The organism is Streptomyces sp. JJ66, assembly GCF_019303495.1.
In the GTDB taxonomy this organism is placed as follows: domain Bacteria; phylum Actinomycetota; class Actinomycetes; order Streptomycetales; family Streptomycetaceae; genus Streptomyces.
The window spans coordinates 181,120-236,500 of the sequence record NZ_JAEVFI010000011.1; the positions used below are offsets into that span (position 1 = coordinate 181,120).

At 70.5% G+C, this 55,381-nt stretch carries 57 protein-coding genes, 4 tRNA genes and 4 pseudogenes (2 of these 65 running past the window's edge); 19 read left to right on the top strand and 46 right to left on the bottom strand.

The genetic code is table 11. The features are described 5' to 3' along the window. From JJV70_RS10460 to JJV70_RS10485, 6 genes are all read right to left on the bottom strand, one after another. Positions 1–561, bottom strand: the 5' portion of a protein-coding gene (locus JJV70_RS10460) for a hypothetical protein (RefSeq protein WP_219047545.1). 366 nt of this gene lie to the left of the window's left edge; the window shows 561 of its 927 coding nt (coding positions 1–561); the start codon lies at positions 559–561; its stop codon lies beyond the left edge, outside the window. Positions 562–680: 119 nt separating this feature from the next. Continuing rightward, entirely contained in the window at positions 681–1,403 is a 723-nt protein-coding gene (gene rplA, locus JJV70_RS10465; protein WP_219047546.1) for a 50S ribosomal protein L1, read from the bottom strand. Positions 1,404–1,486: 83 nt separating this feature from the next. Continuing rightward, positions 1,487–1,921 (bottom strand): 50S ribosomal protein L11, encoded by a 435-nt coding sequence (gene rplK, locus JJV70_RS10470; RefSeq protein WP_191209784.1) that lies wholly within the window; start codon positions 1,919–1,921, stop codon positions 1,487–1,489. Between the two features lie 251 nt (positions 1,922–2,172). Beyond that, the gene (gene nusG, locus JJV70_RS10475; RefSeq protein WP_219047547.1) at positions 2,173–3,108 is read right to left on the bottom strand and encodes a transcription termination/antitermination protein NusG; all 936 of its coding nucleotides are present in this window, start codon (positions 3,106–3,108) and stop codon (positions 2,173–2,175) included. Positions 3,109–3,164: 56 nt separating this feature from the next. Further along, positions 3,165–3,446, bottom strand: coding sequence for a preprotein translocase subunit SecE (secE, locus tag JJV70_RS10480; RefSeq protein WP_219047548.1), 282 nt, complete (start codon positions 3,444–3,446; stop codon positions 3,165–3,167). A gap of 112 nt (positions 3,447–3,558) precedes the next feature. Continuing rightward, positions 3,559–3,631, bottom strand: a tRNA-Trp gene (locus tag JJV70_RS10485). Positions 3,632–3,857: 226 nt separating this feature from the next. Between JJV70_RS10485 and JJV70_RS10490 the strand changes: the two genes are divergently transcribed. Together JJV70_RS10490 and JJV70_RS10495 are read left to right on the top strand one after the other, a co-directional pair. Continuing rightward, positions 3,858–5,105, top strand: a complete 1,248-nt coding sequence (locus JJV70_RS10490; RefSeq protein WP_219047549.1) for a pyridoxal phosphate-dependent aminotransferase — start codon at positions 3,858–3,860, stop codon at positions 5,103–5,105. 125 nt (positions 5,106–5,230) lie between these two features. Beyond that, entirely contained in the window at positions 5,231–6,253 is a 1,023-nt protein-coding gene (locus JJV70_RS10495; protein ID WP_219047550.1) for an adenosine deaminase, read from the top strand. A 12-nt stretch (positions 6,254–6,265) separates the two neighbouring features. Here the strand turns inward: JJV70_RS10495 and JJV70_RS10500 are convergent, their stop codons facing one another. From JJV70_RS10500 to JJV70_RS10525, 6 genes are all read right to left on the bottom strand, one after another. Next, positions 6,266–7,321: a UDP-N-acetylmuramate dehydrogenase gene (locus JJV70_RS10500; RefSeq protein ID WP_219047551.1), complete on the bottom strand. Its 1,056-nt coding sequence runs from the start codon at positions 7,319–7,321 to the stop codon at positions 6,266–6,268. 31 nt (positions 7,322–7,352) lie between these two features. After that, positions 7,353–7,787 carry a MaoC family dehydratase gene (locus JJV70_RS10505; protein WP_219047552.1) on the bottom strand — a complete coding sequence of 145 codons (435 nt, stop codon included), beginning with the start codon at positions 7,785–7,787 and terminating at the stop codon, positions 7,353–7,355. Position 7,788: 1 nt separating this feature from the next. Beyond that, complete coding sequence (locus JJV70_RS10510; protein ID WP_219047553.1) at positions 7,789–8,244, bottom strand: MaoC family dehydratase N-terminal domain-containing protein; 456 nt, start codon at positions 8,242–8,244, stop codon at positions 7,789–7,791. A gap of 126 nt (positions 8,245–8,370) precedes the next feature. Continuing rightward, on the bottom strand, positions 8,371–8,535 hold the full coding sequence (rpmG, locus tag JJV70_RS10515; protein ID WP_219047554.1) for a 50S ribosomal protein L33: 165 nt from the start codon (positions 8,533–8,535) through the stop codon (positions 8,371–8,373). Positions 8,536–8,623: 88 nt separating this feature from the next. Further along, positions 8,624–8,699, bottom strand: a tRNA-Met gene (locus JJV70_RS10520). 47 nt (positions 8,700–8,746) lie between these two features. After that, positions 8,747–8,819, bottom strand: a tRNA-Thr gene (locus tag JJV70_RS10525). 440 nt (positions 8,820–9,259) lie between these two features. Here JJV70_RS10525 and JJV70_RS10530 point away from each other — a divergent pair. Both JJV70_RS10530 and JJV70_RS10535 read left to right on the top strand, forming a co-directional pair. Beyond that, positions 9,260–10,546 (top strand): hydrolase, encoded by a 1,287-nt coding sequence (locus tag JJV70_RS10530; RefSeq protein WP_219047555.1) that lies wholly within the window; start codon positions 9,260–9,262, stop codon positions 10,544–10,546. Between the two features lie 59 nt (positions 10,547–10,605). Next, a complete protein-coding gene (locus JJV70_RS10535) occupies positions 10,606–11,265 on the top strand; it encodes an NAD(P)H-binding protein (RefSeq protein ID WP_219047556.1) in 660 nt (219 codons plus the stop codon). A 92-nt stretch (positions 11,266–11,357) separates the two neighbouring features. On the opposite strand, the gene JJV70_RS10540 is transcribed toward JJV70_RS10535, so the two are convergent. The 4 genes from JJV70_RS10540 to JJV70_RS10555 form a co-directional block, all read right to left on the bottom strand. Further along, positions 11,358–11,837, bottom strand: coding sequence for a hypothetical protein (locus JJV70_RS10540; RefSeq protein WP_219047557.1), 480 nt, complete (start codon positions 11,835–11,837; stop codon positions 11,358–11,360). Positions 11,838–11,919: 82 nt separating this feature from the next. Continuing rightward, entirely contained in the window at positions 11,920–13,644 is a 1,725-nt protein-coding gene (locus JJV70_RS23225; protein ID WP_219047558.1) for an alpha/beta hydrolase, read from the bottom strand. Positions 13,645–13,650: 6 nt separating this feature from the next. Beyond that, a complete protein-coding gene (locus tag JJV70_RS10550) occupies positions 13,651–14,094 on the bottom strand; it encodes a hypothetical protein (protein WP_219047559.1) in 444 nt (147 codons plus the stop codon). Positions 14,095–14,463: 369 nt separating this feature from the next. Then, positions 14,464–14,545: transfer RNA gene (locus tag JJV70_RS10555), tRNA-Tyr, on the bottom strand. A gap of 187 nt (positions 14,546–14,732) precedes the next feature. Here JJV70_RS10555 and JJV70_RS10560 point away from each other — a divergent pair. Then, entirely contained in the window at positions 14,733–15,221 is a 489-nt protein-coding gene (locus tag JJV70_RS10560) for a YajQ family cyclic di-GMP-binding protein (protein WP_219047560.1), read from the top strand. Positions 15,222–15,384: 163 nt separating this feature from the next. On the opposite strand, the gene JJV70_RS10565 is transcribed toward JJV70_RS10560, so the two are convergent. Genes JJV70_RS10565 through JJV70_RS10575 form a run of 3 tightly spaced genes read right to left on the bottom strand, consistent with a single transcriptional unit; the run spans position 15,385 to position 17,398 of the window. Then, on the bottom strand, positions 15,385–15,591 hold the full coding sequence (locus JJV70_RS10565; RefSeq protein WP_219047561.1) for a DUF397 domain-containing protein: 207 nt from the start codon (positions 15,589–15,591) through the stop codon (positions 15,385–15,387). Further along, positions 15,588–16,142, bottom strand: a complete 555-nt coding sequence (locus tag JJV70_RS10570; RefSeq protein ID WP_219047562.1) for a DUF5753 domain-containing protein — start codon at positions 16,140–16,142, stop codon at positions 15,588–15,590. The genes JJV70_RS10565 and JJV70_RS10570 overlap by 4 nt, the downstream gene beginning before the upstream one ends. A 47-nt stretch (positions 16,143–16,189) precedes the next feature. Next, positions 16,190–17,398 (bottom strand): RNA-guided endonuclease TnpB family protein, encoded by a 1,209-nt coding sequence (locus tag JJV70_RS10575; protein WP_219047563.1) that lies wholly within the window; start codon positions 17,396–17,398, stop codon positions 16,190–16,192. Between the two features lie 25 nt (positions 17,399–17,423). Between JJV70_RS10575 and tnpA the strand changes: the two are divergent. Continuing rightward, a pseudogene (gene tnpA / locus JJV70_RS10580) lies at positions 17,424–17,848 on the top strand (IS200/IS605 family transposase). A gap of 106 nt (positions 17,849–17,954) precedes the next feature. Here tnpA and JJV70_RS10585 read toward each other — a convergent pair. The 14 genes and pseudogenes from JJV70_RS10585 to JJV70_RS10650 form a co-directional block, all read right to left on the bottom strand. Further along, positions 17,955–18,254 (bottom strand): annotated as a pseudogene (locus JJV70_RS10585) (helix-turn-helix domain-containing protein); the annotation flags it as partial. Positions 18,255–18,372: 118 nt separating this feature from the next. Then, positions 18,373–18,732 carry a VOC family protein gene (locus JJV70_RS10590; RefSeq protein WP_219047564.1) on the bottom strand — a complete coding sequence of 120 codons (360 nt, stop codon included), beginning with the start codon at positions 18,730–18,732 and terminating at the stop codon, positions 18,373–18,375. Between the two features lie 24 nt (positions 18,733–18,756). Further along, positions 18,757–19,149 (bottom strand): YccF domain-containing protein, encoded by a 393-nt coding sequence (locus JJV70_RS10595; RefSeq protein ID WP_219047565.1) that lies wholly within the window; start codon positions 19,147–19,149, stop codon positions 18,757–18,759. Beyond that, positions 19,146–20,009 (bottom strand): zinc metalloprotease HtpX, encoded by an 864-nt coding sequence (gene htpX / locus JJV70_RS10600; RefSeq protein WP_219047566.1) that lies wholly within the window; start codon positions 20,007–20,009, stop codon positions 19,146–19,148. The genes JJV70_RS10595 and htpX overlap by 4 nt, the downstream gene beginning before the upstream one ends. A gap of 134 nt (positions 20,010–20,143) precedes the next feature. Beyond that, entirely contained in the window at positions 20,144–21,763 is a 1,620-nt protein-coding gene (locus JJV70_RS10605) for an NADH-quinone oxidoreductase subunit N (protein ID WP_257573701.1), read from the bottom strand. Further along, entirely contained in the window at positions 21,760–23,334 is a 1,575-nt protein-coding gene (locus JJV70_RS10610) for a NuoM family protein (protein WP_219047567.1), read from the bottom strand. Before JJV70_RS10610 ends, JJV70_RS10605 begins: the two co-directional genes overlap by 4 nt. Positions 23,335–23,337: 3 nt before the next feature. Beyond that, positions 23,338–25,506, bottom strand: a complete 2,169-nt coding sequence (locus JJV70_RS10615; protein ID WP_219047568.1) for an NADH-quinone oxidoreductase subunit L — start codon at positions 25,504–25,506, stop codon at positions 23,338–23,340. After that, entirely contained in the window at positions 25,503–25,946 is a 444-nt protein-coding gene (nuoK, locus tag JJV70_RS10620) for an NADH-quinone oxidoreductase subunit NuoK (protein ID WP_219047569.1), read from the bottom strand. Before nuoK (JJV70_RS10620) ends, JJV70_RS10615 begins: the two co-directional genes overlap by 4 nt. Then, positions 25,946–26,593: an NADH-quinone oxidoreductase subunit J gene (locus JJV70_RS10625; protein WP_219047570.1), complete on the bottom strand. Its 648-nt coding sequence runs from the start codon at positions 26,591–26,593 to the stop codon at positions 25,946–25,948. Before JJV70_RS10625 ends, nuoK (JJV70_RS10620) begins: the two co-directional genes overlap by 1 nt. Further along, positions 26,590–27,234, bottom strand: coding sequence for an NADH-quinone oxidoreductase subunit I (locus tag JJV70_RS10630; RefSeq protein ID WP_257573702.1), 645 nt, complete (start codon positions 27,232–27,234; stop codon positions 26,590–26,592). Before JJV70_RS10630 ends, JJV70_RS10625 begins: the two co-directional genes overlap by 4 nt. Then, positions 27,234–28,196: a complex I subunit 1 family protein gene (locus tag JJV70_RS10635; protein WP_219047571.1), complete on the bottom strand. Its 963-nt coding sequence runs from the start codon at positions 28,194–28,196 to the stop codon at positions 27,234–27,236. The genes JJV70_RS10630 and JJV70_RS10635 overlap by 1 nt, the downstream gene beginning before the upstream one ends. Further along, entirely contained in the window at positions 28,196–29,239 is a 1,044-nt protein-coding gene (locus tag JJV70_RS10640) for an NADH-quinone oxidoreductase subunit C (protein WP_219047572.1), read from the bottom strand. Before JJV70_RS10640 ends, JJV70_RS10635 begins: the two co-directional genes overlap by 1 nt. Continuing rightward, entirely contained in the window at positions 29,236–29,847 is a 612-nt protein-coding gene (locus JJV70_RS10645) for an NADH-quinone oxidoreductase subunit B (RefSeq protein ID WP_219047573.1), read from the bottom strand. Before JJV70_RS10645 ends, JJV70_RS10640 begins: the two co-directional genes overlap by 4 nt. Then, positions 29,838–30,203 (bottom strand): NADH-quinone oxidoreductase subunit A, encoded by a 366-nt coding sequence (locus JJV70_RS10650; RefSeq protein WP_219047574.1) that lies wholly within the window; start codon positions 30,201–30,203, stop codon positions 29,838–29,840. Before JJV70_RS10650 ends, JJV70_RS10645 begins: the two co-directional genes overlap by 10 nt. A 319-nt stretch (positions 30,204–30,522) precedes the next feature. Here JJV70_RS10650 and JJV70_RS22655 point away from each other — a divergent pair. The 4 genes and pseudogenes from JJV70_RS22655 to rarD all read left to right on the top strand — a co-directional run. After that, positions 30,523–30,741, top strand: a pseudogene (locus tag JJV70_RS22655) (LuxR C-terminal-related transcriptional regulator); the annotation flags it as partial. A gap of 227 nt (positions 30,742–30,968) precedes the next feature. After that, on the top strand, positions 30,969–32,897 hold the full coding sequence (locus JJV70_RS10655) for a 2-oxoacid:acceptor oxidoreductase subunit alpha (RefSeq protein WP_219047575.1): 1,929 nt from the start codon (positions 30,969–30,971) through the stop codon (positions 32,895–32,897). Then, on the top strand, positions 32,890–33,993 hold the full coding sequence (locus JJV70_RS10660; RefSeq protein ID WP_219047576.1) for a 2-oxoacid:ferredoxin oxidoreductase subunit beta: 1,104 nt from the start codon (positions 32,890–32,892) through the stop codon (positions 33,991–33,993). Before JJV70_RS10655 ends, JJV70_RS10660 begins: the two co-directional genes overlap by 8 nt. Positions 33,994–34,214: 221 nt before the next feature. After that, a complete protein-coding gene (gene rarD / locus JJV70_RS10665; protein WP_219047577.1) occupies positions 34,215–35,216 on the top strand; it encodes an EamA family transporter RarD in 1,002 nt (333 codons plus the stop codon). Positions 35,217–35,224: 8 nt separating this feature from the next. Here the strand turns inward: rarD and JJV70_RS10670 are convergent, their stop codons facing one another. From JJV70_RS10670 to JJV70_RS10695, 6 genes are all read right to left on the bottom strand, one after another. Next, on the bottom strand, positions 35,225–35,524 hold the full coding sequence (locus tag JJV70_RS10670; RefSeq protein WP_219047578.1) for a hypothetical protein: 300 nt from the start codon (positions 35,522–35,524) through the stop codon (positions 35,225–35,227). Beyond that, positions 35,521–35,724, bottom strand: coding sequence for a hypothetical protein (locus tag JJV70_RS10675; RefSeq protein WP_219047579.1), 204 nt, complete (start codon positions 35,722–35,724; stop codon positions 35,521–35,523). Before JJV70_RS10675 ends, JJV70_RS10670 begins: the two co-directional genes overlap by 4 nt. A 32-nt stretch (positions 35,725–35,756) precedes the next feature. Then, positions 35,757–36,761 carry an ABC transporter permease gene (locus tag JJV70_RS10680; RefSeq protein WP_219047580.1) on the bottom strand — a complete coding sequence of 335 codons (1,005 nt, stop codon included), beginning with the start codon at positions 36,759–36,761 and terminating at the stop codon, positions 35,757–35,759. Next, complete coding sequence (locus JJV70_RS10685) at positions 36,748–37,707, bottom strand: ABC transporter ATP-binding protein (protein WP_219047581.1); 960 nt, start codon at positions 37,705–37,707, stop codon at positions 36,748–36,750. Before JJV70_RS10685 ends, JJV70_RS10680 begins: the two co-directional genes overlap by 14 nt. 57 nt (positions 37,708–37,764) lie before the next feature. Next, the gene (locus JJV70_RS10690; protein WP_219047582.1) at positions 37,765–39,018 is read right to left on the bottom strand and encodes a DUF2092 domain-containing protein; all 1,254 of its coding nucleotides are present in this window, start codon (positions 39,016–39,018) and stop codon (positions 37,765–37,767) included. A gap of 301 nt (positions 39,019–39,319) precedes the next feature. Further along, a complete protein-coding gene (locus tag JJV70_RS10695; protein WP_219047583.1) occupies positions 39,320–40,330 on the bottom strand; it encodes a polyprenyl synthetase family protein in 1,011 nt (336 codons plus the stop codon). Between the two features lie 213 nt (positions 40,331–40,543). On the opposite strand from JJV70_RS10695, the gene fahA reads away from it, so the two are divergent. From fahA to JJV70_RS10710, 3 genes are all read left to right on the top strand, one after another. After that, entirely contained in the window at positions 40,544–41,737 is a 1,194-nt protein-coding gene (gene fahA / locus JJV70_RS10700; RefSeq protein WP_219047584.1) for a fumarylacetoacetase, read from the top strand. Between the two features lie 67 nt (positions 41,738–41,804). After that, complete coding sequence (locus JJV70_RS10705) at positions 41,805–42,488, top strand: hypothetical protein (protein WP_219047585.1); 684 nt, start codon at positions 41,805–41,807, stop codon at positions 42,486–42,488. A 115-nt stretch (positions 42,489–42,603) separates the two neighbouring features. Further along, entirely contained in the window at positions 42,604–43,092 is a 489-nt protein-coding gene (locus JJV70_RS10710) for a hypothetical protein (protein ID WP_219047586.1), read from the top strand. Positions 43,093–43,257: 165 nt separating this feature from the next. On the opposite strand, the gene JJV70_RS10715 is transcribed toward JJV70_RS10710, so the two are convergent. After that, a complete protein-coding gene (locus JJV70_RS10715) occupies positions 43,258–43,671 on the bottom strand; it encodes an NUDIX hydrolase (protein ID WP_219047587.1) in 414 nt (137 codons plus the stop codon). Next, a complete protein-coding gene (locus JJV70_RS10720; RefSeq protein ID WP_219047588.1) occupies positions 43,668–44,327 on the bottom strand; it encodes an NUDIX hydrolase in 660 nt (219 codons plus the stop codon). The genes JJV70_RS10715 and JJV70_RS10720 overlap by 4 nt, the downstream gene beginning before the upstream one ends. Before the next feature lie 405 nt (positions 44,328–44,732). Between JJV70_RS10720 and JJV70_RS10725 the strand changes: the two genes are divergently transcribed. The 6 genes and pseudogenes from JJV70_RS10725 (at position 44,733) to JJV70_RS10750 (ending at position 49,400) form a co-directional block, all read left to right on the top strand. Further along, positions 44,733–45,242 carry a nucleoside-diphosphate kinase gene (locus JJV70_RS10725; protein ID WP_219047589.1) on the top strand — a complete coding sequence of 170 codons (510 nt, stop codon included), beginning with the start codon at positions 44,733–44,735 and terminating at the stop codon, positions 45,240–45,242. Between the two features lie 80 nt (positions 45,243–45,322). After that, positions 45,323–45,622, top strand: a complete 300-nt coding sequence (locus JJV70_RS10730) for a hypothetical protein (protein ID WP_219047590.1) — start codon at positions 45,323–45,325, stop codon at positions 45,620–45,622. A gap of 156 nt (positions 45,623–45,778) precedes the next feature. After that, complete coding sequence (locus JJV70_RS10735; protein WP_219047591.1) at positions 45,779–46,363, top strand: CYTH domain-containing protein; 585 nt, start codon at positions 45,779–45,781, stop codon at positions 46,361–46,363. A 39-nt stretch (positions 46,364–46,402) separates the two neighbouring features. Further along, entirely contained in the window at positions 46,403–47,167 is a 765-nt protein-coding gene (locus tag JJV70_RS10740; RefSeq protein ID WP_219047592.1) for a hypothetical protein, read from the top strand. A gap of 2 nt (positions 47,168–47,169) precedes the next feature. Next, the gene (locus tag JJV70_RS10745; protein WP_219047593.1) at positions 47,170–48,564 is read left to right on the top strand and encodes a hypothetical protein; all 1,395 of its coding nucleotides are present in this window, start codon (positions 47,170–47,172) and stop codon (positions 48,562–48,564) included. 58 nt (positions 48,565–48,622) lie between these two features. After that, positions 48,623–49,400, top strand: a pseudogene (locus tag JJV70_RS10750) (methyltransferase domain-containing protein). A 68-nt stretch (positions 49,401–49,468) separates the two neighbouring features. On the opposite strand, the gene nuoN reads toward JJV70_RS10750, so the two are convergent. The 5 genes in view from nuoN to JJV70_RS10775 are tightly spaced (at most 13 nt apart) and all read right to left on the bottom strand, a layout consistent with a single transcriptional unit that may run on beyond the window. Further along, on the bottom strand, positions 49,469–51,223 hold the full coding sequence (gene nuoN, locus JJV70_RS10755) for an NADH-quinone oxidoreductase subunit NuoN (protein ID WP_257573703.1): 1,755 nt from the start codon (positions 51,221–51,223) through the stop codon (positions 49,469–49,471). After that, complete coding sequence (locus JJV70_RS10760; protein WP_219047594.1) at positions 51,220–52,830, bottom strand: NADH-quinone oxidoreductase subunit M; 1,611 nt, start codon at positions 52,828–52,830, stop codon at positions 51,220–51,222. Before JJV70_RS10760 ends, nuoN begins: the two co-directional genes overlap by 4 nt. Before the next feature lie 3 nt (positions 52,831–52,833). Then, positions 52,834–54,924, bottom strand: coding sequence for an NADH-quinone oxidoreductase subunit L (nuoL, locus tag JJV70_RS10765; RefSeq protein ID WP_219047595.1), 2,091 nt, complete (start codon positions 54,922–54,924; stop codon positions 52,834–52,836). Between the two features lie 13 nt (positions 54,925–54,937). After that, positions 54,938–55,237, bottom strand: coding sequence for an NADH-quinone oxidoreductase subunit NuoK (gene nuoK / locus JJV70_RS10770; RefSeq protein ID WP_219047596.1), 300 nt, complete (start codon positions 55,235–55,237; stop codon positions 54,938–54,940). Continuing rightward, positions 55,234–55,381, bottom strand: the final stretch of a protein-coding gene (locus JJV70_RS10775; protein ID WP_219047597.1) for an NADH-quinone oxidoreductase subunit J. Its footprint extends 674 nt past the window's final position; only the last 148 of its 822 coding nucleotides appear in the window; the start codon falls outside the window, past its right edge; the stop codon is at positions 55,234–55,236. The genes nuoK (JJV70_RS10770) and JJV70_RS10775 overlap by 4 nt, the downstream gene beginning before the upstream one ends.

Here is a 55,381-nt window from a genome sequence, read left to right on the forward strand (position 1 = left end):
CTCGATGTTGGGCGAGTTCAGCAGCATCGCGAGCTGCTGAGCGGGGTTCTGCTGGTCCTGCATGCCGCGCGTCATGGCGCTGGCCAGCTGCTCGTTACCGGACTCCTCGGCCAGTGCGGCGAAGTCCAGCTTCACCCACTGCTTGCCGTCCATCTCGGCAGCCATTTCCTCGCCTGCGTCGATGTACATGACGTTGTCCAGCCAGACAAGCCTGGTCTCCTGTGGCATGCCGGACTCCGGCGCGCCGCTCATCGTGACGTCCATCGCCGTCGGATTCCACTGCATCACGCCGCTGAGGTCCACGTTGCCGCCCAGCTCCTCGGGCGACTTCATGGTCATCTTGACCTTGGCGGACTGGAACTCCGCGACGCGCTGGTTCGCGGCCGTCATCGCCTGCAGGGCGGGACTGCCCTGCGCACGGTCCTCGGCGGGCTTGGAGGCCGCCGCCGACCCCTCGGCCTTGGCGCTGCCCTTGTCGTCCTCATCGCCGGTGCAGCCGGTCAGAGCGAGGGCCAGGGCCAGGCTGGTGGCGCCCAGCGCCGTCTTGCGTATCGGGTTCATGAATCCCCCCACGTGCTGTTGTATTCGGTGCGCCTACCGTAGTGCAGCCCGCTGACCAGGAACGCGGCAGGCCCCCGCTCCGGGGGAGCGGGGGCCTGCCGACAGCGTGGGACAGCGCGTTACGCCGCCTCCTCCTCCACGAGGAGGTTGCGGGTGCGGTTGCCGTCAACCGGGATACCGGGGCCCATCGTGGTGGTGATGGTGGCCTTCTTGATGTACCGGCCCTTCGCGGCGGACGGCTTCAGGCGCAGGATCTCCTCCAGCGCCGCGCCGTAGTTCTCCACCAGCTGCTGCTCATCGAACGACACCTTGCCGATGATGAAGTGCAGGTTGGCGTGCTTGTCAACACGGAACTCGATCTTGCCGCCCTTGATCTCGGTGACGGCCCTGGCCACGTCAGGGGTGACGGTGCCGGTCTTCGGGTTCGGCATCAGACCACGCGGACCGAGCACGCGGCCCAGGCGGCCGACCTTGCCCATGAGGTCCGGGGTCGCGACGACGGCGTCGAACTCGTTCAGGCGGTTGCCCTTGGAGATCTCGTCGATCAGCTCGTCGGCGCCGACGATGTCGGCGCCCGCGGCCTCCGCCGCCGCAGCACGGTCACCGGTCGCGAAGACCAGGACCCGGGCGGTCTTGCCGGTGCCGTGCGGGAGGTTCACGGTGCCGCGGACCATCTGGTCGGCCTTGCGCGGGTCAACACCCAGACGGAAGGCCACCTCGACGGTCGCGTCGAACTTGGCGGCGGAGGTCTCCTTGGCCAGGCGGACGGCCTCAAGCGGGGCGTACTGGCGCGCCCGGTCGATCTTGGTGTCCGCGCTGCGGAGGGTCTTGCTGCGCTTCACTGCTGCTCCTGGTGTTCAGGTGTGGAGCCGTGGTGTCCGGGCCAGCGCCTGGCCCTCCCACGGAAAAACTGCGTGGCTGGAGGTCAGCCCTCGACCGTGACGCCCATGGAACGGGCGGTGCCGGCGATGATCTTCTCGGCGGCGTCCAAGTCGTTGGCGTTGAGGTCGGGCATCTTGGTGGTGGCGATCTCCCGCACCTGGTCGCGCGTGATCTTGGCGACCTTCTTCACGTGCGGCTCGCCGGAGCCCTTCTCCACGCCCGCGGCCTTGAGGATCATCTTGGCGGCCGGCGGCGTCTTGGTGATGAAGGTGAAGGAACGGTCCTCGTAGACCGTGATCTCCACCGGGATCACCCAGCCGCGCTGCGACTCGGTCGCGGCGTTGTAGGCCTTGCAGAACTCCATGATGTTGACGCCGTGCTGGCCCAGCGCGGGGCCGACCGGCGGAGCCGGGTTCGCGGCACCGGCCTGGATCTGGAGCTTGATCAGCCCCGTGACCTTCTTCTTCTTGGGAGGCATGCTCTCTCCGGGTCTTGAGTGAGAGTATTCCGCCAAACCATCCGTCATCCGGATGGAGGCATACCGCACCACGATAGCGGTTCTCCGCCCGGACTCCGAATCCGCCCGCCCCGTACGGTGCCGGGCGCCGCCGCTGGACCCCAAACGCGGGAGCAGTCGTCCCGGCGTCCGAGCGAGAGGCCGCTCACACGCCGAAGCCCCCACCGGGATGGCAGGGGCTTCGATGACAGCGAGCGGCGCGAGCCTGAGGCTCAGTTCTTCTGGATCTGGTCGAAGCTGAGCTCGACGGGGGTTTCGCGGCCGAAGATCTCGACCAGGCCCTTGACCTTCTTGGAGTCGGCGTTGATCTCGTTGATCGTGGCCTGGAGGGTGGCGAAGGGGCCGTCGGTGACGGTGACCGAGTCGCCGACCTCGAAGTCGAGGACCTGGACCTCCACCTTGCGGCTGGGCGCCGGGCGGCCCTCGGCGTCGGCGGCCTCCTTGGCGGCCTTCGCCTCGGCCTCGGGGGCCAGCATCTTGACGACCTCGTCCAGCGTCAGCGGGTACGGGTCGTAGGCGTTGCCGACGAAGCCGGTGACGCCGGGGGTGTTGCGCACGACACCCCAGGACTCGTTCGTCAGCTCCATGCGCACCAGCACGTAGCTGGGCAGCTTGTTCTGGCGGACGGTGCGGCGCTCGCCGTTCTTGATCTGCGCGACCTCTTCCTGGGGCACCTCGGCCTGGAAGATGTAGTCCTCGACGTTCAGCGAGACGGCGCGCTGTTCGAGGTTGGTCTTCACGCGGTTCTCGTAGCCCGCGTAGGTGTGGATGACGTACCACTCGCCGGGCTGGTGGCGCAGCTCGTCGCGCAGGGCGGCGACCGGGTCCACCGGCTCCTGCTCGACGGCCTCCTCGGCGTCCCCGGCTTCCTCAGCCTCCGGGGACTCCTCGGCGGCGGTGACCGGCGCGTCGGCGCTGTCGGGCTCCCCGGCGGACGCGGCGGCATCCGGCACGGCGGCATCCTCAGCGTCCTGGGCGGATGCGTCCTGGGCGTGGGGTGCGTCGGCTCCGGCCTCCGCGGCCGGTGCGGCGTCGGCAGCTGCGGCGGCCTGCTCAACGCTGTCGTCCGCGGCCCGCTCGACGGAGCCGAGCGCGGCCTCACCGCCCTCGGCGGGATCGACGGCGTCGTTCAGGTTCGGGTCAGACACGGTAGCTGCTTCTTCCTGGCTTTATGGGGTCGATCACGTGGGCTCGGTCGGCGTGGTCAGCCGAAGACGAACTTGACGGCCTCGCTGAACCCGTAGTCCATCACGAAGATGAAACCGATCATGATCAGCACGAAGAAGATCACGACGGTGGTGTAGGTGGCGAGCTGCTGCCGGGTGGGCCAGACGACCTTGCGCAGCTCGGCGACGATCTGGCGGTAGAACAGCCCCAGACGGCCCAGCGGGCCCTTCTTGCCGCGCTTTCCCCCGCGTCGCGGCTTCTGGTCGTCCGACGAACCCCCGGGCTCCGGGACCTCGGCAGTATCCGTGATCTCCGCCACTTGTCCTCACCTGATCCGGGGTCGTGGCCGTGCGACGCCCGGCCTGGCCGCACGGCGGTGCATTTCAGTACGTACGCCTGCACGCACCATCTTAGGGGGTGAGATGCGTGAGCAGGGCCGGAGGGACTTGAACCCCCAACCGCTGGTTTTGGAGACCAGTGCTCTACCAATTGAGCTACGACCCTTTGCCGTCCCCTCAACCTACCGCATCCTGGCCACTGCGCTCAGTGGCTGGACGGACACCGTGATCGGGGGCCAACGAGGGATGAGTGTACGTGCTCGCCGCCGTGGCGTCGAACAGGTTCGCCGGGACTCCCGCGTGGGTAGGCGCCCCGCCGCCCCGTAAGAACGCCCTTCCGCACGGTGAAACCGCCGTGTCCGGGCCCCTACGAGTCTGCGACGATGCCACCTATGACTGCTGCGATTCCCTCCGACTCCTCCGCGACCGCGCCCGCCGGCAACCGCGTCTCCGCACGCGTCGGCTCGATCTCCGAGTCCGCGACGCTCGCCGTCGATGCCAAAGCGAAGGCGCTCAAGGCGGCCGGCCGCCCCGTGATCGGCTTCGGCGCGGGCGAGCCGGACTTCCCGACGCCCGACTACATCGTCGAGGCCGCGGTGGAGGCGTGCCGGAACCCCAAGTTCCACCGGTACACCCCGGCCGGCGGCCTGCCCGAGCTGAAGGCCGCGATCGCGGACAAGACGCTGCGCGATTCCGGATACCGGGTCGAGGCGGCGAACGTGCTGGTCACCAACGGCGGCAAGCAGGCGATCTACGAGGCGTTCGCGGCGATGCTGGACCCGGGTGACGAGGTCATCGTCCCGGCTCCGTACTGGACCACGTACCCGGAGTCGATCAAGCTCGCCGGTGGCGTGCCGGTGCCGGTGGTGGCGGACGAGACGACGGGGTACCAGGTCAGCGTCGAGCAGCTGGAGGCGGCGCGCACCGAGCGCACGAAGGTGCTGCTGTTCGTCTCCCCGTCCAACCCGACGGGCGCGGTCTACCCCCGGGAGCAGGTCGAGGCGGTGGGCCGCTGGGCCGCCGAGAGGGGCCTGTGGGTGATGACGGACGAGATCTACGAGCACCTCGTCTACGGCGACGCCGAGTTCAGCTCGCTGCCGGTCGTCGTCCCGGAGCTGGCCGACCGCTGCGTCATCGTCAACGGCGTGGCGAAGACGTACGCCATGACGGGCTGGCGCGTGGGCTGGGTCATCGGCCCGAAGGACATCGTCAAGGCCGCCACCAACCTGCAGTCGCACGCCACGTCCAACGTGAGCAACGTCGCGCAGGCCGCCGCGCTGGCCGCCGTCTCCGGTGACCTGACCGCCGTGGAGCAGATGAAGGAGTCCTTCGACCGGCGGCGTCGCACCATCGTGCGCATGCTGAACGAGATCGACGGCGTGGTGTGCCCGGAGCCCGAGGGCGCGTTCTACGCCTACCCGTCGGTGAAGGCGCTGCTGGGCAAGGAGATCCGGGGCCAGCGTCCGGCCGACAGCGTGGAGCTGGCGGCGCTGATCCTGGAGGAGGCGGAGGTCGCCGTCGTCCCGGGTGAGGCGTTCGGCACCCCGGGCTACCTGCGGCTGTCCTACGCGCTGGGCGACGAGGACCTGGTGGAGGGCGTCTCACGCCTCCAGAAGCTGCTGGCCGAGGCGCGCGACTGACACCCGCTCGCGGCCCGCTTCCGGGGCGGGTTCCGGCACGGGCCGGGACCCGCCCCGCACTCGTTCGGCGGGGGTTTCGCCAAAAGCCGCTTCCGGGCGCGTCGCGGGTGCGGCAGGATCTGGGGATGGAACGCGCGCGTGATGTCCGTCTGCTCCCCAAGGCCCACCTGCACCTGCACTTCACCGGCTCGATGCGGCCCGGCACGCTGCTGGACCTGGCCGACAAGTACGGCGTCCACCTGCCGGAGGCGCTGCGCGGCGCCCGGCCGCCGAAGCTGCGGGCCACCGACGAGCGCGGCTGGTTCCGCTTCCAGCGCCTGTACGACGCCGCGCGTTCCTGCCTGCGCGCACCCGAGGACATCCAGCGACTGGTGCGCGAGGCGGCCGAGGAGGACGTGGCCGACGGCTCGCGCTGGCTGGAGATCCAGGTGGACCCCACGTCCTACGCGCCCCGCCTGGGCGGACTGATCCCGGCCCTGGAGATCATTTTGGACGCCGTGGACCGCGCCCAGCGGGACACCGGGCTGCCGATCCGCGTACTGATCGCCGCGAACCGCATGAAACACCCGCTGGACGCGCGCACCCTGGCCCGGCTCGCGGTGCGCTACCGGGACCGGGGCATCGTCGGATTTGGCCTGTCCAACGACGAGCGGCGCGGCTTCGCACGCGACTTCGACCGCGCCTTCGCCATCGCCCGCGACGGCGGCCTGCTGGCGGCCCCGCACGGCGGCGAGCTGTCCGGCCCGGCCAGCGTCCGCGACTGCCTGGACGACCTGCACGCCGGGCGCGTGGGGCACGGGGTGCGGGCGGCGGAGGACCCGCGGCTGCTGGCGCGGCTGGCGGACGCGGGCGTCACCTGCGAGGTGTGCCCGGCGTCGAACGTCGCGCTCGGCGTGTACGACAAGCCAGCCGACGTACCGCTGCGCACGCTGTGGGACGCGGGCGTGCCGATGGCGCTGGGCGCGGATGACCCGCTGCTGTTCGGCTCCCGGCTGGCCGCGCAGTACGAACTCGTGCGCGACCACCACGGCTTCACCGACGCGGAGCTGGCCGAGCTGGCCCGGCAGTCGATCCGGGCGACGCGGGCTCCGGAGCCGGTACGGGCCGAGCTGCTGGCCGACGTGGACGCGTGGCTGGCGCAGAGCTGAAGGGTGCGCCCGCTACAGCGCGCAGCCCACGGTGACGGGCTCGTTGACCAGGGTGACGCCGAAGGCCGCGTGCACGCCCTCGCGGACCTCGCGGGCCAGGTCCAGCAGCTCGGCGGTGGTGGCCGTGCCACGGTTGGTCAGGGCCAGGGTGTGCTTGGTGGAGATGCGGGCCGGGCCCGCGCCGTGGCCCTTGGGGAACCCGGCGTGGTCGATGAGCCAGGCGGCGGAGGTCTTCACCCGGCCGTCGCCCACCGGCCAGGCCGGGGCCGCCGCGTCCGGCCCAAGGCGCTGAGCGACGCGGGCGAGGAACGCGGCGTGCTCGGCCTCGGTGAGCTGGGGGTTGGTGAAGAAGGAACCGGCCGACCAGGTGTCGTGGTCCTCCGGGTCGAGCACCATGCCCTTGCCCGCGCGGAGTTTGAGCACCGTCTCCCGGGCCCGGGCCACGGGCACCCGCTCGCCGACCCGCACGCCGAGCGCCCGCGCCGTCTCCGCGTACCGCACGGGCGCGGAGAGCCCGCCGGCGTCCTCCAGGGCGCACCGCACCCGCAGCACGACGAAGCGGCCCGGGTCGGCCTTGAAGCGGCTGTGCCGGTAGGCGAAGCCGCACTCGGCGGCCGGGATCGTCACCGTCGCGTCGGTGACGCGGTCGTAGGCGACGACCTCGGTGATGACCGAGGACACCTCCTGCCCGTAGGCGCCGACGTTCTGGATCGGCGTCGCGCCCGCCGAGCCCGGGATGCCCGCCAGGCACTCGACGCCCGCCAGCCCCGCCTCGACGGTGCGGGCCACCGCGTCCGACCAGTTCTCGCCCGCCGCCAGCTCCAGGTGCGTGCCGTCCAGTGTGAAGCCGGTGGTGGCGACGCGCAGCGCGGTGCCACGGAAGCCCGCGTCGGCGATGACGAGGTTGCTGCCGCCGCCGATGAGCAGCAGCGGCATGCCCGCCGCGTCGGCCGCGCGCACGGCGTCGATGACCTCGGCGTCGGTGGTGGCGGTGAGCAGCCGGTCGGCCGGGCCGCCGAGCCGGAAGGTGGTCAGCGGGGCGAGCGGGGCGTGGGGAAGTTCCTGCACGGGCACCAGCGTACGGGGGCGGCCGGGCGGCTCAGGCGAGGCGGACCACGGCGCGGGCCATGCCCAGCACCTTCTGGCCCGCGCTGGTCGCGGTGAGATCGACGCGGACGGTGCGGGCGTCGTCGTCCAGCTTGGCCGCGACCTTGGCGCTGACCTCGATGCGGGCCCCCTCGTCGTCGTCCGGGACGATGACGGGCTTGGTGAAGCGGACGCCGTACTCGATGACGGCGGCCGGGTCACCGGCCCAGTCGGTGACGACGCGGACGGCACAGGCCATGGTGAACATGCCGTGCGCGATGACGTCCGGCAGACCCACCTCGCGGGCGAACCGCTCGTTCCAGTGAATCGGGTTGAAGTCCCCGGACGCTCCGGCGTAGCGCACGAGCGTGTCGCGGCGCACCGGGAAGCTCTGCGCGGGCAGTTCGGTGCCCAGCTCGACGTCGGCGTAGGCGATGGTGGCGGTCATGTCAGCGCTCCTCCCCCGCCGCGCGGGCCACCATCTTCGCCCAGGCGGTCACGACGTGCTCACCGGACGCGTCGTGCACCTCGCCACGGATGTCGATCACGTCGTTGCCCGCCAGGGACTTGATCGACTCGATGGCGGAGGTCACGGTGAGGACGTCGCCCGCGGTGACCGGGCGGGTGTAGCGGAAGCGCTGGTCACCGTGGACCACGCGGGCGTAGTCCAGGCCGAGGTGGGGGTCGTGGATGACGTCACCGGCCGCGCGGAAGGTCACGCTGAACACGAACGTCGGCGGAGCGATCACGTCCCGGTGGCCGAGGGCACGGGCCGCGTCCGCGTCGGTGTAGGCGGGGTGCGCGTCACCGACCGCCTCGGCGAACTCGCGGATCTTCTCGCGGCCGACCTCGTAAGGCGCGGTGGGCGGGTAGGTGCGCCCGACGAACGACTGGTCCAGGGCCATGACCCGGTACCTCCTGCTGCTCCTGCTGCTCCTGCTGACGGGAATCGCTGAGTGACTGCTGCGGGGCGTCAACGGCGTGAGGCCGCCCCCGTCTGCACGGGGGCGGCCTCAGCGTCGAAACCTGTGTCAGCGCGTCTCGCGGTGCGCGGTGTGCGCGTCGCAGCGCGGGCAGTGCTTCTTCATCTCCAGGCGGTCCGGGTTGTTCCGCCGGTTCTTCTTGGTGATGTAGTTCCGCTCCTTGCACTCCACGCAGGCCAGCGTGATCTTCGGGCGGACGTCGGTGGCAGCCACGTTGAGTGCTCCTTGACGCGAACGAATGGGATATAACGCAGAAAGAGTAGCCGATCGTAGGACCGACCCCACCATCGGCTACTGGTTGTGGTAGCGGCGACCGGACTTGAACCGGTGACACAACGATTATGAGCCGTTTGCTCTACCGACTGAGCTACGCCGCCACGATGTGGACGGCCCCCCGCCGAACGCGGACGGCCTCACACACCAGAGCCCCAAAACGGAATCGAACCGTTGACCTTCTCCTTACCATGGAGACGCTCTGCCGACTGAGCTATTGGGGCGAGCGATGAAGACACTACACGCTCGGCCGCCGAAGGTGAAATCCGTATCCGGCGACGCGGCCGGGCTTCCGGGGCGCTGCTGAGACGCCGGTGAGACGGCCCCGGTCCGCGCGGGCGGACGCCTGCGACCAGCTGCCGCGCCCGCACTCGGGGCCGCGCGCGGACGCCGGTGACGCACGCCTGCGGACGCCCCGGTTACCGGGGGCGGACCCCGCCACCGGTACCTCACCGCGTGCGGGCGCCTGCGCGCGGTGAGACCGCGATCAGTACGACTTATCCCCGCTGGTCGCCGTCTGGGCCGGGTCCGGGCGGGGCCGCGCCCTAGGCTCGGCTGATCCCGCCCGCTGATCCCGCCCGCTGATCCCGCCCGCTGATCCCGTTCGCTGATCCCGTTCGCTGATTTCGCCCGCTGATTCGCCCGCGTCCAGACCGGGAGTCCGATGCCGGACCGACAGCCACCCGAAACCCCGCGCTCCCCGTCCTCCCCGCCACCCCCGGCGGGAAGCGGCACACTCGTGCTCAGCGGGGCGCGGCTGGCCGACGGCGCGGAAGTGGATGTCCGCGTCACCGCCGGGCGCATCGAGGCCGTCGGCCGCGCGGGCAGTCTGGTGGACCGCACGGCGCGCGCTGCGGGCTGCCACCTCGACCTGCGCGGCTACCTGCTGCTTCCGGCGCCCGCCGAGCCCCACGCGCACCACGACAACGCGCTGACCGCCGACACCGACGGGCCACCGTCCTCCGCACCCCGCGAGGTGCAGCGGCGCACCACGGAGGCGGCGTTGCTCCAGCTCGGCCACGGCACGACGGCCATCCGCACCCACGTGCGCATCGATGACCACACCGCACCACGCACTCTTCAGGCCGTACTCGGCGCGCGGCGGGAGCTGCGCGGGCTGACCGACCTGGGCGTCGTCGCCGTCCCCCGGCTGCTCACCGGCGTCGCGGGCGCCAGGACGCTGGCCCTGCTGCGCGACGCGGTGCGCATGGGCGCCGACGTCCTCGGCGGCTGCCCCGACCTCGACCCCGACCCGGCCGGTTACGCCGAGGCCGTCCTCAGCCTCGCCGCCGAGCACGGCTGCGCGGTGGACCTGCACACCGACGCCGCCGACCCCGCCCGCCTGACCCGGCTCGCCGCGATGGCGCGCGGCCTGCGCCCCGGTGTCACCCTCGGCCCGTGCGGCGGCTTGGCCCGCATGCCGCCCGCCGTCGCGGCCCGGGTCGCGGAGCAACTGGCCGACTCGGAAGTGCGCGTGGTGACGCTGCCGCAGGGCGACTGCGGCTACCGCACCAGGCCCGCCCCGTCCACCGCGTTCACCGCGTTCACCGCACCGGTGCGGCTGCTGCGGGCTGCGGGCGTGCACGTCGCGGCGGGCAGCGGCGCCCTGCGCGACACCCGCAACCCGGTCGGGCGCGGCGATCCGCTGGAGGCCGCCTACCTGTTGGCCGCACGCGGAGAGGCCACGCCCGAGGAGGCGTACGCGGCCGTCAGCGCGCGGGCCCGCACCGTGCTGGGGCTGCCGCCCGTGCGCGTCGAGGCGGGGTTCCCGGCGGAGCTGCTGGCGGTGCGCGGGCAGACGCTGCCGGGCGTGCTGTCGCTCGGGTACAGCCGGGTGGTGGTGCACCGGGGGCGCGTCGTCGCGCGCACCAGCGCCGTGCGCGAGTTCTGCTCCCCGGCGGACACCGCTGAGGGCGCGGGGCTCAGCCTGCCGCGCCAGGCACAGGGGTGACACGGCGCCGGTGCCGGCACCAGTGTCGGCTTTCGGTGCCGGTGCCGTACGGTCGGGGCATGCGCACAGTCATCGCAGGGGGAAACGGACAGATCGCACTGCGCCTGGAGCGCCTGCTCACCGCGCGCGGTGATGAGGCCGTGGGCCTGATCCGCCGCCCGGAGGCCGCGTCGGAGGTGGCGGCTACGGGCGCCGAACCGGTGCACTGCGACCTGGAGTCGGCGTCCGTCGAGGAGGTCGCCTCCCACCTCGCGGGGGCGGACGCCGCCGTCTTCGCCGCAGGCTCCGGCCCCGGCAGCGGATCAGCCCGCAAGGAGTCCATGGACCGCGCGGGCGCCGAGCTCTTCGCCGACGCCGCCGCCCGCGCCGGAGTCCGCCGCCTGATCGTCGTCTCTTCCATGGGGGCAGACAGCGAGCCACCGCCGGGCACGAACGAGGCGTTCGCCGCCTACCTGCGCGCCAAGGGCGCCGCCGACGCGGCCATCCGCAGCCGCACCGACCTGGACTGGACGATCCTGCGCCCCGGCCGCCTCACCGACGACCCGGGCACCGGCCGCGTTCAGCTCGACGCGGACGCCGAGCGCGCGGAGATCCCCCGCGACGACGTGGCCGCCGTCCTCACCGCCCTCCTGGACGAACCCCTCACCGCAGGTCACACCCTGAACCTCATCACCGGCGACACCCCGGTACCCACCGCCGTCGCCGCTCTGGCGCGCTGAGCCGAGCCCGCGACCCAGACCACCCCGGGCGCGCACCCGCCCCGGCTCCCCTCCGGGCCGCGTGCGCGCCCTGCCTGTTCCCAAGGCGCCGGTCAGTACCCCTCCACTACCTGGCCCTCTGGCACCTGGTAGCAGGCGGAGACCACGGTGACGAGAATCCTTGAGGCGTTGGCATTGGCCCCCTTGTTGCGACTATCACGCAGCTGAGCGTTGACGGAAAACCTCTTGTCACCCTCGTTGTAGTCAGCGATGAGGGTGAGGGAGCGGGCTTCACTCTCGGCAGGCCCGTAGGAGATAATTTCCCACCCGCGCTTGGGCAGTTCCTCGTAAAGCCGCTGCATTGCCTGCTCCATTTGCGGAACCGGAACCTCTGTCAGCGACCAAGGGTGTGAGATTGTGTAGAAGGTGTCCGGATCACGCTCTCCACAGAGCCCGACTCCAGGGCCAGGCTCACTCACCTTCCCCTGCAAGGCGATGATGTCTAGGAGTTCACTGGAAACCTTTCGCGCACCTTCGCGCACGCTTTCCACTTCGCGAACGAGCGGTTCATATCCCGAATCCTCGTCGGTCACAACGGAACACCCCAATGTAGAGAATACCAACATCGCTGCTATCACCCTCGGAGCCCGCCACAAAAAACGGAATCCCGTAGAGTTATTTCTCAAGCTCCACCTCCGTATAATCGCCAGCCACCACGGCGGCCTGATTACGGAGACTCTGGGTACCCTTCTCCCAATAGTCGCTGTGCCCCGTTGTATCTGTGGTCATCTGCTGGGCACCAAACTCATCGTCGCTGGGGACGACGTGGGCCATCCCCCACCACCTGAATTCATGATGGCCATGGCTGTAGCGGCCGATATCTGGCACAAGATCCCATTCCGCTTCCTGATTCCATACATGCCCCTCAGGTACACTCAGGTCCTCGGCGCGGCCTACACGCACTCCTGGACTGCCCGCGAAGACCACGTCATCCGCGCTGAACTCGCCGACCTGCGAAGCAAGCCCCACCAGCGTGCTCCCGTAGCTGTGAGCAACAACGGTCTTATGCGAGCTCACATCCGGCTCGTGAGTAGCGTCCAGCCCTCTGAGGAATCGATTGAAATCCGGTGCTCCTCGTTCCGCATAGTTGGGGAACGGCGCATCATATCCTGGGTCATCGGGAGCATCATAGCCAATCCAGGTAATGGTGGAAACCGGCCCATCTGCTGCCGCGTCGCTTTCGCGCCACAGATTTGCTTCGCGCCTCATCTCGCCATTCACTCTGCCGAGCTCTGCTCCAGTTCCTGGCACGTATACCGCTGTATGTTCCGCCGTGTCGGGGTTTCCTGTAGCGATGATCACCTTTCCGTCATCCTTGGGATCAAAGCCCAGTAGGTACGCCTCGGGCAGCCCGTCTTTGCCGGTCCTAGAGAAGCGCTTCTCTATATCCGACATCCCCTTGAGCTTCTTTTCCAGGGCTTCCCGCTCGGCGTCCCAGCGCTCCCAGGTGCTTTGGCGCACCCTGCTGCGGTCAGGCTCCCGAGCTAGGTGCGCTTCCAGTTCCAGCGTGGTTCTTCCCTGCGTTTCCTGGAGGAGGAAGCGGTTAGCGTCGTCCCGCACTACAGCGGGAATGCCGTCCAAGCCCCCAATGCTGGCCGGGTACAGCGCCACATAGTCGTCTCTTTCATCCTGAGAAAGACTTTTCCACCACTCGGCGTTCTCCTGGACGGATATTCCATCCGGAATGTCCTTGACGTTGACATCGGAGCCGACCGCTTCACGGACCGCTTCCATGTCATCGCTCGCATCCATCCAGTCGGCCTCGGTAATCTCCAGCGTATTTTTCGCCTTGAGCCTGAGGAGCACAGGAGACCACGTCTGATCAGCCGTAGTGGCCTCACTCAGCGCCTGGCCGATCCGAGCGGCGTATTCTTCGGCCTCAGCTTGCTTGGGGTCGATTCCGGGGCTACCGGACAGCAGCGGCGGGCGAGGACTTCCAGGCGACACGCTCTGCTCGGGCAGCAGTGGCACCGGAACATCTTCTGCCACCCATTGGACTGAACCATCTGCCGCGACGGTAAAGCCTGCCGAGACGGCGTCCTCCACGGCATCATTCAATTTCTTCTTCGCCGCTCGCAGATCCCGGGCAAGGTCATTCAACGCGGTGCGAATCAGTCCACATTCACTCTGCGTGTACTGAAAGTTTTCGCCCAACCGCATCAGGCGGCTCAGGGCCGCGTCGCATGCCTCCCCCTTCAGGGACTCCCGCATCTTGGCAGCAATGTCGTCTTTGAGGCGGTCCATGGCATCCCCGGCAGCACTGCTGACCTTGTGCCAGTCGTCGGCGTCCTGCTCAAAATCTTCTGGCTTAAGGCTTCTGAGCTGAGCATATGTCACCACACTGCATCATCTCCCTTCCGGCAGGGAGGAAGTTCCCGATGGCAGTTGAGGGCGGGTCTGCTGCGCCTCGAAAGCCTGCTTCACATCCTCCTCGTTTTTGTAGTGACTGTCTCCCGCCTTCTTCAGTTTATCCGCGACCTCGTCACATTCTCGTTGAATAAGATCGAGTCGTAGCCGCCAGCTCTCCATTACAGCGCGATGCGAAACCGCACTGTCCAGCGCGCCAGCACTCCTGTCGCCAGCACTCTCCTCTTGCTGCTCCGAGTTCATCCATTTACTGGCAGTGCCCAAGTTTTCCTTGAGTTCGCTGAGCCCGGTCGAAGCCTTTCCCCAGGCAGGCTGCGAACTTTTCAGGTCAAAGCTTCCAGTAGCTGCAGGTTGTGCACTGGCAAGTTTCAAGCGAGCCACAGCTTCGCGGTGCAGCGCCGCCCACTCCTCGTCGAATGACATCTATCCCCGTTTCTCCAGCATCCGACACATTCCGGCGATCTTGGAATGTTCGGCAGCCTACTGGGGCCACGGCACGTCAGTCCAGAAAGTCAACTGTGCCCTGGAGCCCGGCACGGAGGGCTAGTCCAGGCGCAGCACCGAGCCTACGAGCGCATCGACACCGCGATGCTGGAGTGGATGTCACCCATCCGAGACGTGTCCGGCGGCCTGCACAGCTTGGGGGACGCCTGGGGGACACAGCCTGATCCCGGCCGGATACAAGGCGGGACCGGGTGAGACACCCCACTCGGTCGCCCGATGGTGTCCGGAGACCAGGAAACCCCCTCTGACCTGGTCTTTCGACTGGTCGGAGGGGGTTTCCTACTCCTGTGGCGGCGCCAGGATTCGAACCTGGGAAGGCTGAGCCGGCAGATTTACAGTCTGCTCCCTTTGGCCGCTCGGGCACACCGCCTGGGATGGGCCGTCCGGAGGCGTGCTCCGCGACGACGGGGTAAACCATACCTGATCGTGGGGGGTGGTTCGCCACTCGGTTGATCAGCGGTGGGGCGCGGGGAGCGGGGCTAGGCTTGCGGGGCGTACGGACGCCGCCGGGCGGGCCGTCATCACTGATCGATCTACCCATGAGGAGCCTACTCACGATGGCCGACTCCAGTTTCGACATCGTCTCGAAGGTCGAGCGGCAGGAGGTCGATAACGCCCTCAACCAGGCCGCGAAGGAGATCTCGCAGCGGTACGACTTCAAGGGCGTGGACGCGAGCATCGCCTGGTCCGGCGAGAAGATCGAGATCCGCGCCAACTCCGAGGAGCGGGCCAAGGCCGTGCTGGACATCTTCGAGTCCAAGCTCGTCAAGCGCGGGATCTCACTCAAGGCGCTGGACGCCGGGGAGCCGCAGGCGTCCGGCAAGGAGTACAAGCTCTTCTGCTCGCTCAAGGAGGGCATCTCCCAGGACGACGCGAAGAAGGTCGCCAAGGTGATCCGCGATGAGGGCCCCAAGGGCGTCAAGGCCCAGGTGCAGGGGGACGAACTGCGCGTCAGCTCCAAGAGCCGCGACGCGCTCCAGGAGGTCATCACCCTGCTGAAGGGCAAGGACTTCGACTTCGCCCTCCAGTTCGTCAACTACCGCTGAGCGGCGGCGCTGGCCCGCACAGGCGTGGTCGGGCTGAGCGAGCGGGGCACCACGGGGGTGCAGGGCCGGGGAAGCGCAGGCCGTGGTGAACCCCGCCTGCATGGGGTGCGTCCGGTCGCCCGGAACGCGAACGCCCCGGCGGGAGCGCCGGGGCGTTTCGTGGTCACGCCTGCGTGGAGAAGGTGACGAAGTCCGTCCACGCGGCGGGCGGGAGGGTCAGGTGGGGGCCGCTCACGTGCTTGGAGTCGCGGACGTGGACGGCGGCGGGCGACGCGGCCACCTCGACGCAGTCGGGGCCGTCGTTGCTGCTGTAGCTGCTCTTGGTCCACTCCAGGCGAGCACCGGCTTCCTGCGCCTGCTTGACGGTCATGTCTCTCTCCACACCTTCTCGATCAACGCCAGCGACTCCCGGGGTGCGAGAGCCTGCGCGCGCAGCATCCCATACCGCATGTCCAGGATCTGCACGTCCTTGGGGTCGGAGAAGTACCGGCTGGTGAGCTGCGCCTCGGTGAAGCCCACGCACCGTCCGCCCGGCAGCTTGAGCACGCGGAAGTCGCCGCTCATTCCCGCGTGCTCCTGGCGGTTCGTGGGCATCACCTGGATCGTGACGTTGCGGAGCCGGCCCACGTCGAGGAGGTGTTCGAGCTGGCGCCGGAGCGCGTCCCGCCCGCCGATGGGCCGCTTGAGCGTGACCTCTTCCTGGACGAAGGTGAGCAGCGGCGCGCTCGGCGCGTCGAGGATGCGCTGACGGGCGATGCGGGCCGCGACGTGCCGTTCGACCTTGCCCTCGTCGAAGGCGGGGAACCGCATGTCATACAGGGCACGGGCGTACTCCTCGGTCTGGAGCAGGCCCTGCATGTTCTGGCTGCCGTAGGCGCCGATCTCCACCGCCTGGCCCTCCAGCTTGGCGAGGTCACGCACCTTCTTGGGTTGACATCCTCGCTGCCCTGTAGGACGGCGATTCCCGCCTACCGTGCCGTTGAGGGCTGCGGTGTCGGGTGGGTTCCTGCTTCGCTGCGCGGTGCCGGGAGGGGTCCCGGTCTTACCTGCGCTCCACAGGCTGATACCGCCAGTCCGGCGGCCTTGGCGACGTTGACCGCCGCGTTGATGTCCCGGTCCAGGACGGCCCCGCACGCCTGACACGTCCACACGCGGACGTTCAGCGGCTTGGGGCCGTCCTTGACGCCGCACCGCGAGCACACCTGGGAAGTCGGCTCGAACCGGCCGATCTTCACGAAGGTGCGCCCGTACCGGGCGGCCTTGTACTCCAGCATGGTCACGAACGCCGACCATCCGGCGTCGTGGACGGACTTGGCCAGGCGCGTGCGGGCGAGTCCTCCCACCGCCAGGTCCTCTACGGCGACCGCTTGGTTCTCGCGGATCAGCTTTGTGGAGAGCTGGTGGTGGAACTCGCGGCGCGCGTCGGTCACCTTCGCGTGTGCGCGGGCGACCTTGATCCGGGCCTTGTTCCGGTTGCTGGAGCCCTTCTCTTTGCGGGCCAGGGCGCGTTGCGCCTTCTTCAGGCGTTTCTCGGCCCGGCGCAGGAAGCGCGGGCTGTCGGCCTTCCGGCCGTCGGAAAGGACGGCGAAGTGCCCGAGGCCAAGATCGATACCGATTTCGGGCGTCGTCTTCGGCAGCAGTTCCTCGGGGCCGGTCTCGACGACGAAGCTCGCGAAGTACCGGCCCGCCGGGTCCTTGACCACGGTCACCGTGGACGGAACGCAGGGCAGCGCGCGCGACCACTTCACCTTCAGGTCGCCGATCTTCGGCAGGCGCAGCTTTCCGCCGGTCGTGATCGACCAGCGGGCGTTCGCCGTGAACCGGACTGCCTGCCGGGTGTCCTTGCGGGATTTGTACCGGGGCGCGCCCATACGCGGGCGCTTGCCCTTCAGGCCGTCGAAGAAGTTCCGGTACGCGGTGTCCAGGTCTTTGAGGGACTGTTGGAGCACGACGGCTGACACCTCGCCGAGCCACGCCCGCTCGGGCGTCTGCTTGGCCTCGGTGATCAGCGTCTTGGACAGGTCGCCGGTCTTCGGGAACGGCAGCGCCTCGCTGCGGGCGGTCTCCCGAGCGCGAAGCGCGTCGTTGTAGACCACCCGCGCGCACCCGAACGCTCCCGCCAGCGCCGTGCACTGACCGGCGCTCGGGTACACCCGGAACGAGTACCTGAGCTGCACACGGATCATGGTACACAATTGGTTTATGGTTATCGATGAGCACATTCGTACTGGTCGTCACTGTGTCTTCCGCATGCACGTCCATTTGGTTTTTGTGACGAAGTACCGGCACAAGGTCTTCGCCGACCGGCACCTGACGCGGTGCNGCGGTGCGAGGAGATCATGCGGGCCGTGTGCGAGGACTTCGAGGCCGAGCTGGTCGAGTTCAACGGCGGAAACAACCACGTCCACCTGCTCGTGAACTTCCCGCCAAAGGTCGCCGTGTCCAGGCTGGTCAACAGCCTCAAGGGCGTCTCTTCCCGGCGGCTGCGCCAGGAGTTCCCCGACCTCGTCCGCCACTACTGGCGGGCACAACGCCTTTGGTCCGGCTCATACTTCGCCGGGTCCGTCGGCGGCGCACCACTCAGCACCGTGAAGCAGTACATCGAGCAGCAACACCGGCCGCTCTGACCCGGACTGAGGTGAACAGTGCAGATCCATGCCCACAGCTGAGGTCAGAGCAAACCTCAGATTCGCTTCACCACCGGGCTGAAGCCCCGTGCCCTGCGAATAGATCCGGGTAGCGGGCCTCGGCGACGTCCTCCGTCATCGCCTGGATCTTGCCGCCCGCGTTCAGCACGCGGTCCGCCGATTGGAGGAAGACCGGCTTGGGAAGGCGGCGTCCGCGTTCGACCGCGGAGACCATCTCCTCGCTGTAGCCCAGCTCCGTGCCGAGCTCGGCCTGGGTCAGGCCAGCTGCTTCCCGCCAGAGCTTGATCTGCCGGCCGACGGCCTTCATGACCGCGCTGGACTCGTCGTCCAGGCAGAGGTCAGCGCCGTTGTCGTCCGCGTCGTCCGTGATGTGGTCCGCACCCATGCCGCCCCGCTTTCGCGTCGTCACGTGCTCAACTGCCCTTGGTGCGAGGCGGTTACTTTCGCCAACCCGGACAAGCGCGGGTGTGTCCGGGTCAGCCGCCCCGGTGAGCGGCTGGTGGCTAGCGGTGGGACTGGGTGAGGATGTTGACGACGCGGCCGGAAGGGTCGCGGGTGAAGAAGCGGCGGACGCCCCAGGGTTCGTCCGTCAGGGGGTGGATGATCTCGGCTCCGGAGGCGAGGACGGCGGCGTGGACGGCATCGACGTCCTCCACTTCGATGGACAGGTCCGGAACGACGGGGGCCGTTTCCTCGTGGGTGAGGTAGATGAGCTGGGCGGTGGGGTTGCTGGGGGAGGCCAGGGCCATGACCCAGCCGAGGTTCATCACCTCCTCCAGGCCGAGCAGGCCGTAGAAGGCGCGGTGTTCGGCGTAGGTGGCCGGGTCGGTGTGGGCGTCGGGGACGACGCGGCGGACGGTCATCGCCTCACCATGCCACGGGTGGGGTCAGCGGGCGGTGAAGGGACGGTCCGTGGGGACGATCTCACGCCCCAGCGGCATCAGCGAGACCGGGAGGAGCTTGAAGTTGGCGATGCCCAGCGGGATGCCGATGATCGTGAGGCACAGGGCGATGCCGGTGGCGATGTGGCCCAGGGCGAGCCACCAGCCGGCCAGGAGGAGCCACAGCACGTTGCCGACGCAGGAGGCGGTGCCCGCGTCGCGGCGTTCGACGGCGGCCCGGCCGAAGGGCCACAGCGCGTACAGGCCGATGCGGAAGGAGGCGATGCCGAAGGGGATGCCGATGATGGTGACGCAGAGGAGGAGTCCGGCGGCCAGGTAGCCGAGGAAGAGCCAGAAGCCGCTCAGGACCAGCCAGATGATATTCAGGATCGTCTTCATGGGCGCCAGCCTGCCATCCGTTCGAGGCGGGCGATGCGCTCGGGCATCGGGGGGTGGGTGGAGAAGAGCTTCGACAGGCCCTCGCCACGCCGGAACGGGTTGGCGATCATCATGTGGCTCGCCGTCTCCAGCCGGGGTTCGGGCGGGAGCGGGAGCCGCTGGGTACCGGCGTCGAGCTTGCGCAGGGCGGAGGCGAGGGCGAGCGGGTCGCCGGTGAGCTGGGCGCCGGCGGCGTCGGCGTCGTACTCGCGGGAGCGGCTGACCGCGAGCTGGATCAGGGACGCCGCGAGCGGGCCGAGCAGCATGAGCAGCAGCAGGCCGAGCAGGCCGGGGCCGTCGTCGTCCTCGGAGCGGCCGAACGGGATCAGCCAGGCGAAGTTCGCCAGGAAGACGATCACGGTGGCGAGCGCCCCGGCGACGGACGCGATGAGGATGTCCCGGTGGTAGACGTGGCTCAGCTCGTGCCCGATGACGCCGCGCAGCTCGCGCTCGTCCAGCAGGCGCAGGATGCCGTCGGTGCAGCAGACGGCGGCGTTGCGCGGGTTGCGGCCGGTGGCGAAGGCGTTGGGGGCCTGCGTGGGGGAGAGATAGAGCCGGGGCATGGGTTGCCGGGCGGCGGTGGACAGCTCGCGCACGATGCGGTAGAGCGCCGGGGCCTCGAACTCGCTGACCGGGCGGGCCCGCATCGCGCGCAGCGCCAGCTTGTCGCTGTTCCAGTAGGCGTAGGCGTTGGTGCCCAGTGCGACGAGGACGGCGAGGAGCAGGCCGCCGCGCCCGAAGAAGGAACCGATGACCACGATCAGCGCGGACAGGGTGCCCAGGAGCAGGGCAGTCCTCAGCCCGTTGTGTCGGCGGTGCACGGTGCGCCCTCCCGGTGGTGCCACAGGGGAACCCTTGCTCTGGCGGTGTCTCCACCTTCCAGTGGACCCTCCCTGTGGGACCAACGCGAGGCGGCGGCCAGGGGTTCCCGGGGCTGACGCGCCCGGGCGGACGGCTACAGCAGTGAGCCGGAGGCGAAGCGCAGGATGAGCTGCGGTGCGCCCGACAGGACGACGCCCGCGACGGCGGTGACCGCCAGCGCGGCGGTCAGCGGTGCCGCGCGGCGCAGGCGTACCGGGGCCGCCCCGGGCGCCGGGGCACGGAAGAGCAGCGCCGTCCAGCGCAGGTAGTACACCAGGCCGATGACGACGTTGGCGGCCATGACGAGGGCCAGCCAGCCGAGTCCGGCGTCCACGGCGGCGGCGAAGACGGTGACCTTGGCGAACAGGCCGACGATGCCCGGGGGCAGTCCGGCCAGGCAGAGCAGGAAGAAGCCGAGGATGAGGGCGACGAGGGGGTGGGCGGCGTACAGCCCGCGGAAGTCGGCGACGCGGGCACCGGACGCGCGGGCGCCCGGGGTGCGCAGGCGCAGGACGACGGCGAACGCGCCGAGGTTCACCACGGCGTACATGAGCGCGTAGGCGACGGTGGCCCCCACCGCGCGGCCGGGGTCGTCGGTGTAGGCGGCAGCGGCGATGGGCACCAGCAGGTAGCCCGCCTGGGCGACGGAGGACCAGGCGAGCAGCCGTACCGCGCTGTGCGGGGCGTCGGCGCGCTGGCGCAGGGCACCGGCGTTGCCGACGGTCATGGTGAGCGCGGCCAGTACCGCCAGTACGGGCCCCCAGGTGCTGGCGTAGGCGGGGAAGGCGTAGACGGTGACGAGGATCAGCCCGGAGAGTCCGGCGGCCTTGCCGATGACGGACAGGTAGGCGGCGACGGGTACCGGGGCGCCGACGTAGGTCTCGGGCACCCAGAAGTGGTAGGGCACCGCGGCTGTCTTGAACGCGAAGCCCACCAGGGTGAGGACGACGCCTGCGGGGGCGAGCGCGGTCAGCGCCGGATCGACGTCGCCGAGCCGTTCGGCCACCACGCCCAGGTGCAGGCTGCCGGTGGCGGCGTAGACGAAGCTGACGCCGAGCAGGGTGACGGCGGTGGCGGCCACCGAGGAGAGGAAGAACTTGAGCGCGGCCTCGGAGGCCAGCCGGTCGCCCCGGCGCAGGGCGATGAGGGCGAAGACCGGCAGCGAGGCGACTTCGAGCGCGATGACGAGGGTGGCCAGGTCGCGGGCGGCGGGCAGCAGCGCGGCTCCGGCGGCGGAGGACAGCAGCAGGAACCAGTACTCGCCGGGCGGCAGCTTGCTGGTGGTGACGGTGGTCAGGGACAGCAGTGCGGTGAGCAGGGCACCGCCGAGGACGAGGAGCTGGAGGACGAGCGCGAAGCTGTCGGCGGTGTAGGAGCAGGTGTCGGCGTCGGTGGTGAGGCAGAAGGTGGAGCGGTCCGCGCCGACGAGCGGGAGCAGCGTCAGCAGCGCGAGGCCGAGCCCGGCGACGGCGGCCCAGCCGAGCAGCGGTTTGCGGCGCTCGGTGAGGAACAGGTCGGCGACGAGCAGGCCGAGCGCGAAGACGGCGGTGACGGCGACGGGCGCGATGGCCACCCAGTCAACGGACTGCACAGGACCCGCAGCCGCCAGGACGGCGTGGGCCACCGGCTCCCCGGCGTGGGCCGCTGGTTCGACGGCGTGGCTCACCGGCTCCACGGCGTGTGTCATGGGCTGGCTCAGCGGCACATGGCTCATCGGCTGACTCCCGGCAGGAGGTGCTGCACGGCCGGGTCGGTGACGCCGAGGAGGAGCGCGGGCCACAGTCCGGCCAGGACGGTGAGGACGACGAGCGGCGTCCAGGCGGCGAACTCGTATCCGCGTACGTCGGGCAGCGCGGCGCCCGCGCTCGCACGGTCGCCCATGCACACGCGGCGGACGACGAGCAGCAGGTAGGCGGCCGTGAGCAGGGTGCCGAAGCCGCCGACGGCCAGGAACACCAGGTAGGCGGGGCGGCTGAGCCCGTCGGCGGGGTGGTAGGCGCCGAGCAGGGCGAGCATCTCGCCCCAGAATCCGGCCAGCCCGGGCAGGCCGAGGGAGGCGACGGCGGCGAAGGCCACGAGTCCGCCGAGGCGGGGCGCGCGTCCGTAGAGCGCGGCCCCGGCGCCGCGTGCGAACTGGTCCAGCTCGGTGGAGCCGGTGCGTTCCTTGACGGCGCCGACGAGGAAGAACAGCAGGCCGGTGATCAGGCCGTGGGCGACGTTGGCGAACAGCGCGCCGTTGACCCCCGTCCGGGTGAGGGTGGCGATGCCGAGCAGCACGAAGCCCATGTGGCCGACGGAGGAGTAGGCGATGAGCCGCTTGAGGTCGCCCCCGGTGCCGCTGCGGACGAGGAACAGGCAGGCCAGCGAGCCGTAGACGATGCCGACGCAGGCGAAGGCGGCCAGGTAGGGCGCGAAGAACTGGGCGCCCTCGGGAGCGATGGGCAGCACGATCCGCACCAGGCCGTAGGTGCCCATCTTCAGCAGGACGCCCGCCAGCAGCACGGAGCCGACGGTGGGCGCGGCGGTGTGCGCGTCGGGCAGCCAGGTGTGCAGCGGCCACATCGGCGTCTTGACGGCGAAGCCGATGCCGAGCGCGAGCACGGCGATGAGCTGCGTGCTCCGGGACAGACCTGACCCGTTGTCAGTGGCGAGTGCCACCATGTCGAATGTGCCGCCCTGGAGTCCGACGAGGAGGAGGCCGAGCAGCATCACGACGGAGCCGAGCAGTGTGTAGAGGATGAACTTCCAGGCCGCCTGGGCGCGGCCCGCACCGCCCCAGCGGGCGATGAGGAAGTACATCGGGATGAGCACCATCTCGAAGGCGAGGAAGAACAGGACGAGGTCGAGGACGGCGAAGGTGGCCAGCGTGCCCGCTTCGAGGACGAGGAGGAGGGCGACGAACGCCGTGGGGGCCGGGCCCTTCGGCGGGTTGCGGTAGCTGTACAGGGCGCACAGGAACGTCAGCAGGGCCGTGAGGACGAGGAGGGGAAGCGAGATGCCGTCCACACCGAGGTGGAGCCGGATGCCGAGAGCGGGAATCCACGAGATATCGGTGCCCGCCTGGATGTCCTCGGCGCGGTCGTAGTCGAACCCGGCCGCGAGCACGAGGGCGCCGAGCAGGACGACGCCGGTGACGGTGACGCCGTGCCGCAGCACGGCCTGCTCCGGGCTGCGGCCGCGCAGTCCGGGCGGTGCGGGGAGCAGGGCGGCGCCCGCGCCGAGCAGGGGCAGCACGACGACGGCCGCGAGGACGAACTGCGCCACGGTGTCGTTGAGGGTGATCACGGCTCACGCTCCGGCGAGGATGACGGCGATGACCAGCACGAGGGAGCCCGCGAGCAGGGCGCTCAGATAGGTCTGGACGTTGCCGGTCTGGGCCCGGCGTACGGCCGCGCCCAGCCAGCCGGTGCCGGTACCGGCGCCGCGCACGTAGGCGTCCACGACCTCGCGGTCCAGATAGCGCACCAGGGTCGCGGCGGCCCGTAGGGGGGTGACGAACAGGCGGCGGTAGGCGGCGTCCAGCCGGAAACCGTCGGCGGCCGGGGCGAGCAGGCGGCCGAGCAGGACGGTCGCGGGGTCGCCGGTGCCGCGCACGATGGCCTGCCGCCACGCGCCCCAGACGAGCAGCGCGCCGATGCCCGCGGCGGCGGTGGCCAGGACGGAGGTAACCAGCGTAGGGCCGAGGCTGCCGCCGCCGAGCCAGTGCGGCAGCCAGTCGTAGAGCAGACCGAACGCGAGGGAGGGGATCGCCAGGACCCACAGGATGACGATCATCACGGCGGGCTGCTTCTCGTGACCGCGCGCCGGGCCGGGCACGTGACCGGTGGCGAGCGCGGTCTCGGTGGAGGCGACGGCGGTGTCGTCCGCGGCGGCCAGCGCCTGCGCCTCGGTGGCCCCGGGCTCGGGCGCGGCGGCGTCCGGCGCGGTCTCGCGGGCCACGGTCTCCGGCGCGGTGGCGGGCGTGACGGCGGCGGGCTGCACCGTGGGTCCGGCATCCGGTGCGACGGCGGCGGGCCGCGGCGCTGCGGCCGGGGCGGCGGGCTCCCGCGCCACACCCGGGGCGGCGGGCTCGCGCACCACGCCCGGGGCGGCGGCGTCGCCACGGCAGGCGAGCAGCCACAGCCGCATCGCGTACGCGGCGGTCAGCGCGGCGGTGAGCAGGCCCGCGACGAGGACGATCCAGCCGGAGACGGCCGGGATGCCCGGGTCCGGGTCGAGCGCGGTGTGCTCGGCGGCGCCGAGGACGGCTTCCTTGGAGAAGAAGCCGGAGAACGGCGGGATCGCGGCGAGCGCGAGCAGGCCGATGGTCAGCGTCCAGTAGGCGTCTGGGACGCGGCGCGCGGTGCCGCCCGCGCGGGCCATGGCGGTCAGCGAGCCGGTACCGGCGGCGTGGATCAGCACCCCGGCGGTCAGGAACAGCAGCGCCTTGAAGGCGCCGTGGGACAGGAGGTGGAAGATCGCGGCACCCCGGTCGGCGACGGCGAGCGCACCGGCGAGGTAGCCGAGCTGGCCGATGGTCGAGTACGCCAGCACGCGCTTGACGTCGTCCTGGGCGAGCGCGGCCAGCGCGGACCCGGCCATCGTGACGGCCGCCAGCAGCGCGAGCACCACCAGCGCGGCGGCCGACGCGGTGAACACCGGCAGCAGGCGCGCCACGAAGTAGACGCCCGCCGCGACCATGGTGGCGGCGTGGATCAGCGCGGACACCGGCGTCGGGCCCGCCATGGCGTCCGGCAGCCAGGTGTGCAGCGGGAACTGCGCCGACTTGCCCGCGACCCCGGCGAGCAGCAGCAGCGCGATCAGCGTGGGGTGGCTCAGCTCGAAGTCGGACAGGGTGGAGGTCAGCCGGGTGACGATCGTGGAGATGCGGAACGTCCCGGCCTGCGAGGCGAGCGCCAGGATGCCGATGAGGAACGGCACGTCCCCCAGCTTGGTGACCAGGAACGCCTTCAGCGAGGCCGAGCGCGCGGCGGCCGTCTCCCAGTAGTGGCCGACCAGGAAGTACGAGCAGATGCCCATGATCTCCCAGCCCACCAGCAGCACGATCAGGTCGTCGCTGTAGACGACGAGCAGCATCGCGGCGGTGAACAGGGAGACGAGCGCGGCGTAGGAGGCGTAGCGCGGGTCGTCGCGCAGGTAGCCGGTGGAGTACAGCTGCACGCAGGAGGCGACGACGCCGACGAGCACGGCCACCAGCACGGCCACGCCGTCGAGGTGGAACGCCAGCTCGACCGGGAGCGCGGCATGGCCCGTGGGCGTCAGTTCGGTGGCGGTCGTCAGCGGCGCCCGGCCACCCTGCTGGACGGCGACGGCGATCGCGAGCACGGCGGAGGCCAGCGTCGGCAGCACGGCCAGCGGCCGGACGAAGCCGGGGGCGCGGCGCCCGGCCGCGAGCCCGGCGAGGGCGCCGAGGAAGGGCAGGACGGGGACGAGGACGGCGAGTGCGGTGGTGCTCACGCGGTGGCCCCCGCCTGCTTCCCGCCGGGCGCCGCCCCGGTGCCGGCGCCCGGGGCGGCTGCGGCGTTCACGTCGGCGGCATCCGCGTCGTCAGCGGCGGCGTCGGGCACGGCGCGCTCCTGGGAGTCGGTGGGCCGCTCGGCCAGGTCGCGCAGGGCGTCGATGTTCGACCCGGCGCGGTTGCGGTAGACGAGCAGGACGATCGCCAGGCCGATGCCGATCTCGGCGGCGGCGATGGCGATGGTGAACAGGGTGAGGGACTGCCCGGCGCGCAGGGTGTCCCGCAGCCACACGTCGAACGCGACGAGGTTGAGGTTGACGGCGTTGAGCATCAGCTCCACGGAGATGAGCACCAGCACCGCGTTGCGCCGGGCCAGCACGCCGTACAGGCCGACGCTGAACAGCAGCGCGGCGAGGACGGCGGGGTAGACGAGGTGCATCAGCGCTCCTCCGTTTCCGGGGCGTGCCGGGTCCGCTCGGCTCGCGGGGTCCGCTCGGCCCGCTCGGCCTTCGCCGCGCCCGGGTTGCCAGCCGTCCCGTCCTCCCCGGCCGTCTCGCTCTCCCCCTCCGCCCTGCGGCGGGAGACGACGATCGCGCCGACCAGCGCGGCCAGCAGCAGCAGCGACAGCGCCTCGAAGGGCAGCACCCAGTGCCGGAACAGCGCCTCGCCGACGGCCTGGGTGTCGCCCTGCGGCTGGCCGAGGTCGATCCACGCGGTGCGGAAGGCATCGACGACGAGCGTGACCAGCGTGGCGGCCGAGGCCAGCGCGACCCCGAGTGCCACCCAGCGGTTGCCGGAGTTCGCGTCGGGTGAGTGGCCGATGGGCGCGCGCGTCAGCATGAGCCCGAACAGCAGCAGCACGACGACCGAACCGACGTAGATGAGCACCTGCACCCAGGCGATGAACTCGGCGGTCAGCAACAGGTACTCCACCGCGATGCCGCCGAGCGCGACGACGAGCCACAGCGCGGCGTGCACCAGCTGCCGCGTGGTGACGGCGACGAGCGCGGCGCCGAGGGTGACCAGGCCGGTGAGGACGAACACGATCTCGACGCCGGTGGGCGTCAGGAATCCGGGAGCGTTCACGTGCGGGTGCCACCCCCGTCGGCGTCGGGGCCGCCCTCAGCCTCCACAGCTCCCCCGGTTCCCGTGGCTCCCGCAGCCCCCGTGGCCTCAGCCTCAGCGACCTCAGCGGCCTGAGCAGCCGCCGCAGCAGCAGCCTTGTCGGCGGCCTTATGCGCGGCGGCCAGCTCCTTGGGTTCCTCGGCCGCCGGGTCCAGCGGCGGCGGTTCGGGCACCGTCCACATCCACTCCCGCAGCTTGTCGCGCTCGTGGGTCAGGTCGCGGATGTCGGTCTCGGCGTACTCGAACTCCGGGGACCAGAACAGCGCGTCGAAGGGGCACACCTCGATACAGATGCCGCAGTACATGCACAGCGAGAAGTCGATGGCGAACCGGTCGAGCACGTTGCGGCTGCGCTCGCGTCCGCCGGGCGCGGCGGCGGGCAGCGTCTCCTTGTGCGAGTCGATGTAGATGCACCAGTCCGGGCACTCGCGCGCGCACAGCATGCAGACGGTGCAGTTCTCCTCGAACAGCCCGATCACGCCACGGCTGCGGGCGGGCAGCTCGGGCTGCACGTCCGGGTAGTGCGCGGTGTGCGCACGCCGGGTCATCGTCTTCAGGGTGACGGCCAGGCCCTTGGCCAGGCCGGAACCGGGGAGGCCCATCAGGGGAACACCACCTTCACGACGCCGGTGACGGCGATCTGGAGAAGGGCGAGCGGGACGAGGACCGTCCAGGCGAACCGCTGGATCTGGTCCGCGCGCAGCCGGGGCCACGCCACCCGCATCCAGATGACGAGGAAGCTGAGCGCCGCCGTCTTCAGCAGCATCCACAGCCAGCCGAGCCCGTCGGCGAACGGCCCGTGCCAGCCGCCGAGGAACAGCACGGCCGTCAGCGCGGAGACGACGACGATGCCCGCGTACTCGGCGAGCAGGAACAGCGCGAACCGCAGCCCGCCATACTCGGTCAGCGGACCGAAGACGATCTCCTCCGGCGCGATCGGCGCGTCGAACGGCGGCCGGTGCAGCTCGGCGATGCCCGCGGTGAAGAACACGAACGCGCCGATCAGCTGCCAGGGCAGCCACCACCACTGCCAGGCGTCCAGGATGCCGGGCAGCGAGAGGGTGCCTGCCGCCATCGCGACGGACGCGGCCGACAGCAGCAGCGGCAACTCGTAGGCCATCAGCTGCGCGGCGGTGCGCAGACCGCCCAGCAGGCTGTACTTGTTGGCGCTCGCCCAGCCGCCCATCAGCTGGCCGAGCACACCGACGCCGAGCACGGCGAGGACGAAGAAGATGCCCGCGTCCACGACCTGCCCGACGCCGCCTCCCCCGGGCGCGACCGGGATGGCGATGAGCACGACCAGGTAGGGGACGAGCGCGACGGCGGGCGCGAGCTGGAAGATCCTCCGGTCCGCGTCGGCCGGAACGACGTCCTCCTTCTGCGCGAACTTCACGCCGTCGGCGACGAGCTGCGCCCAGCCATGGAAGCCGCCCGCGTACATGGGGCCGACGCGGCCCTGCATGTGCGCCATGACCTTGTGCTCGGCCTGGCCGACGAGCAGGGGCAGCGTCAGGAAGGCGAGCAGGACGGCGGCCAGCCGCCAGGCGACGTCGAGGAAGTCCACTACGGCCTGCCTTCCCCGGTGTCGTCGTCACGACGAATCGCGGTGTCATCGGATGGGGTGTCATCGGATGGGGTGCGGTCCTGGCCCTGGCCCGGGGCGGGAGGCTGCGGAGCCCGCTCGCCCGGCTGCTCGCCCCAGGGGGCGTCGGATGCGGTACGGCGGCGCGGGCGGGCGGACGGCGTTCCGGTCGGCGGCGTCTCTGGCGGCGGCTCTGGCGGCGTCTGCGCGTTTGGTGTCGGCGCCTGCGTGCCCTCACCCGCTCCGCCTTCCGGGGGTGCCGCCGGCGCGGGCGGGGCCGCCGCGCGCTGGCTCGCGGAGCCCGCGGCGGCCGAACGGGTGCGGCGGGCGGGACGGGCCGGACGGTCGCCGGAGGCCGCCGCGCGGCCCCGCGCGGGGCGGGCCGGGGCGGGCGGAAGCTGGCCCTTCAGCGGACCCCACTCGTTGGGGTCGGGCACCCCGGGCGGCAGCATCTGACGCCGCTTCGGCCCCCCGTGCTCCGACTCGCCCGGCTCCTTCGCGCCCGGCCACGCCTTGGCAACGCGGGCCGCCAGCACGAAGTCCTTGCGCAGCGGGTGGCCCTCGAAGGAGTCCGGCAGCAGCAGCGGCGTCAGGCCCGGGTGTCCGGGGAAGCCGACGCCGAACATCTCGTGCGTCTCCCGCTCGTGCCAGGCCGCCCCGGCGTAGACGCCGGTGGCGGTGGGCAGGGCGGGCGCGTCGTGCGGCACGGTGGTGCGCAGCACCAGCCGCCGGACGCCGCCACCCGCCGCGCCGTCCGGATCAGCACCCGGCGCAGTGCCCGCCACTCCCCCCGTCCCGGGCAGCGCGGCCACGTGGGCACAGACCAGGAAGCCGGTGCCGGGCTCGTCCACGGCGCTCAGCCAGTCGAAGTAGGTGCAGCCCAGCTCGTCGCGGGCGGTGCGCAGCGCGTCCACCCAGGCGGCGGCCGGGACGTCCACGGTGAGCAGCCCGTACGCCTCCTGCGCGCATGCTCCTTCGCCGAACAGCTCCTCGGCGGGGCGCGGCAGCCAGCCCACGGCGCTCACCGCCCGTCCTCTGGCGCCGCACCGGAGCGCTCGGGACCGGAGGAGTCCGGCGGGCGGACCAGCCCACTGGTCAGCGCGGCCGGGGAGGGGCGCGAGGTGCCGTACCGCTCGCCAAGGGACTCGGCGGCGATCTTCTCCTGCAGCTTGAGGATGCCCTGCAACAGCGCCTCGGGGCGCGGCGGGCAGCCGGGCACGTACACGTCCACCGGGATGATCTGGTCAACGCCCTTGGTGACGGAGTAGGAGTCCCAGTAGGGGCCGCCGCAGTTGGAGCAGGCGCCGAAGGAGATGACGTACTTGGGTTCCGGCATCTGCTCGTAGAGCCGTTTGACGGCCGGGGCCATCTTGTCCGTCAGCGTGCCGGAGACGACCATGAGGTCGGCCTGGCGCGGGCCGGGCGCGAACGGGATGACGCCCAGGCGGATGAAGTCGTGCCGGGCCATGGAAGCGGCGATGAACTCGATCGCGCAGCAGGCGAGCCCGAAGTTGAACACCCACAGGCTGTAGCGGCGGCCCCAGTTGAGCACCACCTTCATGGGCTCGGGCGCGAGCTTCGCCAGCGTGCCCAGGCGGCGCGGCATAGGGAGGTCGGCGCGGGTCACGTCCATGTGAGGACGCCCTTCTTCCAGGCGTAGAGCAGGCCCACGGCGAGCAGGCCGAGGAACACGAACATCTCCACCAGCGTCACGGCACCGAACGCGGCGAACACCGTGGCCCACGGGAACAGGAAGATCGAGTCGATGGCGAAGATGACATAGAGGAACGCGTACACGTAGTACCGCACCTGGGTGTGCGCCCAGCCTTCGCCGACCGGATCGACGCCGCATTCGTAGGCGAGCAGCTTCTCGTGTGTCGGCGCGGTGGGGCGCAGCAGCGCGCTGCCCGCGAAGGCCACGGCGACGAAGAGCACGCCGACGACCGCGACCAGGCCGACGACGGCGTAGCCGTGGAAGTAGTCCGGCACCGTCCGCTCCCGTCCCTGTCCGTGTGCTGCGCGTACGCGGTCCGTGTGCTGTGCGTACGCGCTGTCCGTGCCCTGCGTGTGCGCGCTGTGCGTGCGCTGGCGTTCGACGATCTGTCCGCACGGGAGTCTAGGCCCTGGTCGTCACGTACTGTGCTGCCGTCTCACGGCCGCCCGGGCGACGTGACCCCCGATCTCCCGCTCTGCCCCATCCTGTCGCGTTCCCGCAGCTGGCGCAGCGGTGCGCCAGGCTGGGCGAGCCCCTTTTGAGTGGGGTCATCCCCACCCGGGGCGGCCGAGGAACCCCATGGCGGGACGCGGACGGCACCCGGAGGTGGTGGCGCACCTGCCGGGCCGCAAGCGCGACGCGCTGACTGTCCTGACCCCGCGCGAGCGGGAAGTGCTCACCCTGATGGCCGAAGGCCGCACCCCAACGGGGCGATCGCCCGCAGCCTGTGGTGAGCGACGGCGCGGCGGAGAAGCGTGTCAGCGAGAACGTCAGGAAACGGACCTGGCACAGAGTGACGCAGATCACCGGCGGGGCTCGCCGCGCCCGCCTTCCACACGCCGTGACCGGAGGTCACGCCTGCGGGACGGCGCTCCGTATCCGGAACGCGGGGTGCCACTTCAGCCATCCGGCCAGTTCAGGCCGGTGCCGGGCAGCCGCTGGACCGGCGCTCGACTGTCCCACTACCTGGGAAGCGACGTCTCATCCACTGGTCCACGATGTGGTCACACCAAGGTAGGCGACCCTTACACCCACGTACGATGGAACGTGAGCCCGCCGGACCGAGAGGGAGGTCCTTGCACGTGACCAGTCAGGTCAGTCATGACAGCGCCAAGGAAGTCAGGCGCCTGGACCGGGTAGTGATCCGGTTCGCGGGGGACTCCGGTGACGGTATGCAGCTCACGGGGGACCGCTTCACGTCGGAGACGGCGTCGTTCGGCAACGACCTGTCCACGCTGCCGAACTTCCCCGCCGAGATCCGTGCCCCCGCCGGCACCCTGCCCGGCGTCTCCTCCTTCCAGCTCCACTTCGCCGACCACGACATCCTCACCCCCGGCGACGCGCCGAACGTGCTGGTCGCGATGAACCCGGCGGCGCTGAAGGCGAACCTCGCGGACCTGCCGCGCGGTGCCGAACTCATCGTCAACACCGACGAGTTCACCAAGCGCGCGATGGCCAAGGTCGGCTACGCGGTCTCCCCGCTGGAGGACGGCTCACTCGACGGCTACTCGGTGCACCCGGTGCCGCTGACCACGCTCACCGTGGAGGCGCTGAAGGGGTTCGACCTCGGCCGCAAGGAGGCCGGGCGGTCGAAGAACATGTTCGCGCTCGGCCTGCTGTCGTGGATGTACCACCGGCCCACCGAGGGCACCGAGCGCTTCCTGCGCAAGAAGTTCGCGAAGAAGCCTCAGATCGCCGAGGCCAACGTGGCCGCCTTCCGGGCCGGCTGGAACTTCGGCGAGACGACGGAGGACTTCGCCGTCTCCTACGAGGTCGCCCCGGCCGCGCAGGCGTTCCCCTCCGGCACGTACCGGAACATCTCCGGCAACCTGGCGCTGTCCTACGGACTGGTCGCCGCGTCTCAGCAGGCGGACCTGCCGCTGTTCCTCGGGTCCTACCCGATCACCCCGGCCTCCGACATCCTGCACGAGCTGAGCAAGCACAAGAACTTCGGCGTGCGCACCTTCCAGGCCGAGGACGAGATCGCCGGGATCGGCGCCGCGCTCGGCGCGGCCTTCGGCGGCGCGCTCGCGGTGACGACCACCTCAGGGCCGGGCGTGGCGCTGAAGTCCGAGACGATCGGTCTTGCGGTGTCGCTGGAACTGCCGCTGCTCATCGTGGACGTCCAGCGCGGCGGCCCCTCCACCGGCCTGCCGACGAAGACGGAGCAGGCGGATCTGTTGCAGGCCATGTACGGCCGCAACGGTGAGGCGCCGGTGCCGATCGTCGCGCCCGCCACGCCCGCGGAGTGCTTCACCGCGGCCCTGGACGCCGCGCGCATCGCCCTGACCTACCGCACTCCGGTCTTCCTGCTCTCCGACGGCTACCTCGCCAACGGCTCCGAGCCGTGGCGCATCCCGGAGATGGACGAACTGCCGGACCTGCGCACCCAGTTCGCCACCACCACCAACCACACCCTGGGCGACGGCACCGAGGTCTTCTGGCCCTACAAGCGCGACCCGCACACGCTGGCCCGCCCCTGGGCCGTGCCGGGCACCCCGGGCCTGGAACACCGCGTCGGCGGCATCGAGAAGCAGGACGGCACGGGCAACATCTCCTACGACCCGGCCAACCACGAGCTGATGGTCCGCACCCGACAGGCCAAGGTAGACGGTGTCCAGGTACCGGACCTCACCGTGGACGACCCCTCCGGCGAGGCGAAGGTCCTCGTCCTGGGCTGGGGCTCCACCTATGGCCCGATCACCGCGGCGGTGCGCCGGGTGCGGCGCGGCGGCGACGTCATCGCGCAGGCCCACCTGCGCCACCTCAACCCCTTCCCCGCCAACCTCGGCACCATCCTGCGCGGCTACGACAAGGTGATCGTGCCCGAGATGAACCTCGGCCAGCTCACGCTGCTGCTGCGCGCCGTCTACCTGGTGGACGCCCAGCCCTACACCCAGGTACGCGGTCTGCCCTTCAAGGCGGAGCAGCTCCACGACGTCCTCAAGGAGGCCATTGACCATGGCTGACGCCACCACCCTCACCCATGGCCCCGCCGAACCCTCCCACGCGCTGTCGCTGGTACCCAAGGCCGAAGGCGCCCAGTCGGCCAAGGACTTCAAGTCCGACCAGGAGGTGCGCTGGTGCCCCGGCTGCGGCGACTACGCCGTACTGGCCGCCGTGCAGGGCTTCCTGCCGGAGCTGGGCCTGGCCAGGGAGAACATCGTCTTCGTCTCCGGCATCGGCTGCTCCTCGCGCTTCCCGTACTACATGAACACCTACGGGATGCACTCCATCCACGGCCGCGCCCCGGCCATCGCCACCGGCCTGGCCGCCGCACGCCGCGACCTGTCAGTGTGGGTCGTCACCGGTGACGGCGACGCGCTGTCGATTGGCGGCAACCACCTCATCCACGCGCTGCGGCGCAACGTCAACCTCAAGATCCTGCTGTTCAACAACCGGATCTACGGGCTGACCAAGGGCCAGTACTCCCCCACCTCCGAGGCCGGGAAGATCACCAAGTCCACGCCGATGGGCTCGCTGGACGCCCCCTTCAACCCGGTGTCCCTGGCGATCGGCGCCGAGGCGTCCTTCGTCGCGCGCACGGTGGACTCCGACCGCAAGCACCTCACCGAGGTCCTGCGCCAGGCCGCCGAACACCCCGGCACCGCGCTGGTGGAGATCTACCAGAACTGCAACATCTTCAACGACGGCGCGTTCGAGGCGCTGAAGGACAAGGAGCAGGCGCTGGAAGCCGTCATCCGGCTTCAGGACGGGCAGCCGGTACGGTTCGGCGCGCCCGCCGAGGACGGGCTGGGCGGCAAGGGCGTCGTGCGGGACCCGGCCACCGGCGACCTGCGCGTGGTGGACGTCGCCGCGCACGGCACCGACGGACTCGTCGTCCACGACGCGGCCTCCCCGTCACCGACCACCGCGTTCGCCCTGTCCCGGCTGGCCGACCCCGACACACTCCACCACACCCCGATCGGCATCTTCCGCAACGTGCGGCGGCCGGTCTACGACACGCTCATGGCCGACCAACTGGAGACCGCCATCGAGCACCACGGCAAGGGCGACCTCTCCGCCCTCCTGCACGGCAAGGACACCTGGACGGTTGTGGGGTAACCCGTAGTCACCACCCCCAGGGCGGGCCGGACACGCGGTGTTCGGCCAGCCCTGGCGTGTGTGGCCCGGAGCCCCGGCGGGAGAGTGCCCGCAGGTGCCCAGGAAGTGGCGTGCCCGGGGTGCTCACCTGACAGGAGTGTCACGCGAAACGGGAATGACAACCGCCCGGTTCGCCGTTACCTTCACAGGAGACAGCGCACCACCAGCGAGGAGGAGAGGCCGTGACGGGGACGAGCGACAGCCGCACCGGGCTTCTGTACGGTTTCGCCGCATACGGCCTGTGGGGCCTCCTCCCCCTCTACTGGCACCTCCTGGCCGCCACCCCGGCCGCCGAAGTGCTCGCCCACCGCATGATGTGGTCACTGCCGACGGCCGTGCTGATCCTGATCGTCCTGCGCCGCTGGAGCTGGATACGCCCGCTGCTGCGGCAGCCCCGCCTCCTGGGCCTCGTCGCGCTGTCCACGACGCTGATCTCCGTCAACTGGTACCTGTTCATCTGGGCCGTCAGCGAGGGCCGCGTGCTGGAGGCGTCACTCGGCTACTTCATCAACCCGCTGGTGACGATCGCGCTCGGGGTGCTGCTGCTGCGTGAGCGGCTGCGTCCGCCGCAGTGGGCGGCCGTGGCCATCGGCGCGCTGGCGGTGACCGTGATGACCGTCGCCTACGGGCAGGTGCCGTGGGTCTCGCTGACGCTGGCCGTCACCTTCGCCTTCTACGGGTTCATCAAGAAGCAGACCCGGCTCGACGGCCTGGAGGGGTTCAGCGCCGACTCCGCGCTCCAGTTCCTGCCCGCGCTCGGCTTCGTCCTGCTGCTGAGCGCGCGCGGCGAGGCGACGTTCACCAGCGCGGGCTGGGGGCACGCGCTGCTGCTCGCGGGCGCGGGCCTGGTGACCGCGCTGCCGCTGATCCTCTTCGGCGCCGCCGCGATGCGCGTGCCGCTGTCCACGATCGGCCTGCTCCAGTACCTGGCGCCCACGTCGATGTTCCTGCTCGGCCTGTTCGTCTTCCACGAGGCGATGCCGCCCGAGCGCTGGGCCGGGTTCCTGCTGGTGTGGGTCGCGCTGTGCGTGCTGACGTACGACGCGCTGCGCACCGCCCGCCGCAACCGCGCCACGCTGCGCGCCGCCCGCCGCCAGGCAGCCGCCGCCCCGGCCGACCCCGCCCCGGAGGTCACCCCACGGGAGCCGCGCCCCACCCCGGTCGGCCCTGCGGCCGGGAGCTGAACCGGCCGTTACAGGCCCAGCACGGTGCGGATGCTGATCTCGACGGCTTCCATCACCCGGGCATCGACCGGCCCACGGTCGTCGGTGAAGTGAGCGGCGCTGAAGGAGCTGTACCGGTCGGTGACGGCGAAGCCCGGCAACGGTGTCTCCATCGGCACACTCAGCAGGGTCGGCGTCCGTTCACCCTGCGGGTACACCTGGACCACGGTGGCCCCGCCGACGTGCGCGTTGATCTGATCATCAGAGACGACGAGGACATCAATACTGCGGTCCTGGTAGCGGATGCGGTACACGTGGCCCCGCTTCACGTGCCCGATTCCGCTCCGAAGAATGTCGCGCTGCTCGCGCGCCCGAAGTCGTCGTCCCAGTCGGGAGCCGGATGCTCCCGCAAACGCTCAGCGATCATGGCACGGCGCAGCACGGTGGCCGCGTAGGCGGACGCGTTGTCACGGGACCGGAGAAAGGCCCCCACATCATCGGGAAGGGAGAACGTCATCTTCACGGTCATACCAACGAGCTTACTGCGGGGAGGTCACGCCGTCATGCCGTGACGTCGCGGGTGGTGAAGCGGGCCCAGGCGGCGCTGCCGAAGACGGCGACGTACAGCGCCTGGAGACCCGCGTTGGCCAGCACGTCGTCCCAGCGCACCGGGGCGCGCAGCAGGTCGGCGAAGGACAGCCAGTGGTACGGGAACAGGTACGGATGGATGACATCCAGCTGCGGGATGACGGCGAGGATCTGCACCGTGATCAGCAGCCCCACGGTGGCCGCCATCGCCGCGATGCCGCTGCCCGTGAGCGTGGAGATGAACAGCCCGAGCGCCGCCAGCCCCAGCAGGGAGACGGTGACGGCCAGCGCGATCACCAGCGCCCGCACCAGCCCCTCGGCGAACGAGACGGTGACGCCCGAGAGCAGCGTGATATCACCCACCGGGAACAGCGCGACACCGACCAGCAGCGCGCTGACGGCGACGACGAGCGTGGCCAGCAGACAGAAGACGACGACGGCGGCGAACTTGGCCAGCAGCAGCCGCGTCCGCCCGGCCGGGGCGACGAGCAGGTAGCGCAGCGTCCCGGAGGCCGCCTCCCCGGCCACACAGTCGCCCGCGACGACGCCGACGGTCATCGGCAGGAAGAACGGCAGCGTCGCGGCGAGCGCGGTGAAGACGAGGAACAGGCCGTTGTTCGTCACCTGGTTGATGAACGGCGGACCGCCGCCATCACCGCCGGAGCCGTCCCCGCCACCGGTTTCGATCTTCACCGCCACGCCGATGAGGACGGGCAGCACGGCGAGGATGGCCAGCAGCGCCAGCGTCCGCCCGCGCCGCAGGGTGAGGGCCAGCTCACTGCTCAGCAGCCCGAGCGTCCACCACCGCGGCGGCCGCCCGCTCGCCGCCGGCGGCCCAGGGCGTCCACCGCCGGTCGCGGCGGCTGCTCCGGCCTGGTCGGCACGCGCGTCGGCCCCGTCAGCCCGCGCGGCGGCCGTCCGCCCGGTGCGCGCGGGGTTCTCCCCGGCGGCCGGGGTGCCAGCGTCAGCCCGCGACATCGAAACCCTCCCCGGTCAGCGCGACGAAAGCGTCCTCCAGCGTGCCCCGCTCCACCCCGAAGGCGCGGACGCGCACGTCCGCCCGGACGAGTGCGGCATTGAGGTCGGCGAGGTCCACGGCGTCGTCCTCCGGCGGGTCACCGCTGACCCGGTCTCCGGCCACCGCCAGCCCCGTCACCCCGTGCTCCTTCAGCACCCGGGCGGCGTCGGCGGCGTCCGGCGTCGTCACCGCGAGCCTGCCGCGCACACCCGCCGCCAGTTCGGCGACCGGGCCCTGGGTGAGCAGTCTGCCGCGCGCCATGACAGCGGTGTGGGTGCACACCTGCTCCACCTCGTCCAGCAGGTGCGAGGAGAGGAAGACGGTGATGCCCTCGGCGGCCAGCTCGCGGATCAGCGCGCGCATCTCGCGCATACCCTGCGGGTCGAGGCCGTTGGTCGGCTCGTCCAGCACCAGCAGCTCGCGGGGCTGGAGCAGGGCGGCGGCCAGCCCGAGCCGCTGCTTCATGCCCAGCGAGTACGCCTTGGCCTTCTTGCCCGCCGCCGCGCCCAGCCCGACCCGGGCCAGCGCGGCCTCGATGCGGGCGTGGCGGGTGGCCGGGTCGGCGGTGGGGTCGGCGGCGTCGAACCGGGCGAGGTTGGCGCGTCCGGTGAGGAACCCGTACAGCGCCGGACCCTCGATCAGCGCGCCCACCTTCGGCAGCACGCGCCGGGCGTCGTGCGGCATGGGGCGGCCCAGCAGCGCGGCGCTGCCCGAAGTGGGCGCGATGAGGCCGAGCAGCATCCGGATCGTGGTGGTCTTGCCCGACCCGTTGGGGCCGAGGAACCCGAACACGCTGCCCCGGGGAACGCGCAGGTCAAGCCCGTCCACCGCGAGCTGGCCGCCCCGGTAGCGCTTGCTGAGCCCGTGGGCCTCCACGGCCGGCTCGGCGGCGGGCGGCGCGTCCAAGGTGCCTCCTGTGTGCTGCTGCTATCGGTGCTGCGGGGTCGCGTCCCGCAGGCGGCGTCAGTCCGCGTCTGCGGCCTGGACCAGCCCCTCCTCGGTGACGGCGCCGACGTAGAGCGTGCCGTCGTCGGTGAGCAGGGCGTTCACCAGGCGGGTGCTGAGCATGCGGCCGGTACCGAACTCGCCCTTGACCTCCTTGGTGAGCGCGTCCAGGAACCCGCCGTCCTGCGGCCCGGTCAGCTCGCCGTTCTCCGGCATGACGCCCTCGGGCGCGTCGATCTTGACGACGCTGCTCCAGCCCTCGCCGATCACCTCCGTCTCGCCGCCCAGCTCCGCGAGGGCATCCAGCCCCGGCAGGTTGCCCGGGTCACCGTTCAGCGGGCCGCCGTGGCCGCCGTCCAGCTCCCCGGCCTCGGTGACCTCGGTGCCCGCAGGCGGCTTGAAGTCGAACAGGTCGGCCGAGGGCTTGCCGAAGTCCACCTCGGTGTAGGCGGCCTCGACGATCGGGTCGCCGCCGTCCCGCGCGTCCAGGCTGAACCGCAGCGGGGTGCCGTTCTCGGCGTCCACGGCGACGCGCACGGCCTCCACCGTGGAGTGCGCGGCGTCCTTGGGCGCGACAGCCAGCTGATAGGCGTCCCGCCCGGCGACGGTGGTGGTGCCGTCTACCCGGACCGACGTGGACTCATCCACCGCGTCCAGCAGCCGCTCGGCGGCCTCCTGCGGGGTGAGGTCCTGCGGGCCGGGCGCCGTCGGCTTCTCGCCGCCCCGGTGGCCCTCGGGGGCCTGGGCGTGGAAGGCGGTGTTGCTCGCGCTGTCGTAGGCCCACAGCTCGCCCGCGTTGTGGATCAGGCTGTACTCGGCGGCCTCCTCGATGACGGACACGCGCTGCTTGTCCGGCCCGTCCATGGCCACGCGCAGCGTGTGCTCGCCGCCGGCCAGCTCCAGCAGCTTGCCGCTCGGGTCGGCTGGGGACTCCTCGGGCGCGCCGTCGTGCGGGGCTTCCTCGCCGCGCTCGCCGTCCGGCCCGCCGTGGCCGCCGCCGAACGGGCCGCCGTCCGCGCCCGCGCCGCCGCCCAGACCCGGGATGCCCAGGTCGGAGCTGATCTCCACGGTGCCGGAGAGCTGCCGCACATCGGACGCCGCGAGCTTGGCCACCAGCTCCTCGGCGGTGATGTCGGGCAGCTTGGGATCGCCGTTGTCCGCCAGGGCCGGGACCAGGCCGACGCTCGCCACCGTGACGGCGGCCACCGCCACGGGCACCGCGTACCGGATCGTCTTCTTGCCGGGTCCACGGGACCCGCTGGGCTTCGCCATCTGTCCGTCTACCTCCGTACGTGGGCGGCGCCCACCCCCTGCGTCTACCCGCCGCCATTGTCACCCGTCGTGGCACGGGGTGGTAGGACAATCCCAGCAAACCACGCGGCGCACCGCGTCAGCCGCCAGGGCCAACCCGCGTCCGCCCACGGGATGATCGGCACCGTCCAGGAGTCACCCGACCCCTAAGGGACCTACGTCCGACGGGCCACGAGAGTTCCGCCCCAGCTCCGTGTGCCCGGCCCGCGCGCCGGTACGGGCTGGACGGGGTTCGGGGGTGGCGCCGTCGCCTGGGCGCGCGTCAGCCCGCGCGGTGGACGACTCCGTCGCACAGGGCGGCCAGGGCGTCCTTCGCGGGGTGCGGCGGCAGCGGGGCCAGCGCGGCGCGGGCCTGCTCGGCGTGGGCGACGGCGTCGCGGCGGGCGAGGTCGAGCGCGGGGTGGGCGCGCAGCCCGGCCAGGGCGTCCGCGTGCCGCGCGTCGTCGGTGAGGTCGCCCTCCAGCAGCCGGACCAGCTCGCGGTCCAACGCGGAGCCGCCCGACGCGGCCAGCGCCCGCAGGTGCAGCACCGGCAGCGTCGCGATGCCCTCGCGCAGGTCGGTGCCCGGCGTCTTGCCGGACTCGTGGCCGTCGGAGGCGATGTCGAGCACGTCGTCAGCGAGCTGGAACGCGGTGCCGATGCGCTCGCCGTACTGGCTGAGGACGGAGACAAGGCGTTCGCCGGCGCCGGACATCAGCGCGCCGAAGCGGCAGGCGACGGCGATGAGCGAGCCCGTCTTCCCGGCGAGGACGTCGAGGTGGTGCTCGATGGCGTCCTGGCCCTCGCGCGGCCCGGCGGTCTCCAGGATCTGGCCGGTGACCAGGCGTTCGAACGCCTCGGCCTGGATGCGCACCGCCTCCGGCCCGAGGTCGGCCAGCACGTGGGAGGCGCGGGCGAAGAGGAAGTCGCCGGTCAGCACGGCGACGGAGTTGTCCCAGTTGGCGTTGGCGCTGGGCACGCCACGGCGCACGTCGGCCTCGTCCATGACGTCGTCGTGGTAGAGCGTGGCCAGGTGGGTCAGCTCGACGACGACGGCGGCGGGGACGACGCCCGGCGCGTACGGGTCGGCGAACTGGGCGGACAGGAGCGTCAGCAGGGGGCGGAACCGCTTGCCGCCGGCGCGGACCAGGTGCTGGGCGGCCTCGGTGATGAAGGGGACGTCACTCTTGGTGGCCTCCATCAGCCCGCGCTCGACAGCGGCCAGCCCGGCCTGGACGTCGGCTTCCAGAGCCTGGTCCCGCACGTTCAGCCCGAAGGGCTCGACGACGGTCACGAGGTTCTCCTGTCTGCGCCAGATCTGTCAGCAGATCTACTGGTCTCGGCCGGTACCCGCTGGTCACCGCCGGTTACTGTGAGGTACACGCACCCTTGGCGTTCTACCGCCGAAGCGTATCCGGTCACCTGTCGATCACGTCAGGCACGTCCCCTCGCTAGCCTGGGACCGGTCCTGACCGGCGACGACCTCGAAGGCGAGGGCACCACCGACATGCCAGACAACCCTCTTGAGCTGTACGGCCGTGACAATCTCCCCTACGGCGTCTTCTCCACCGCCGACGCTCCCGGCCACCGCCGGATCGGCGTGCGCTACGGCGGCACCGTCGTGGATCTCGGTGCCGCCGCGACGGCGCTGGGCTCCCCGCACGCCGACCTGCTGACCGCGCCCACGCTGAACCCCCTGCTGGCGGCGGGCCGCGCGGTGTGGACGGCGGTGCGCGCGGACCTGCGCGGCTGGCTGGCCGAGCGCGAGGCCGAGCTGCTCCGCGTCCCGCTCGCCGACGTCACCTTGCACCTGCCGTTCGAGGTCGCCGACTACGTGGACTTCTACGCCAGCGAGCACCACGCCACCAACGTCGGCCGCATGTTCCGCCCGGACGGCGAACCGCTCACGCCCAACTGGAAGCACCTGCCCATCGGTTACCACGGCCGCGCGGGCACGGTCGTCGTCTCCGGCACGCCGGTGCGACGGCCGCACGGGCAGCGCCGCACGCCGGACGGGCCGGTGTTCGGGCCCTCCCAGCGGCTGGACATCGAGGCGGAGGTCGGCTTCGTCGTGGGCACGCCGTCCACGCTCGGCGAGCCGGTGCCGCAGTCCGCGTTCCGGGAGCACGTCTTCGGCGTCTGCCTGCTCAACGACTGGTCGGCGCGCGACATCCAGGCGTGGGAGTACGTGCCGCTGGGCCCGTTCCTCGGCAAGTCCTTCGCCACCTCCGTCTCCGCGTGGATCACGCCGCTGGAGGCGCTGGACGCCGCCCGCGTCGCCCCGCCCGAGCGCACCCACCCGCTGCTGGACTACCTCGCCGACGACGCCGGCTCCGCCGGGGAACCCGCCGGGTTCGACCTGCGCATCAGCGTCACGCTCAACGGCACCACCATCGCCGAGCCGCCGTTCTCCGCGATGTACTGGACGGCCGCGCAGCAGCTCGCGCACCTGACGGTCAACGGCGCCTCACTGCGCACCGGCGACCTGTTCGCCTCCGGCACCGTCAGCGGCCCCGAGCCGCACCAGCGCGGCTGCCTGCTGGAGCTGACGTGGTCGGGCGAGAACCCGCTCCGGCTCCAGGACGGCGAGCGGACGTTCCTGGAGGACGGCGACGAGGTGGTGCTCACCGCGTGGGCACCGGGGCCGGACGGTGCGCGGATCGGCCTGGGAGAGGTCGCGGGCAAGGTCTACAAAGCCTGACCCCACGGGGGTTACGGTAAGCCGATTTCTCTGCTCGTCCACAGGTATCAGGTATAGGGGAGGAACAGTGCGGATACGGGCGCGGGGTGCGGGTGCGGCCGTCGCGGTGGCGGCGGCGCTCCTGATCAGCGGGTGCGGCAGCGGGGGCGACGACGCCGAGGACAAGCCGGACACCTCGGAGTCGTCCTCCGCCCCGGCCGACGGCGACACGGGCGGCGACGGGGACGGCGGTGGCGACGGGGACACCGGCGGGGACGGCGGCGCCGGGAGTGGCGACGGCGGAAGCGGTGACGGCGGCGACGAGGGTCAGGACGAGACCGGCGGGGACGGCGGCGCCGGGAAAGGCGCTGACGGCGGCAGCGGAGACGACGGCGCTGACGGCGGCAGGGACGAGGGCGCTGACGGCGGCGGGGACGGCGACCCCGGCGAGCCCAGCACCGCGATGAAGCCGTTCCAGGGCGCCTGGCTCAGTGCCATGCCCGGCACCGACGCCCAGGGCATCGTCATGGTCAACATCACCGACAACCTGATCGGCGTCGCCGACCAGACCCTGTGCTCCGGCACCGTGGACGAGAGCAAGAAGCCGCTCACGGCCACCCTGAAGTGCGAGGGCGAAGGCGGCGAGAAGTACACCAAGGCCACCATCAACGGCGTCAAGGACGGCAAGCTGTCCATCACCTGGGCCTCGGGCGGCGCTGAGGAGTACCTCTCCGCGCAGAAGATGGACGGTGCACCCTCGTTCGACCAGTAGACGGCCAGCTCCGACGGCCCCTCCCAGGTGGCGTGCCCGACCTGGAGCGATGGCCGTCGCACGGCCGCGATGCTGCTAGCTTGACCGCCATCTGTTCCGGAACGTAGGAGTGAACATGCGCACGTCAGCGCGGGTGACGGGGACGGCGGCAGCGATCGCGGCCGTGCTGCTGAGCGGCGGATGCGGCCAGGGCGGCGACGGCGAGGACGAGAAGCCCGCGGCCGAGAAGTCGCAGAACACCGGCGTCGATCCGGAGACGGAGCGTCAGCCCGGCACCGTGCAGGGCATCTGGCGCACCAGCGCGGACGGCGAGGAGCTGGTGCTGAGCATCTTCGCCGACGGCGTTTCCCTGGTCCGGGAATCCGGCACCTGCGACGGCCGCGTGACGGAAGCCGACCAGCCCACGCTCACCCTCACCTGCAACGGCGACCAGGGCGACAACGGCACGGAGCGCAGCAACGGCACCGTGGAGAAGGTAGACAGCGAGGAGCTGACCATCTCCTGGAACAGCGGCGCGACCGACACCTACACCAAGATCGCCGACGCCCCCAAAGACATGCCCACCGACCTCGGCGACCTAGAAGACCTCATCCCCCAGAACTGACTTATCCGGTCCAGAAATTGAAGGTGCGAGCTTGCCGAACTGATCTAGGGGCTTCCCAGTGAGCGACGACGCATCGGCTTACGTAGCCGCCAACGTAGCCATAGCCTCCGCGCCAGTGACAGACCGGTTCGGTGCGAGTTTCGTTAGTCGCCGCGCGGTGGTGGATCAGGAAGTCATAGCCCCGTCCAGGTACTCCTGCACTGGCTCGAACAGGCCGTAGGGCACGTACTCCGGGATGTCGCCATGGGCAACCCAGGCGAGCTCGGCCAGCTCTTCCGCGTCCACCACCTGAGCCGTACCGCCCAGTTTCCGGCAGGCAGTATACGACATGAGGCGTCCCGTCTTCGGGTGAACGCGCTCGCCGAGCAGCTTGACCGCAGCCACGGTCAGCCCAGTCTCCTCCCGGGTCTCCCGCACAGCGGCGTCCTCGCGCTCCTCGCCTGGCTCGACCTCTCCGGCCGGGAACTGCCAGGACAGCTGCCCCTCTCTGACCCGGCGGCGGACCATGAGCACACGGCCCTCGTGAACAACGATGGCGGCGGCGATACCGGGCTGCTCATCCGTCTGCTGCTGCGTCACGTCTGCTCCTCCAGGACGGCCAGGATGGGTGGGAAGATCGTATCGACGGGGATGAAGCGGGGCACTGCGTTTCCAGGAACCCACATCACGTCGATATTCTCGGCCGTGTCGGTGTTGGTGGCCTCGCCAGCCAGGTACTCACAGAGGAAGTACTCGCACAGCACACCGGTCGTGGGGTGGAGACGATTGCCCAGGTTCTTCCGCACCGCGCAGTGGACTCCCGTCTCGTCCAATGTCTCCCGCACTGTGGTGATCTCCGGCTTGTTTCCCGGCTTGATGACTCCAGCCGGAAACTGCCACGTGATTCCCGCAACATCGTTGTCCCGTCGGCATACCAGAAGGACATCGCTGTCGCGGGCGACCACCGCGATGGCCACTCGCAGCGCCTGCGCGCCGGGCGGTGTCGAGTCTGCTGACGCCAGCTCCTTTGCCAGCAAGAGAGCGAAACGCTGTCGGGCAGCCGGAGGAGCCTGTTCGTGGGCTGTGTCGAGTAGCTGCTGCATCTCCCGGCGAGGCACAACGAATGCGTCAGAGTGCCAACTGGCCACCGTTCTGACGGCGATGCCCAAGTGAGCGGCGAACTGTTCGTTGCCGAGCCGTAGGGCGGACTGCAGCAGGCACGCGTACCTGCCGCTCCAGCGCTCGATCACGTCCACAAGCCTGCCCCCTCATCGCCGCCACAGTGCAAAACTTCTGGTGCCGAAAGTGCACTCCCACTGCATCGGCACCGCATGGCCCTGCGCGAAGAGCCCCGGAAGAATCGGAGTCACCCGGGGGCAAGGAGCCACCACCGAAGGCTCACGCCTTGGGAGGCATAGGAGAGACACGACTGCACCAACGGTCACAGGGAGATTCTAGGTACGCACCCTCCGTGGAGGGCGCGAAATAACAAGTTGGCCGAATCCGGACTCTCGATGGCCGATCAACCGCACCTCAGCCGATGATCGCCCATCCAGGACAGGCGTCCGTACGTCTGTACCGCCCTGCCAGCGCCGGTAACCTCAACGGATGACGGCTGATTGCGCGTCACTTCAATTAAGTAACAAGGCGAAAGGGAGCCAATGGCTGAGGTTCAGGCACACACTGTCGAGCGCACACTCGTCCTGCTCAAGCCCGATGCACTGGCCCGTGGACTGGCAGGAAGGATCATCACGCGGTTCGAGGAAGCCGCGCTGAAGATCGTCGGCACGAAGATGAAGTGGATGGACGAGGAGTTCACCCGCAAGCACTACTTCGACCTGGAAGAGCGGCTGGGATCGGAGGTTTACAGCGTCACGGCGACGTTCATGCAGCAGGGCCCCGTCATCGCCCTGGTACTGGAGGGATTCGACGCCATTGCCACGGTCCGCAAGATCGTCGGCAGCACGTACCCGAACCAGGCCCCGGCCGGAACAGTTCGGGGGGACTTCTCCCACTACAGCGCCGCGGGCAGCGTCGCCTCGGGCAAGGCGGTCGCGAACCTCGTGCACGCTTCCGGCAACGCAGAGGAGGCCAAGCAGGAGGTGGGGCTGTGGTTCGACATGAGCGAACTGCAGGACTACAAGACACTAGCTGAGATCTACACGTACTAGCAGCGGGTCACGGCGTCACCCACGGGGCGTCATGACGTTGAACACCATTGGGGCACGAACGCTTGAACCGAGAGGGCACCATGACCAGCCAGACCCGCATGGCCTCCACCGACGAACTGGAGACGATCTTCCAGCGTGAGCTGGCGACCGACCGGTGGGCGGCCACCGAGACCGCGTACGCCCTGGCTGTGCGCCACCGCGACCTGGGCGACTGGCCCGCGTCGCGTGAGTGGGTCCAGCAGTGCTTGCGCCTGCTGGAAGGATTCCCCAGCGAGACAGAGGAGCAGGTCGCCACCGGCCGCACGTCGGTGGGCGACGTCCAGCTGCCGACCTACCTGCACTCGGGAGTCGTCAAGGAACGCTTCGGCACCCTCGGCTGACATCCGGCGATTCATCCGGGGTGATGCGGCCTGAAACCGATCCGGCCGCATCACCCCGCTCGAACACCAACCCCATAACGATCGCCCGACCGGACAGCCCCTCACGGCAGGGTCCGGCTGGCTTCGCTATGCCTGAAACGAGGAGGAAGCAGCCCAGTGGCCGTCGAGATTGAGATGCGCGCCCGCTTCACCAAGGAGGCTCACGACCGGCTCGTCACCCGCCTGAAGGCGGGCGGAGAGGACTTGGGCCCCGACGACAAGCACATCTACTTCTACGTGCTCCCTGCCCAACTCCTCAAGGTTACGGACAACACCACCGCCGACACCGCGAAGGTCACTTTGAAAGGGAGCAAGATCGGACGGGGCACGGCCTTCGAGGAGACCGAGTTCGCCATCGCCCCCAACGACGTTCCCGCCGCGGTGAAGGTGTTCAACGCCCTCGGCTTCGAGACAGCGATGCACGAGGCGTTCAACTTCCGTCACAACTTCCGCTTCGACGGCGTCGAGATCGCGGTCAAGTGGAGTGAGGCGTGGGGCTACCACGCCGAGTTCGAGGTGCTGCTGGAAGACGGCGCCCCGGCTGCCGCCCGCGCCGAAGCCGAAGCCAAGATCACGGACGTCGCCACGGCGCTCGGTGTGACGCTGATGACGGAGCAGGAGCTGGCCGACTTCACCGCCGCCTTCGAGGCGGCCGAGAAGGAGCGCAAGGAGCGCGAGCAGCAGACCGCGCCGATCCGGTAGAGAACATCACCGCGGAGACCACCAAGGGGGTGGGCACGAGTGAGCACGACCCCGTTGACCGCAAGTCTGATCGACCTGGCTGCCCGAGGACAGCTCCCGCTCCACCAGCACATGGACCACGCCACCATCGCGTGGATCAGCGACAACAAACCCGACCTCCCCCCGGCTACGCGGCTGGCCATGCGCCCGCAGTCGAAGAAACTGCTCGCACACGGCGGACTGCCCACCCGGTGGTGGGCCGACCCCCGCCTGTACACATCGCTCCACGGCGTCCGGCACGCCATGAGGACGGCAGCGCTCGCCGCCGTCCTTGCAGAGGCGAACAGCCTCGACGACGCCGATACCGCCACAGCGGTACTCGCCGCCGCCGTACACGATTGCCAACGACGCCATGACCAGGACGACCGAGGACATGGAGCCCGCGCGGCCATCTGGCTCGCCGCGAACGCAGACACCGTCTGGGTCCACTTCGGCCTCACCGCCACATCCCGGCGGATCGTGCAGGCGGCCACCGCCGTTCGACTGCACGACATTCCGTACGAGGCGTTCACCGCAGACGACACGTCGGACCACGCCCGGACCGGCCGCATCACCGACGTGGTCAAGGCCGCCGATGCCCTGGACCGCTACCGCCTGCCGAAGCTGAAGTGGTGGCCAAACTCCAGCTACGTCCGCGAACCCGTCTTTGACCAGCTACGCGCTCTCGCCTTCGACCTGGTTCTCGTCTCGGAGCGTGCCTACCTCGCCGGGGCCAGCGGCCCCGAGGCTGTCCGCTACGCCCTCGCTGAGAAGGGCCTACTCTGACCATGGACTTTCTCGACAGCTACCACCTGTGGGCCGACGCCCACTCATTCTTCGGCTCAACTCTCATCCCTGGCCCCGCTGACCACACCGACCCGCTCGCCACACAGGCTGCGGGCTGGGACCGACGTCTCGCCGAGGACACCCCGAACGGCCACCTGCTGCGGCAGAACGCCCTCTTCGAAGCCCTGAGCGGGAACAGTAAGCTGCACCTGTTGCACGTCACCCACGCCCTGGAGGAGATCAGCCAGCAAGGAGTGCTCTACCCATCGGGCGGCTGCCTCGTCGGAAGCATCTACTGTGCGCCGCTCACCGCGAGCGACCAGGGCTTCCGCATGCACAATCTCGGCGCCTACGTCCTGACCAAGGAAGCACCAACCTTCCTGGCCAAGCTCGGTGTCACCGACCGTGTCCCTACCCCGCTGATCTTCGAGATCGACACCCCGCCGCAGGCATACCGCGGTCTCGCAGGGGTGGACTACCTGCGGTTGGGCCTCATCCACCTGCAGATCTACACCCGCCTCGAGTACCTGCTGAGTAAGAACGAACGGCACCAACTGCGCGAGACCGTCGTCAGCCGGGTCAAGAACTCGGCCGCGTTCCTCGCCACGGCTTCCGCCGTCGCGTATCTGGGCACCCAAGTCGACGCCGAGCCGTTCCTCAAGCTGCTCGACGAGACGATCCCCCGCCTGCCGATCCTCGGCTACCTGTACTTCGAAGCGGTCGCCGAGTACCTGATGCTCCACTCGACCTCCCGCCACACCCGGCGCCTAGCCGATCTTGGCGAGCTGAACAACTGGCTGTACAAGGAGACGCTATTCGCCTCCTTCCCTGCCATGGCCGGCAAGTTCGACCTGGCGAGGTTCCGTCCCCGTCCGAAGCAGTTGGCCGCACTCATCCACCGGGTCGACCCGACCATCGACCCCAACCACGCGAGCGCATACCTGGTCGAGCGCATCAGCTACCTCGTCGCCGCCCGCCTCTTCGCGCCTGGTGACGCCCCGGAAGCCTGGCACCACACGCGCTGGGAGTTCGACTCCCTGGCCACCCAGCTCGGACCACTGCTGGGCCACCTGATCCACCGGGAACTGCGCACCTTCGGCCGCTACCCCGACTTCTACTTCTACTTCGACCAGCACAAGGCGCTGCAAGTCTGGAACTATTGGAATCACATGGATATCGTCGCCCCGTTCAACGGCACGATGCCCAAGGGCGAGGTCGGCATCAACCCGGCCTACCCCAACCTCGACTTCCGCGTCTGGCGCGCCGAGCAGGACGAGGCAGGCCACCTCCACCCGGCCGAAGAGCTCGCGCTGACCATCGCCCCGCGGCTGGTGGACATCAAGTACACCCTCATGCGCAACAACCAGTGGGCTGCCCCCGCGCCCAACGCCGCCTAATCGCTGCCGCCACCCGCGGCCCACCCCACCCGAGTAACCTCACACGCAGGAGATCGTGATGAGTACCTCCGACATGCCCTCCGTCGAGCTCCTCGGCGAGCAGATCGCCTCCGTCCTCGCTGACCCCGCCACCACCCACGGCCTCGCCCGCACTCTCCGGGCCGCCGCCAAGGAGATCGAACTCCACCGCTACCACCACGCCAGCCGCCGCGCCTGGCCCAACGGCCGCATCGATGACAAGCCCGCCAGGGTCCAGATCGGCGGCGGAGCCCACCGCATCGACGCCTTCTTCAACATCGACCTCGTGCCACCGGCCGACCTCCACTGGGACATCCGCGAGGGCATCCCCCCTCCAAGACGACAGCACCGAGGAGATCTTCTCTGAACACTTCCTGGAGCACATCGACTACCCGCGCTCAGCAAAGTACTACGCCCGCGAGGCCCACCGCGTCCTCGTGCCGGGCGGCCGGATCATCACCGGAATTCCCGACGCCGCCTTCGCTCTCAACCAATACCCCCACCCACTGAAGACCCCCGACGAGACGATCGAGCGCTGGTACGCCAAACGCGACTGCCGCGGTGACATCAACACCCGACTCGACCTCGTGAACCTCGTCTTCCGCGACCAGGACGACGACCCCATCTACACCCCGCATCTGTGGGCCTACGACCACGACAAGCTCGTCCAGCTCTTCGCCGAAGCCGGCTTCATCACCATCGAGCCTTGGGCCTTCGACCCCACCATGGCCAACCCGAAGCGCCGCTGGGGCAGCATCTACGTCGTCGCCACGAAGAGCCCTCAAACAGACCGCGAGTCCGGGCTGCCCCGTTCCTAACGCCTTGATCACCGGGCGGCATCCCGTGGGGCCGGTGCGTGGGTGTGCACCGGCCCCACGGGGCGTCGCTAGCGGACGAAGACGCCCGCCTGGGTGGCGAGGTCCAGGAAGTACTGGGGGGCGATGCCCAGGACCAGGGTGACGGTGACGCCGATGGTGATGGCGGCCGTGGTGAACACGCTGGGGATGGCGACGGTCGGCCCCTCGGGGCTGGGTTCGGAGAAGAACATCAGCACGATGACGCGGATGTAGAAGAACGCCGCGATGGCCGAGGCGATGACGCCGACGACGACCAGTCCGCCCGCGCCGCCCTCCGCCGCGGCCTTGAACACCGCGAACTTGCCCGCGAATCCGGAGGTGAGCGGGATGCCCGCGAAGGCGAGCAGGAACACCGCGAAGACGGCGGCGACCAGCGGCGAGCGGCGCCCGAGTCCGGCCCACTGGGACAGGTGTGTCGCCTCGCCGCCCGCGTCGCGCACCAGCGTCACCACGGCGAACGCGCCGAGTGTCACGAAGGAGTAGGCGAGCAGGTAGAACAGCACCGAGGAGACGCCGGAGGGGGTGGTGGCGATGACGCCCGCGAGGATGAACCCGGCGTGCGCGATGGAGGAGTAGGCCAGCAGCCGCTTGACGTCAGTCTGGGTGAGAGCGACGACGGCACCGAGCAGCATGGACGCGATGGCCACGCCCCACATCACCGGCTCCCAGTCCCAGCGCAGCCCGGGCAGGACGACGTACAGCAACCGCAGCAGGGCGCCGAAGGCGGCGACCTTGGTGGCGGCGGCCATGAAGCCGGTGACGGGGGTGGGGGCGCCCTGGTAGACGTCGGGGGTCCACATGTGGAACGGCACCGCGCCCACCTTGAACAGCAGGCCCATGACGACCATGGCGCCGCCGATAAGCAGCAGCGCGTCGTTCGCGGTGCTGGCGGCCAGCGCGGGTGAGGGGCTGGGCACGGCGCCCTCGACGACCTGGGCGAGCCCGGCGTAGGACACGGTGCCCGCGTAGCCGTAGAGCAGGGCGATGCCGAAGATGAGGAACGCCGAGGAGAACGCGCCGAGCAGGAAGTACTTGACGGCCGCCTCCTGGGACAGGAGCCGCCTGCGGCGGGCGAGCGCGCACAGCAGGTACAGCGGCAGCGAGAAGACTTCCAGCGCGATGAACAGCGTCAGCAGGTCGTTGGCGGCGGGGAAGAGCAGCATGCCGCCGACGGCGAAGAGCAGCAGCGGGAAGATCTCCGTCGTCGTCCACCCGGCCTTGACGGCGGCCTTCTCGCCCTCGCCGCCGGGGATGGCGGCGGGCTGGGCGGCGAAGGAGTCGACTTGGGCGCCGTGCGCGGTGGGTTCCAGGCGGCGTTCGGCGAAGGTGAAGACGGCGACGACGGCCACCAGCAGGATGACGCCTTGCAGGAACAGGGCCGGGCCGTCCACCGCGATGGCACCGACGCCCGCGACGGCGGCCTGGGTGGTGGCGTAGCCGTCCAGGGCCAGGCCGACGACGGCGGCGAAGGCACCGGCGAGGGCGGCGATGGCCAGCAGCACCTGGGCGGTGTAGCGGGCGCGGCGCGGGGCGAACGCCTCGATCAGGATGCCGAGGACGGCGGCGCCGAGCACGATCAGCGTCGGGGAGAGCTGGGCGTATTCGATGGACGGCGCCTCGGCGGCGAGCGTCCACAGGCTGTGGACGGACTCACCGGACGCGGACGCCGACGCGGGTGCCGTCAGGTGCTCCGTGACGTGCTCCAGCACGGGTGCCGTCACGTGCTCCGGCGCGGGTGCCGACGCGTGCGCCAGCGCGTCCGTCATCGCGTATGTCGCGCTCATTCCGCGGCCTCCACTGCGGGCAGTTGCGGTTGCGGGTCGGTCTGCCGCACGTCCGAGAGGGTGTGCTCGACCGCCGGGTTGACGATGTCGGTCAGCGGCTTCGGGAAGACGCCGAGCAGGATCAGCAGCGCGATGAGCGGCGCGACGACGGCCAGTTCACGCGGCCGCAGGTCCGGCATGCGCGCGATCTCCGGCTGGTCCACCGGCCCGGTCATGGTGCGCTGGTAGAGCAGCAACACGTACAGGGCCGCCAGCACGATGCCCGCGGTGGCGACGATCCCGGCCACCGGGTAGCGGCTGAACGTGCCCACCAGCACCAGGAACTCGCTGACGAAGGGCGCGAGTCCGGGCAGCGAGAGGGTGGCGAGCCCGCCGACCAGGAACGTCCCGGCCAGCACCGGCGCCACCTTCTGCACGCCGCCGTAGTCGGCGATGAGCCGCGAGCCGCGCCGCGAGATGAGGAACCCGGCCACGAGCATCAGCACGGCGGTGGAGATGCCGTGGAACACCATGTACAGCGTGGCCCCGGACTGGCCCTGGCTGGTCATGGCGAAGACGCCGAGGATGATGAAGCCGAAGTGGGAGATGGACGCGTACGCCACCAGGCGCTTGATGTCCCGCTGCCCGACGGCCACCAGCGCGCCGTAGACGATGCTGACCAGCGCCAGCACGATGACCACGGGCGTGGCCCAGGCGCTGGCCTCGGGGAACAGCCCGAGGCAGAACCGCAGCATGGCGAACGTGCCGACCTTGTCCACGACGGCGGTGATGAGCACCGCGACCGGCGCGGTGGACTCGCCCATCGCGCTGGGCAGCCAGGTGTGCAGCGGCCACAGCGGAGCCTTGACGGCGAAGGCGAGGAAGAAGCCGAGGAACAGCAGGCGTTCGGTGCCCTGCGCCATGGTCAGCTCACCGGCGGCGCGGGCCTCGGTGATGCGCTGGAGCGAGAAGGTGCCCTCGCCGAGCTGGTCGGCGGTGACGACGTACAGGCCGATCACGGCGGCCAGCATGATCAGGCCGCCCGCGAGGTTGTAGAGCAGGAACTTCACCGCCGCGTACGAGCGCTGCTTGGCGCCCTCGTCCTCCCCGGCGGCGTGCGCCCGGTCCCCGAAGCCGCCGATGAGGAAGTACATCGGGATGAGCATGGCCTCGAAGAAGATGTAGAAGACGAAGACGTCGGTGGCGGCGAACGAGATGATCACCATGGCCTCGACCATGAGGATCAGCGCGAAGAAGCCCTGGGTGGGCCGCCAGCGGCGGGAGGGCTCGGCCGCTTCGAGGGGGTCGGCGTCGTGCCAGCCCGCGGCGATGATGAACGGGATCAGCAGGGCGGTGAGCGCGATGAGCGCGGTGCCGATGCCGTCCACGCCGAGTTCGAAGCGGACGCCGAAGTCGGCGATCCACGCGTAGGACTCGGTGAGCTGGTAGCGCGCACCGCCCGGGTCGAAGCGGGCGACGACGAGACCGGCGAGCACCAGCGTGCCCAGCGACACCGCGAGCGCGAGCCACCGGGCGGCGGCCCGCCGGGCGGCGGGCACGGCGGCGGTGGCCACCGCGCCGAGCGCGGGCAGGACGGCGGTGGCCGTCAGCAGGGGGAAACCAGACATGTATCAGACCGCCCTCATCAGCAGGGTGGCTGCGACCAGCACGGCCGCACCGCCGAACATCGACACCGCGTAGGAGCGGGCGAACCCGTTCTGCACCTTGCGCAGCCGCGCGGACAGCCCGCCGAAGGCCGCCGCCGTCCCGTTGACGCCGCCGTCCACCACCGTGTGGTCGAGGTAGACCAGGCTGCGCGTCAGGTGCTGGCCGCCGCTGACGAACGCGGCGTGGTTGAAGTCGTCCTGGAGCAGGTCGCGGCGGGCGGCCCGGGTGAGCAGCGAGCCGCGCGGCGCGGTCAGCGGCACCGGCTTGCGCCCGTACTGGAGCCACGCGAGGCCGACGCCGAGCAGCATGACGGCGACCGTCGCGCCGGTGATGACCGGGATCGGGATCGGCGGGTGCGGGTGCTCGAAGGCGGTGACCGGCTCCAGCCAGTGCACGAAAGCCTCGCCCCAGTTGAACAGGCCACCGGCGAAGACGGAGCCGAAGGCAAGCACGATCATCGGCACCGTCATGACCTTCGGCGACTCGTGCGGGTGCGGCTCACCCGCCAGCCCAGCGGCCTGGCCGGACGCCGCCGGGGAGCCGCCAGCACCGGAGCCCGCCGAGCCAGCGCCAGCGCCGGAGCCCGCCGTGCCAGCGGCACCACCGGGCGCCCCCGTGCCACCGGCAGCACCAACCCCCGCGCCGCCCGCCACGGCCGCGGGCGCCGCGCCCGATTCGGCCGGGGCCGGGGTCGGGGCCGGCGCCGGGCGGACCCGCCAGCGCTCCTCGCCGAAGAACGTCAGCAGCATCACCCGCGTCATGTAGTACGCGGTGAGCGCCGCGCCCAGCAGTGTGGCGCCGCCCAGAACCCAGCCCCGCACGCCGCCCGCCGAGAACGCGGCCTCGATGATGAGGTCCTTGGAGAAGAATCCGGACAGGCCCGGGAAGCCGATGATGGCCAGGTAGCCCAGGCCGAAGGTGACGAAGGTGACCGGCATGTAGCGGCGCAGCCCGCCGTACTTGCGCATGTTCACCTCGTCGTTCATACCGTGCATGACCGAACCGGCGCCGAGGAACAGCCCGGCCTTGAAGAAGCCGTGGGTGACCAGGTGCATGATCGCGAAGGCATAGCCGATCGGGCCGAGCCCGGCGGCCAGCACCATGTAGCCGATCTGCGACATGGTGGAGGCGGCGAGCGCCTTTTTGATGTCGTCCTTGGCGCACCCGACGATCGCCCCGAACAGCAGCGTGACGGCGCCGACGGCGACGACGGCGGTCTGCGCGGCCGGGGCGGCGTCGAAGAGCGCGCCGGAGCGGGTGATGAGGTAGACGCCCGCCGTGACCATCGTCGCGGCGTGGATGAGCGCGGAGACCGGGGTCGGGCCTTCCATGGCGTCCCCGAGCCAGGACTGGAGCGGCACCTGCGCCGACTTGCCGCACGCGGCGAGCAGCAGCATCAGCCCGATCCCCGTCAGCACGCCCTCGCTGGCGCCGTCGGCGGCGGGCAGCACCTCGCTGAAGGCGAACGTGCCGAAGGTGGTGAACATCAGGAAGATGGCGATGGCCAGGCCCGCGTCACCGACGCGGTTGACCAGGAACGCCTTCTTCGCCGCCGTCGCCGCGCTCGGCTTGTGCTGCCAGAACCCGATGAGCAGGTACGAGGCCAGGCCCACGCCCTCCCAGCCGACATACAGCAGCAGGTAGTTGTCGGCCAGCACCAGCAGCAGCATCGCGGCGAGGAACAGGTTGAGGTAGCCGAAGAACCGCCGGCGCCGCGCGTCGTGCTCCATGTAGCCCACCGAGTACAGGTGGATGAGCGTGCCGACGCCGGTGATGAGCAGCACGAACGTCATGGACAGCTGGTCCAGCCGGAAGGCGGCGTCGGCCTGGAAGCCCTCCACCGGAATCCAGCTGAACAGGAACTGGTGCAGCGTGCGATCCTCGCCGGGGCGGCCCAGCATGTCGAAGAAGAGGACGGCGCCGAGGACGAAGGAGACGGCGGCCAGCGCGGTGCCCAGCCAGTGCCCGGCGCGGTCCAGGCGCCGTCCGCCCAGGAGCAGGACGGCCGCGCCCAGCAGCGGCGCCGCGACGAGCAGTCCGATCAATGACTCCACTGGTAGATACCCCTTACAGCTTCATCAGGCTGGCGTCGTCAACCGAGGCCGAGTGGCGGGAGCGGTAGAGCATCACGATGATCGCCAGGCCCACGACGACTTCGGCGGCGGCGACGACCATGACGAAGAACGCCATGATCTGGCCGTCGAGGTTGCCGTGCATGCGGGAGAAGGCGACGAGCGTGAGGTTCGCGGCGTTCAGCATCAGCTCGACGCACATGAACACCACGATGGCGTTGCGCCGGATCAGCACGCCGGTCGCGCCGATGGTGAACAGCAGCGCCGCGAGGTAGAGGTAGTTCGCGGGGTTCATGGACGCTCCTCCTGACCGCGGCCGTGGTAGTCGGCGGTGCGCTGCTCGATCGCGGCGACCTGGGCCAGCTCGCCGCTGCGCACCTCACGGACCTGGCCCCGGCGGCGCAGGGTGTCGGAGACGGTCAGCTCGGACGGGGTGCCG

What these genes read in the sequence shown, in the direction of transcription:
- JJV70_RS10560 (WP_219047560.1), top strand. Translation starts at nt 14,733, where the DNA reads ATGGCCGACTCCAGTTTCGACATCGTCTCGAAGGTCGAGCGGCAGGAG.
- JJV70_RS10495 (WP_219047550.1), top strand. Translation starts at nt 5,231, where the DNA reads ATGGAACGCGCGCGTGATGTCCGTCTGCTCCCCAAGGCCCACCTGCAC.
- JJV70_RS10730 (WP_219047590.1), top strand. Translation starts at nt 45,323, where the DNA reads ATGACCAGCCAGACCCGCATGGCCTCCACCGACGAACTGGAGACGATC.
- JJV70_RS10550 (WP_219047559.1), bottom strand. Translation starts at nt 14,094, where the DNA reads ATGTCATTCGACGAGGAGTGGGCGGCGCTGCACCGCGAAGCTGTGGCT.
- JJV70_RS10645 (WP_219047573.1), bottom strand. Translation starts at nt 29,847, where the DNA reads ATGGACGTGACCCGCGCCGACCTCCCTATGCCGCGCCGCCTGGGCACG.
- JJV70_RS10590 (WP_219047564.1), bottom strand. Translation starts at nt 18,732, where the DNA reads ATGACCGTCCGCCGCGTCGTCCCCGACGCCCACACCGACCCGGCCACC.
- JJV70_RS10690 (WP_219047582.1), bottom strand. Translation starts at nt 39,018, where the DNA reads ATGGCGAAGCCCAGCGGGTCCCGTGGACCCGGCAAGAAGACGATCCGG.
- rplK (WP_191209784.1), bottom strand. Translation starts at nt 1,921, where the DNA reads ATGCCTCCCAAGAAGAAGAAGGTCACGGGGCTGATCAAGCTCCAGATC.
- JJV70_RS10675 (WP_219047579.1), bottom strand. Translation starts at nt 35,724, where the DNA reads ATGACCGTGAAGATGACGTTCTCCCTTCCCGATGATGTGGGGGCCTTT.
- nuoN (WP_257573703.1), bottom strand. Translation starts at nt 51,223, where the DNA reads ATGAGCGCGACATACGCGATGACGGACGCGCTGGCGCACGCGTCGGCA.
- JJV70_RS10510 (WP_219047553.1), bottom strand. Translation starts at nt 8,244, where the DNA reads ATGGCCCTGGACCAGTCGTTCGTCGGGCGCACCTACCCGCCCACCGCG.
- JJV70_RS10605 (WP_257573701.1), bottom strand. Translation starts at nt 21,763, where the DNA reads ATGAGCCATGTGCCGCTGAGCCAGCCCATGACACACGCCGTGGAGCCG.
- JJV70_RS10655 (WP_219047575.1), top strand. Translation starts at nt 30,969, where the DNA reads ATGGAACGTGAGCCCGCCGGACCGAGAGGGAGGTCCTTGCACGTGACC.
- fahA (WP_219047584.1), top strand. Translation starts at nt 40,544, where the DNA reads ATGCCAGACAACCCTCTTGAGCTGTACGGCCGTGACAATCTCCCCTAC.
- JJV70_RS10490 (WP_219047549.1), top strand. Translation starts at nt 3,858, where the DNA reads ATGACTGCTGCGATTCCCTCCGACTCCTCCGCGACCGCGCCCGCCGGC.
- JJV70_RS10725 (WP_219047589.1), top strand. Translation starts at nt 44,733, where the DNA reads ATGGCTGAGGTTCAGGCACACACTGTCGAGCGCACACTCGTCCTGCTC.
- JJV70_RS10565 (WP_219047561.1), bottom strand. Translation starts at nt 15,591, where the DNA reads ATGACCGTCAAGCAGGCGCAGGAAGCCGGTGCTCGCCTGGAGTGGACC.
- JJV70_RS10680 (WP_219047580.1), bottom strand. Translation starts at nt 36,761, where the DNA reads ATGTCGCGGGCTGACGCTGGCACCCCGGCCGCCGGGGAGAACCCCGCG.
- JJV70_RS10530 (WP_219047555.1), top strand. Translation starts at nt 9,260, where the DNA reads ATGCCGGACCGACAGCCACCCGAAACCCCGCGCTCCCCGTCCTCCCCG.
- JJV70_RS10760 (WP_219047594.1), bottom strand. Translation starts at nt 52,830, where the DNA reads ATGTCTGGTTTCCCCCTGCTGACGGCCACCGCCGTCCTGCCCGCGCTC.
- nuoK (WP_219047596.1), bottom strand. Translation starts at nt 55,237, where the DNA reads ATGAACCCCGCGAACTACCTCTACCTCGCGGCGCTGCTGTTCACCATC.
- JJV70_RS10660 (WP_219047576.1), top strand. Translation starts at nt 32,890, where the DNA reads ATGGCTGACGCCACCACCCTCACCCATGGCCCCGCCGAACCCTCCCAC.
- JJV70_RS10505 (WP_219047552.1), bottom strand. Translation starts at nt 7,787, where the DNA reads ATGACCGCCACCATCGCCTACGCCGACGTCGAGCTGGGCACCGAACTG.
- JJV70_RS10630 (WP_257573702.1), bottom strand. Translation starts at nt 27,234, where the DNA reads ATGGGCCTCCCCGGTTCCGGCCTGGCCAAGGGCCTGGCCGTCACCCTG.
- JJV70_RS10745 (WP_219047593.1), top strand. Translation starts at nt 47,170, where the DNA reads ATGGACTTTCTCGACAGCTACCACCTGTGGGCCGACGCCCACTCATTC.
- JJV70_RS10595 (WP_219047565.1), bottom strand. Translation starts at nt 19,149, where the DNA reads ATGAAGACGATCCTGAATATCATCTGGCTGGTCCTGAGCGGCTTCTGG.
- JJV70_RS10535 (WP_219047556.1), top strand. Translation starts at nt 10,606, where the DNA reads ATGCGCACAGTCATCGCAGGGGGAAACGGACAGATCGCACTGCGCCTG.
- JJV70_RS10710 (WP_219047586.1), top strand. Translation starts at nt 42,604, where the DNA reads ATGCGCACGTCAGCGCGGGTGACGGGGACGGCGGCAGCGATCGCGGCC.
- nuoK (WP_219047569.1), bottom strand. Translation starts at nt 25,946, where the DNA reads ATGCACCTCGTCTACCCCGCCGTCCTCGCCGCGCTGCTGTTCAGCGTC.